Origin of the sequence: Uliginosibacterium sediminicola, from assembly GCF_039631295.1 — a bacterium.
In the GTDB taxonomy this organism is placed as follows: Bacteria; Pseudomonadota; Gammaproteobacteria; order Burkholderiales; family Rhodocyclaceae; genus Viridibacterium; species Viridibacterium sediminicola.
Window position 1 is genome coordinate 1 of the sequence record NZ_JBDIVE010000003.1, and the last position, 57671, is coordinate 57671.

Genomic DNA, 57671 nt, shown 5'->3' on the forward strand with positions numbered 1-57671 from the left:
GTTGATCGCTACATTCCGTCGGTAGAGAAGGCCGAGCGTGAGCTTGGGCTGCGCCTGCGTTACGAACTGGATGATGCCATCCGCGCAACCCTCCACAGCTTGCGCGCTGCGCTAGGGTGACCGCTGATGATGGATGAACGCAAACTGCGTTACCTGCTTGCAGGCGCTTGGAATACCGTCTTTGGCTACGCTGTTGGTTTGGCGCTCTACAGCTTGTTCCATGAGCAGCTTCATGTTGTTGCGATTGGCGTCGTTGCCAATCTTTTGGCTATTACCATGTCATTCATGAGCTACAAGTTGTTTGTTTTTCGTACGCGTGGAAATTGGTTGTCTGAATACTTGCGTTGCTATCTGGTATACGGCGGCTCGGCCTTGCTGGGGGTATGCATGTTGTGGGTATTGGTCGACGGGCTGGGACTGCCTTTCTGGCTGGCGCAGGGGCTGATTATCGTACTCACCGTCACGGTGTCCTATTTTGGGCATGCGCGCTTTACTTTCCGACGCAATGCTGTTGGTAATCCGAAAGGTTGATTGTGCAAGAACGCAAATTGCTGAGCGTCATCTCGCCTTGTTATAACGAGGAGGCGAATGTCGAGGAGCTTTATCGGCGGGTAATGGCTGTGCTGGCACAGTACCCGCAATATGATTTTGAATATGTTTTCATCGATAATGCTTCGACAGATGGCACCGTAGCGCGCCTCAAGGCATTGGCTGCGCAGGATAGGCGCGTCAAGATCATCGTGAATACACGTAATTTTGGCCATATTCGCTCGCCTTACTGGGGCATCATGCAGACTTCCGGCGCGGCGACGATTTATCTGGCGTCCGATCTGCAAGATCCGCCAGAGCTGATTCCACGTTTCATTGATGAGTGGGAAAAAGGTTTCAAGCTGGTACTTGCGACCAAACCGGTGAGTCAATCGAACTTTGTCATGCATCGCTTGCGCCGTGCCTATTACAGCTTCCTTGATAGCATCTCCGATGTGCCTTTGGTGAAGGATACGACGGGTTTCGGGCTTTACGACAAGGTTGTCCTTGATGATATCCGTCAGGTAAATGACCCATATCCTTATCTGCGCGGATTGTTTTGTGAGCTTGGCTATCCGATTAAAACTGTTGAATTTAATCAGCCAAGACGTCTGCGTGGGATTTCGAAGAATAATTTCTACACGCTCTACGATATCGCCATGCTGGGCGTCATCAGCCACTCTTTGCTGCCGATCCGACTGGCGTCACTGGCAGGTTTTCTCCTTGGGATTGGCAGTTTTTTAATGGCGCTGTTGTTTTTCGTACTGAAACTGGTGTTTTGGGATCAATTTCCGCTGGGTGTTGCGCCGATTGTGATCGGAATGTTTTTCATGTTTGGCATCTTGCTGTTTTTTGTCGGCATCCTTGGGGAGTATGTCGGGTCGATTCATACCTATGTACAGAAGCGCCCAATTGTTGTTGAGCGTGAGAGGGTGAACTTCTGATGCACGACGTTGTGCGCAGGAAACTACCGCAGATATTGCTGCTGGCACAGCTGGTGTTTGCAGTGTTTTCCCTGTTTCATTTCCTGTCGTATGGGCGTTTGCCGGCACCGTTTTTCTACGATGTCACAGACTCCTTCATGGATTTCTTCAATACGAATTACTGGGCTTTCCAATCGGGAAGATTCGATCAATGGCGATCGATTTACCCGATTTTCAGTTTCGTGCTCAGCAAGTGGGTGACGTCAACCCAATGTATCGAAATGGTGGCGACTCCTCATGCCTTGCGTGCCTGTGATGCTTCGGCGATGTATTACCTGCTCGCCACATATCTCGCGGGATGCGCATTGTGTGCAGGTATGCTGGCGCGTGCGTTTGGGCGGACTACGTCGCATGGTTTTCTGGATGCCTGTCTCTGGTTCGGCGTACTGGCGCTCAGTCTCCCGGGCCTGTACGCGTTGGAACGTGGCAATTACATACTTGTGGCTTTTTTATGCCTCGTTCTGGCTCGGCGTTATCCGGATGACTGGCGTTTTGCGCTGTTCCTTGCGTTGGCTATTAACATCAAGCAATACCTGCTTGTGCTGTGCCTTGGGCCGCTTCTCAAGCAGCGCTTTGATCAATTGCTGCTGATAATTGTTTTTAGTTTGCTGATCAATGTGTGTGGGCTGCTTTTGGTTCCAGAAACACATTACAGCATGCTGATCGACAACATGACCACTTTCTCCACGACCGTACTGCCGAGCATGTTCGAGAAAATGTGGAACCCTTCTGCGGTGGCTGCTTTTGCGCGTGCGGTGGAGGGAACGGCTTACCTTTCGTCAGGCGAGAGCTGGAAAATAGACGGCGTGCGTGTTTTGCTTGGCGGCATGGTATGGGCGGGGCGCGGAGTGGCCGTGGCGATGTTTTTCGCATTGTGCCTACGAGCAAATGCCGTTTCGGCGAACTTCATCATGCTCGCGATGTTAGTGACGCTCTGTGCGATGTCGGATAGTCCGGGAGGTTACTCCACCGTATTGCTGTTCCCTTTTCTGCCTGCCCTGTTCGAGCGACCGATGGCGCGCGGTTACACCCTATTGCTGTTGGGTTTGTATATGCCCATGGAGCTTTCGATAGGCCCCTTTCGTCACTTTGATGCAATGGATTCGTTCCTTTCGGGTTCTGTATTGCCAGAGATTGTGCTCGGAGTATCTGCAGGGGCTTATGTACGCGCGCTCTCGCTTTATTCATTGATGTGTTTGATGTTTTGTGACCTGGTGAAAATAAATGGAAAAAGCTCCGCCGCTGGCGCCCCTTGTCCAGTCCTCAGCTGAGACTATGAGTCTACATATTTTTGTTTGCCAATTGCTGAAAGGTAAGTGGAAACTGTTGTTTTCCACGCTACTTGGCGCAGCGTTGGCGTTCGGTCTCAGCGTAGTTGTTACCCCTAAGTGGGAAGTGGAGGCGGTGATTCGTGTCGCGACTGTGCTTGGCGAGCCGGTTGAATCGGTGCAGGAATTTGTTGACCGGCTGCGTTCTCCTTATATGGTTAAGTCCGTCTTGCAAGCTCGTGGTTTGCCACCTACTTCGCAAAATGTGAAGAAGCTCATGGAGCAGACGAGGCTATCTGTAGTAGGGGCTGGCGTGCAGATTCGCGTGCGTGCTGACAGTGATACTGACGCCACTCGCCTGGCGCAGACTTATCTTGATCTAGCCGTGCAGCAACATGAGCAGCAAGTGCAAACCATGATCGAAGCGATCAAGAAGCATGCTTTGCTTGAACAGCTCGCGACACGCTATTCAGATGTGCATTACTTTTCCGACAAGAAGTCGAGTCTGCCTGATGTTGTGGACCTGCTGCGCAGTAGCGAGACGCGTTTCACCGTGCCGCCTAGCAGTTTTCCAAAGCCTGTATTCCCCAATCGGATCTTGTTTCTTGCGGCAGGTATTCTGGCTGGCCTAGCACTCGGTCTGATCTGGGTTTTCCATGGCAAAGCGCCAACAGAGTCTGGGCGTTGAGTAGGTGCATGCTTCGCTTCGTTTTCCTTATCGCGCGTCGATGAGGCAAGCAGGAATGGCTTGTCAGTGAAACCATCGGGAATTCTGCTCGTGCTTGCGCAACGTGGCTGGCAAGCGGCCTCGGGCGTGCTGACCATTGTTCTTATCGCACACTGCATGAGTCCGCAGTTGCAAGGTTGGTACTATAGTTTTCTGAGTGTCGCCGCGTTATATACCTTGGTCGATCTTGGGCTGTCTGTGGTCTTGGTTCAGCATGTAGCTCACCGCTTTGTGGGCCTCCATTGGGGAGCGCAAGGCGAACCAGTCGGTCCCGACGCGCAGCGTTTTATGCAATTGATGCGTTGGGCGTTGCGGCGCTACGTTTTCTTGGCTGTGCTGTTTGCGATGCTCTTGATTCCTGGCGGCGCACTTTTCTTCAGCCAGCGGGACGACGGTTTTTCGTGGTTAGCTGCCTGGTTGGCTCTGGCTTTGAGTACCTCGCTGAACATTGTCACGTTGCCCTGTCTGGCTATTATTGAAGGTAGTGGAGCGGTACGCGAAGCCTATGCGATTCGTTTTGCGCAAGGAGTGCTTGGTGCTGCGGCGTGCTGGGTCGTGATGCTGGCTGGCGGTCAGTTGTGGGCTGCCGTGATGCCGGCCGCGGCGGGCTTGTGCGTCGTGAGCATTGTAGTGTGGCGTCGCCGTCCCGCAATGTTGCGCATCGTGCTGAGTGGCGCGACGGATGCAGCAGCGTTAGCCGAGGAAATCTGGCCTTTGCAGTGGCGCGTCGGCCTCACCTGGTTGTCGGGTTATTTGCTGACGCAGATTTACACGCCGATCTTGTTTCACTTTCAGGGGGCTGTGGTGGCGGGCCAGATGGGCTTGTCGCTGACGATTGCAAACACCCTGGGATTGCTGGCGCAGTCATGGATTGCGCGTAGCGTGCCGGCAATGGGCAAAGCAGCGGCGCTGCGTGATTGGAAAACCCTGGACGCTATTTTCCGTCGTGATCTGCAAGCATCGATGTTGAGTTTTGGCGCCGGCGTGGTGGTGGTGTGCTGCTTATATGCGCTCTTGGCTGACTCGGTTTACTTGCTGCGCGTGTTGCCTTTTGGCGCGATGCTGGCCTTGTTGGGAGTAGTCTTTGCCAATCATCTGATTGGGGCGCTTGCTGCGCATTTACGTGTACATTTACGGGAGCCTCTGGTCTGGGTTTCAGTGGCTGCTGCTTTTCTGAGTGTGCCCGCAGCTGTGTGGGCGGCGGCCAATCAGAGTGCGGCTAGCGTGGTGGGTGCGATGCTCGCCGTACAGTGCTGCTTGGCTTTGCCGCTTTCGCTATGGCGATGGCATGGCTGCAAGAAGAGTTTGCGGAATCCTTGATGAGCCCTGAGTCTCCACTGCTGTCAATCACCATACCGAGCTGGAATCGTGCGCGCTTTCTGCAGCGTACTTTGCAGCAGCTGTGCGCCGAATTGCGTGACCGTGATGATGTTGAGGTGCTGGTGTCGGATAACTGCAGTCCCGACGATACTCCGGCGGTTGTTGCGGCGGCTCAAGCCGACGGTTTGCCCGTGCGTTATGTGCGTAACGCCAGTAATATTGGCTCGGACGCCAATATCGCACAATGTTTCAACATGGCTCGTGGCGACTACGTGTTGCTGCTTGGTGACGACGACTTGCCTGTCGATGGTGCGCTGGCCGCACTGTTAGCGCATCTGGAGACGCGTCGTTACGGTGTGGTGTGTTTGCGTGCGTATGGATTTGAGGCAGATTTTCGTAAAGAGTGTCCACAGACATCTGCGCGAGAGCATCGCTTCGAGCGGGGAGGTGCTTTCCTTGCGGCCATTGGGCAGCGCATGACGCTGATCTCTTCCTGTGTGGTGGGCAAGTGCTTCATTCCTCATCTCAACGCCAATCAGTTCTGTGGTGGTAATCTGGTGCAGGTACACCTCGTGTTACAGGCTGCGCTGGCTGCGGGGCACAACCTGTTTCTCGACCAATATCTGATCGCCTGTCAGCGCAATAATTCTGGCGGCTATAATTTCGCACAGGTCTTCGTGACGCGCTTTGGCGAAGCGCTGGATAATTACCGTTGCGCTGATTTTGGCGATGAAGATATTCGCACTATCGAGCGGCGTATGATGATTGGTTACTACCCTTTCTATTTGTTCCGGCAGCGTTTGGGGCGCGAAGGCGACCCGGAGGCCAGTCATGCGACTTTTGCCGCCCGCTTTCGCTCGCGTTGGCTTTTCCGCTTCTGGCTGGCTCCAATTTTGTTATTGCCGCGCCCTTTGGCTCTCGCTTGGGGGGGCTTTGCCACATTCACAGGTCGCTTGTTGATTGGTGATCTGCAGCGTGGAGTGGCTTTTGCGTGGCACCGGCTGATGCAGCGTCTTGCGCCTAGGTCAGCTTGAACCCGGTACTATTTTGTCAATGAACGCCAGTTTCCAAACGTACCTTCCCGTCTCCGTTGTGATCGTCAATTACAACGCTGGCGATCTCTTGCGTGCCTGTGTCATCGAGGCGCTGCGCCAGGCTGTCGAAGTCATCGTTGTCGACAACGCTTCGGCCGACAACAGCCTGGCGCTGCTGGAGCAGGCGTTGCCGGCTGAGCCGCGTTTGTCCATCGTGCGCACCGGTGCCAATCTTGGTTTTGCCAAGGGTTGCAATATCGGTCTGGCGCGCAGTACGCAGTCGCGGGTGCTGTTTCTCAATCCAGACTGCGTGCTCTCGCCGGGTTCGCTACAGCGCTTGCTGAGCGTGCTCGATGCCTCGCCGGAGGTGGGCATGGTTGGCGGCTTGCTGATGTATCCCGATGGGACCGAGCAGGGCGGTGGCCGCCGTGCGGTGCCGACGCCCTGGCGTTCCTTCGTGCGCGCCTTTGGTCTGGTGCGTTTTGCCAAGCGCTGGCCGCGGCTGTTCTTCGATTTCCACTTGCACGGCCAGCCGCTACCGGCCGGCCCGATCGAGGTCGAGGCGATTTCCGGCGCGCTGATGCTGGTGCGGCGCGAAGCGCTGGATGATGTTGGCGGCTGGGACGAAGACTATTTCCTGCATTGCGAGGATCTGGACTGGTGCATGCGCTTCAATCGCAAGGGCTGGAAGATCCTCTTCGTGCCCGATGCGCCGGTGGTCCATCAGCAGGGCGCCTGCAGCCGCAGCCGGCCGTATTTCGTCGAGTGGCACAAGCATCGCGGCATGGTGCGCTTCTATCGCAAGTTCTTCCGTGAACAGTATCCGGGCGTACTGATGTGGCTGGTCGAAGCGGGCGTGTGGCTGCGCTTTGCCGTGCTGGCGGGCGTGCATAGCGTACGCAAAGTGCTGGGCTGGCTGGGGCTGCGTCGTGGCTGAGCGGCGCGTCGGTGTGCTGGGCGCCAGCAGCCTGGTCGGCGAATGGCTGTTGCCGATGCTGGTCGAGGCTGGCTGGCAGGTTGAGGCCTTCTCGCGCGCGGCCGCGCGGGCGCCGCAGCCGGCCTTGCGCTGGCAGGGTTTGCCGATCCGCGCGCAGGCCCAGATCGCGCACTGGATCTGTGTGGCGCCGGTGTGGGTTTTGCCCGAGCACCTGGAGGCGATGCGTGCGGCGGGTGCCCGACGCATCGTGGCGCTGTCCTCGACCAGCCGTTTCACCAAGGGTGAATCCTCCGACGCTTACGAGCAGAGCGTGGTGCGTCGCCTCAGCGAGGGTGAGGAGACTTTGCAGCGCTGGGCGAGCGAGCATGGCATCGAATGGGTGATCCTGCGCCCGACGCTGATCTACGATCAGGCGCGCGACCAGAACATTGGCGCGATTGCCCGGCTGATCCGCCGTCTGCATTGCTTCCCGCTGTTCGGCGCGGCGGCCGGCTTGCGTCAGCCTATCCATGCGCAGGATGTCGCGGCGGCCAGCATGGCGGCGCTGACCGCAACACAGGCGCCGGGGCATGCCTACAACATTTCCGGCGGCGAGACCCTGAGCTATCGCGAGATGGTCTGCCGCGTGTTCGCCGCACTGGGCCGGCGGCCGCGCTTGCTGCGCATTCCGCTGCGTCTGTTTCGTGTGGCGATGGCCTGTGTGCGCGTCCTGCCAGCCTGTCGTCACTGGTCGAGCGGCATGGCCGAGCGCATGAATCGCGACCTCGTTTTCGACCACAGCGATGCGGCGCGCGATCTGGGTTTTGCGCCGCGTCCTTTCATCCTCGGAAAATTCCCCGACTGAGGGTATTCGGTCGTGGCGGCAAAGCCGCCCATGCAGGTTAGAATCGCGGGCGAAGTGCCGTTCAAGGCGCTGCCGCACTTGTTGCCACAGATGGAGCACAGATGAGCCGCGCGTCCTACGATTCACAGCGCAGTCGCCACGTCGCACGCAGTTTCCTGGTCTCGGGTTTCGACCTGCTTGCCGTCGTCCTCTGCTGGCTGGCGGCCTACCAGCTGCGCTTCAATTTCGCCGTGCCCGCTGATTTCGCCCATACCGGCTGGTTGTCGCTGGCCTGGGTGTTGCCTCTGCATGCCGTGATGTTCCGCGTGTTCGGGCTTTACAAGGGCATGTGGATCTTCGCCAGCTTGCCGGACCTGGTGCGCATCGTGCGCGCCATTGCCACGGCGGCCGTCTTGGCGGTGGCCATTGTCGCCATGCTGCATCCGATACCGCCGGTGCCGCGCTCGGTGCTGGTGTCCTTCCCGGTCTTCCTGCTGATGGCCATGGGCGGGGCACGGGCGGCCTACCGCGCCTGGCGTGAGTACCGCCTCTACGGCATGCTCGCTTCGAGCGGCAAGCCGGCCTTGCTGATCGGCGTCGGCGACGCGGCGGCGAATGTGCTGCGGCAGCTGCATCGCTCGTCTGAATGGCGCATCGTCGGCATCCTCGACGACAACCCCAACAAGCTCGGCCGCGAGCTGATGGGCCAGTGCGTGCTGGGCACGGTCGACGAGCTGGATGTCTGGGCGCCACGGCTCAAGGCTCAGCACGTCATCGTCGCCATGCCGACGGCCTCTAACGAAGCGCGCAAACGCATCTTTGCCTTGTGTCTGAAGGCCGGCGTGCACGCCATGATGGTGCCGACCCTCAGCGAGATGATGCGCGGCGGTCCGCGTGCCTCGGCGCAAGATCATGGTGCCTTTCGCGAGGTGCGCATGGAAGACCTGCTCGGTCGCGATCCGGTTGCCATCGACTGCCCGCATCTGGATGGCATGATTGCTGGCCGTACGGTGCTGGTGACGGGCGCTGGCGGCTCGATCGGTTCCGAGCTGTGTCGCCAGATTGCGCTGTTCCGCCCGGCTCAGCTGGTGGCTTACGAGGCCAATGAATTTGCGCTCTACCAGCTGGTCGAAGAGTTCTCGCGGCGCTTCCCCGAGGTTGCCCTGGTGCCGGTGGCCGGCGATGTGCGCGATGCGCTGTGGCTTGATGAGACTTTCGCCCGCTACACACCAGCCGTGGTGTTCCACGCTGCCGCCTACAAGCATGTGCCGCTGATGGAAGAAGACAACGCCTGGCAGGCGATCACCAACAATGTGCTGGGCACCTGGCGGGTTGCCAAGGCCGCTGCCGCGCATCGCGTGCCCAAGTTCGTGATGATCTCCACCGACAAGGCGGTCAATCCGACCAATGTGATGGGCGCCACCAAGCGCCTGGCCGAGATGATCTGCCAATGCGTGCAGACCGAGACGCAAGACACCGCCTTCTGCAGCGTGCGCTTTGGCAATGTGCTGGGCAGCACCGGCAGCGTGGTGCCGAAGTTCCGCGAGCAGATCGCCGCGGGCGGCCCGGTGACCGTCACCCATCCGGAGATCACGCGCTATTTCATGTCGATTCCCGAAGCCGCGCAGCTGGTGCTGCAGGCGGCGACGATGGGCAAGGGCGGCGAGATCTTCGTGCTCGACATGGGCGAACCGGTGAAGATCGCCAATCTCGCCCGCGACATGATCCGTCTGTCTGGCGCGAGCGATGTGCAGATCGAATTCACCGGTCTGCGGCCGGGCGAAAAGCTCTACGAGGAATTGCTGGCCGACGCCGAGCAGACCTTGCCGACGCACCACGCAAAGCTGCGCGTGGCGCAGGCGCGTTGTGCCGAGCCGGCCATCGTCGAAGAGGCGCTGGCTTGGGCACGCGGCACGCGGGTACCGCCGCCGGCCGAGATCAAGCGCGAACTGCGGCGCTGGATTCCCGAATACGTGCCCTATCAGCGCCCCAATCTGCAAGTGGTGGCAGGTGCACCGCGCGTCGCCGAGGGTAGCTGAGCGCATGGCGACCTACGTTGTCGGCGATCTGCAAGGTTGCCTCGATCCCCTCAAAGCGGTCCTTGAACGGGCGGCCTTTGATCCTGCTCAGGACCGCCTGTGGGTGGTCGGCGACCTCGTCAATCGCGGGCCGCAGTCGGCAGCCGTGCTGCGTTTTTTGCGCGGGCTGGGTGATGCGGTCACGGCCTTGCTGGGCAATCACGATCTTTACCTGCTCGCCGTGGCAGCGGGCGTGCCGCCCAAGACGCGCGAGAGCGACACCATCAACGATGTGCTGGGCGCGCCCGACGTGGCCGAGCTGATCGAATGGCTGCGCCAGCGCCCGCTGATGCATGTCGAGGGCAATTACGCGATGGTGCATGCCGGCCTGCTGCCGCAGTGGTCGGTGGCTACCGCGCGCAGCCTCGCCGCCGATGTCGAGGCGGAGCTGGCCGGCCCCGACTGGCGCGCCTTCCTGCAGCACCTGTTCGGCAACCAGCCGGCCAAGTGGGTGGATTCGCTCAGCGGCTGGGACCGCCACCGCATCGTCATCAACGCGATGACGCGCATGCGCTACCTGAGCGCCGATGGCGCCATCGACCTCAAACCCAAGGGCCCGCCCGAGCTGGCCGCGCCCGGCTTGCAGCCCTGGTATCTGGCGGCTGAGGCCGGCTGGCGCAGCCACACCATTCTGTTCGGTCACTGGTCGGCACTGGGTCTGCGTGACCTGGGCCAGGTCGTCGCGCTCGATTCGGGCTGCGTCTGGGGCGCTCAGCTCACCGCCATGCGTCTGGAAGATCGTCAGGTGTTCCAGGTGCCCTGCGTGGGCTGTGGTGTGGCCAAGGAGAAGGACAAGGCCAGTGCCAGCGCCGCCGGGGTGGCGGAAGCGGACTGAAGCGCTTCAGTCCTGCGTCTCCACAAGCTGCCCGTCAGGTTGGCCCAGCGCGCGGGCGATCTGCTGGCGTGATTGGAGGGCGTATTCACGACGCTCCAGACCGGCCGGCAGCAGCGCAGCCAGCTCCAGCGAGACCTCGATGCGCGGGCTGCGCACGATGGCCAGCAGGCAATCGACAAAGCTGATGTCGCCATCGTAAGCCGGTGCGCGGCTGGGCTGCCCCTGCGGATCCAGATAACGCAAGCTGAGCGCTGCGACTGGCGTTTCGCCATGCCGGGCGGCTTCAAACAGTGCGGCACTGAAAGGCAGCAGCTTGCTGCCATCGGTCGTCGTGCCTTCCGGGAAGAAAGTCACCCGCGCCTGCTCGGTCTGCAGCTTGGCCTGCAGCGCTTGCAGGGTCTGCGCTGCCGCGCTGCGGCGGGTGCGATCAATGAAGATGGTGCCGGTGGCATCGACCAGCCAGCCGATCAGCGGCCAGTGGCGCACATCGTCCTTGCTGACGAACCAGGTTTGCACCAGGGCATTGATGACGAAGATGTCGAGCCAGGAGATATGGTTGCAGACCACCACGCAACGCTGTGGCAGCGGCAGCGCGTCCTGTTGGAGGCGCACGCCGAGCATGCGGATCATCGCTGCCGACCACGCCTGTTTGTGATGCTCGCGCCGGCTTGCACTGAGAAGCGGAAAGATCAGGCGCACGCGCAGCACGCCGAGCACGAGATGCACGAACAGACGCAGCAGGCGCCAGGCGGCACGGATTTCGACGGCACAGCGGGACAGGGCAGACAAGACGGATCGGACGGGCACAGGGTACGGGTCGGGACGACCGAAGGATGGGCGCGTCGGCGAGTATAGCGGCATCAGTGATCCGTGGCTGCGCGCAGGTGTAGCGCGCAGCCAGGCAAGGTGAGATTAGCGGTCGAGGAAGTGGCGGGCGTAGCGGCGATCAAGCTGCGACATCGGCATCAGCAGCAGCAGGTCGGCGGTGTTGAAGTCAGGATCCCAGGCCGGTGCGCCGCAGATCTTGGTGCCGGCGCGGATGTACCCCTTGAGCAGGGCCGGCAGCTCGGCCGGTGCTTCGGTGGCCAGATGCTCGACCGGCAGCGGATTGCGCGGGAAGACGTGGTATTCCAGGTCGGCCATGTGCTTTTCGCGCAAGGCGTTGTAGATGTTGGCGGCATTGTGGCCACCGTCGCCCATGGTGATGCTGGCGCAGCCCATCAGGTACTCGTAGTTGTGCTCCGACATGAAGCGCGCCAGACCACTCCACAGCAGGGTGATGACGGCGCCGCTGCGGTAATCGGCATCGATGCAGGAGCGACCGATCTCGACCAGATTGTTGCGCAGGTGCTGGAAGCGCGTCAGGTCGAATTCGGATTCCGAGTAGTAGCAACCGACGCGGCGCGCCGCTTCCGGGGTGAGGATGCGATAAGTGCCAACGATCTTGCCGGCATCTTCATCGCGCACCACGAGGTGTTTGCAGAACGGGTCGAAATGATCATGGTCTACGCCCGGTGTGCGCGTCGGCAGACGGGCGCCCATTTCTTCGGCGAAGACGCGATAGCGCAGCATTTGCGCTTCGATGATGTCAGATTCAGTATTGGCCAGCCCAACGCTGAGGCTATGTTGCCTGCGTTGCAGGACTTGCGAGTCGGCACGTAGCATGCACATTCTCCTTGAAGGAGTGGCCACTGTATGGCGGCTCGGTTTCACTCGCGTGACACCGAGATTGCAGCGCGATGACGACTTGGTGTTGCGGGATGCTCAGGCGTTTGGCATGTCGGCCGCGCGTTGCGCCTGCAGCCAGTGCAGCAGCGCTTCTTCGACCTCGCCCAGCGGGCCGCGCCAGTCACCCAGGCTGCGCTGGCGGAACTGGCGCAGGCTCGGGTACCAGACGCAATCGGCGCCCGTCAGCCCCCAGCGCCAGTCCGGCGCATAGCGGTTGAGCAGCCACACCGGGCGGCCCATGCCGGCGGCCAGATGGGCGATGGCGGTGTCGACGCTGATCAGCAGATCGAGCTCGGCGAGAATCGCGGCCGTGTCGGCAAAGTCGCCCTTGCTGCGCAGCGGATCGATGACGTGGATATCATCCGGCCGCTGTTCCGGGCAGAGTGCCACCCAGCTGATGCCGGGCAGGCTGAACAGCGCCCGCAGCGCGCTCTGCGGCAGGCTGCGCAAGGCGTCATAGCGCAAGCCGCTGCTGCCTTGCCAGCACACGCCGATGCGTGGTCGCGGCGCCTGGCACACGCTCTCCGGCGCTTGCAGACCGGCCGGCACACGCAGCGGCGGCTGTGGCGGCAGATTCTGCGGCGTGCTGGCCAATAGTCCTGGCAGGCTCAGCAGAGGCACCTGGTAGTCCTGGCTGTCACGCGGCAGTGTGGCGTCCAGCGGCAGCAGCGTGATCGCCGCCGGCAGGCTGGCGCGCAGCAGACGCAGCAGTTCGGGCTGGCAGGCAAAACTCAGCTGCGCGAAGCGCGCCTGCAGCGGCGGCAGGTAGCGCAGGAAATTGAGCGTATCGCCAAAACCTTGCTCGGCGTGCACCAGCAGGCGTTTGTCCTGCGTGTCGGCTTCGCCGCGCCACTGCGGCCAGGGCAGTTGCGGCGCTGTGACGCGCTGGCCAGCCTGGGTAGTGGCCTGCCAGCGGGCTTCGAAGTCGGGCCAGGCGGGCAGCCAGTCGCCCTGCGCCAGCTTGATCAGGGCCAGACCCAAACGTGCCTGGGCCGAGTTCGGGGCTTCGCTGAGGCGCCGCGCAAAGGCGGCCTGGGCCGCCTCGTAACGGCCGATCGCCAGGTAGGCGGTGGCCAGGCTCGGGTGGCTGGCATCGATGGCGCTGGCGCGCTCGATCAGCTGCAGCGCTTCCTCGTATTGCCCCTGGTTGAGCAGGATGCGCCCCAGATTGGCCAGCGCTTCAAGATGCTGCGGTGACTGTTGCAGGCATTGCCGCAGCGCTTGTTCTGCCTCGGCTTCGCGGCCGCCCGCGCGCAGGGCCAGCGCCAGCCGGTTGAGCAGGGCGGCATCGTTCGGGCGCAGCGCACAGGCTTGCTGCAGGTAGGGGATGCTGCCGGCATCGTCCTGACGCAGGGCGGCGATCAGACTCAGCGCGGCGAGGTGTTGCGGCTGTTGTTGCAGCAGCTGCTGGAGTTCGCCCAGTGCCGCGTGCGCGTCGCTGGCGGCCAGCAATTCGGCCAGCATGTAGCGTGCGGCGGCGTCCGTGGGGAGCTGCTGCAGGCATTCGCGCAGCACGCCGATGGCCTCTTCGCGCTGCCCTTGCTGCAGGTGCAGGCGGGCAAGGTTGAGCCAGATCTCGGCATTGCCTTGCGCGCTGCGGGCAGCGCGCTGCATGTACTGCGCCGCCAGTGCGGGCTGAGCCTCAAGCGCATGGACGATGCCGCGCATGTGCAGGGCGTCGCTCTGTTCGGGGGAGCGCTTGAGCATGCCGTCGGCGTGCGCAGCGAGGCATTCGAGCAGGGCGCCGCGCAGCTCGCGCAAGGGCACGCTCCAGTCGCTGCGCGCGCGCTGGCGGAACTGGCGCAAGTTGGGATACCACACTGAATCCGTGTGGCCGAGGCCCCAACGCCAGTCCGGCGAAAAACGGTTGAGCAGGAATACCGGTCGCCCGAGGGCGGCGGAGAGATGTGCGACGGCGGTATCGACGCTGATCACCAGATCGAGCTGTTCGATGATCGCCGCGCTGTCGGCAAAGTCCTTGCAGCTGGCCAGCACATCCGGCAGCTTGGGATGCACCGGGCCGGCGCCGCGGGTGAGGCCGTGCCACACGATGCCGGGCAGCTTGAACAGCTCGCTAAAGAGCTCGGGCGGCATGCTGCGCAAGTTGTCGTCTTGCAGCTTGGGGTTGCCGGCGAAGCAGAGGCCGACTTGCAGCGGCCGCAGATGCTGCGGATGGCTCGCTGGCGGCGGCAGGCGCCGCGCCTGCGGCACCAGCAGATAGGGCACCTGACGCGGCAGGTTCTGCGCCGTGCTGGCGAAGGCGCGCGGCAGGCTCAGCAGCGGGCATTGCCAGTCGAAGTGACGGCTGCGCAGCAGCTGGCCCAGCTGATCGCTGGGCTGCAGCTCGATGCGTGCCGGAAAGCTGGCGCGGCACAGCTCCAGTAGCTCGGGCTGGACGATGGCGACGATCTGGTTGAAGCGCTGCAATAGCAGGGGCAGATAGCGCACGAATTGCAGGCTGTCACCGAGGCCCTGCTCGTGATAGATCAGGATGCTTTCCTGCGTGCTGCTGCCCGGCTCGCCATTCCATTGCGCTTGTGGCAGGGGCGGCTTTTCCTTGGGTCCGCCGGTGGTCTCGCGGCTGCCTTCCCAGCGTGCCTCGTAGTCTTCCCAGGCTGCTTGCAGATCGCCGCGCAGCAGGCGGGTGACGGCCATGCCGAAGCGCGCGGTGGCCGAGGCCGGGTCGAGGCGCAGGCTTTCGCGGTAGTTCTCTTCGGCTTCGTCGAGCTTGCAGGCGTCGAGCTGGGCGACAGCCAGGTTGGCGCGCACTTCCGACATCAGCGGATCGAGCGCGATGGCGCGCCGGTAGCACTTTTCCGCTTCGTCCAGGCGGCCCGTGCGCTGATAGAGGATGCCCAGATTGTTGTAGGTGCGCGCCGCCTCCGGGGCCAGGCGCAGCGATTCGGCCAAGGCCGCGTGGGCTTCCTCGATCTGCCCGCTCGAACGCAGGGCATTGCCCAGATTGCACCAGGCCAGCGCGAAGTCCGGGCGCAGCTGCACGGCGTGGCGGTAGCGTGCGATGGCCGCCGGCGCGTCGTACAGATTATTGAGGAAGGAGTTGCCCAGATTGTTGTGGGCTTCGGCAAAGTCCGGGCGGGCGCGCACGGCGGCTTCGTAGAGCGCATGCTGACGCTGCTTGTCCGCCGGGCCGGTGAGCAGGGTGCCCAGGTTATTGCTGGCCACCGCATCATCGGGGCGCAGCTTGAGGGCGCGCTCGTAGTACTGCACGGCACGTGCGGGCTGCGGGCCACGCAAGGTGTCGCCGAGCATGATCAGCGCGTCGATGTTCTGCGCATCGCGCTCCAGCAAGGCGAGCAGCACCTGCTCGGCCTCGTCGTGGCGCTGCAGCAGGCGCAGTGCGCGCACCAGGGAATAATGGATTTCCAGCTGCTGCGGTGCCAGCGCGGTGGCGGTGCGCAGCGCTTCGACCGCGCCGCTGGCATCGCCCGCACGGCGCCGTGTCTTGCCCAGATTGAACCAGGCATCGGCATAGTCGGCGTTGGCGGCAACGGCCTCTTCAAAAGCTTGCAGGGCGCCTGCTGTGTCGCCCTGCTGGATCAGCAGCACGCCCAGGTTATTGCGTGCGCCGGCGTAGTCCGCGTCGTCGCAAGCAATCTCGCGATACGCGCGTGCAGCGGCATCACGCTCGCCGCGCTGATGCAGTTCGACCGCCGCCAGCAGGGCACTCACTGCAGGCGCTCCGCATCAAGTCTGCACAGGCGGCTCACGACGATGGGCTGCCTGCAGGCTCAGTGTGTGACGCGCGTGGTGCCATTGCTGTAAACGACGCGCACCCGTTCGCCGGAGGTGAATTTGTCCTCACCCATGCCTTGCACGACGATGATGTTGTCACCGTTGTCGAGCTTGACGGTCAGTTCCAGCGCTTCTTCGCGGGTCAGGCCTTCTTCACCGATGGCGCCGACGATGCCGCCGGCGACTGCGCCGACCACGGCACCGACGATGGCGCCCTTGCCCTGACCCATGGTGCTGCCGGCGACGCCGCCGACCACCGCGCCGGCGCCGGTGCCGATACCGGACTTGGTGCCTTCGAGCTTGACCTTCTTGACGCCGACCAGGGTGCCTTCACGGAAGGTCATCACGCGGCGCGCTTCATCACGCGAATAGACATCGCCGGCCTTGCTCGACACGCAGCCGGTAGTGCCCAGCACGAGGGGGATGGCGAGGACGGCAAGCAGTACTTTGGTGTTCATCTGATTCTCCGGATCAAAGGGCTTCGCCGTAAGTGGCGGCAAAGCGGGTCGCGATTTCGTCGCGGGTCGGCACATGGTTCTGGCAGCCGCGATAGGCGATCTTGATGGCGCCCATCACTGAGCCGAGCTGGGCCGATTTGACCAGCGTCCAGCCCTGCGCGAGGCCATACAGCAGACCACCGCGATAGGCATCGCCGCAACCGGTCGGGTCGACCAGCTGGGTGGCGGGCACACAGTCGATCTCGGTGAGCTTGCCGTGTTCGTAGATACGCGAACCTTGTGCGCCGAGTGTGACAACCAAACCTTCGACACGTTCCGCCAGGGCTTCGAGCGTGAGGCCGGTCTTGTCGCAGATCAGGCGTGCTTCGTAGTCATTGACGGTGCAGTAAGTGGCCTGGTCGATGCAGGTGATGAGGTTTTCAGCGCTGAGCAGCGGCAAGCCCTGGCCCGGATCGAAGATGAAGGGCACGCCAGCTTCTGCGAAATTGCGGCAGTGGGTGAGCATGCCTTCGAGCCCGTCGGGGCCGACCAGACCGTGGCTGACGCCGGCGGCTGCGTCCTGCACGCGGTTCTCGTGCGAGCGCATCATCGCGCCGGGGTGGAAAGCGGTGATCTGGTTGTGATCGAGATCGGTGGTCACGAAGGCCTGGGCCGTGTAGGTGTCGGCAACCGTGCGCACGAAACGTTGATCGATGCCCAGCTTGGTGAGCCGGGCCAGATACGGCCCGATGTCCTCGCCGACGGTCGCCATGATGCGCGCGTCGCCACCGAGCAGGTGGATGTTGTAGGCGATGTTGCCGGCGCAGCCACCGAATTCACGACGCATCTCCGGGACCAGGAAGGAGAGGTTGAGGATGTGGATCTGGTCCGGCAGGATGTGCTTCTTGAACTGGTCCTGGAACACCATGATGGTGTCGTAGGCCATCGAACCGCAGACGAGGATGCTCATGGAATGTCTCAGGCCAGTGCTGCCAGTGCGGCGGTGTAATCGGGTTCGTTCTTGATCTCGCTGACCAGCTCGGCGTGGATCACCTTGTCGTTCTCGTCGAGCACCACCACGGCGCGGGCGGTCAGGCCGGCGAGCGGGCCGCTCTGGATGTCGACGCCGTAGGCTTCGACGAATTCACGACCGCGCAGGGTCGACAGGGTCAGCACGTTCTGCAGGCCTTCGACTTCGCAGAAGCGCTTGGCAGCGAAGGGGAGGTCGGCCGAGATCACCAGCACCACGGTGTTGGCGAGGCTGCTGGCCTGTTCGTTGAACTTGCGCGTCGAGGTGGCGCAGACGGCGGTGTCGAGGCTGGGCACGATGTTGAGCACCTTGCGCTTGCCGGCGAAGCTCGACAGCGGGGTGTCTGCCAGATTGGCGGCGACCAGGCTGAACGCCGGGGCCGTTTCACCGATTTGCGGGAACTTGCCGCCGATGCTGATGGGGTTACCGCCGAGGGTGACTGTGCTCATGTATTGCTCCTGTTTTCGGGTTGGGGGTGTTGCGCTTGTCAGCGATAGAAGACGCCCAGACGATAGCCCAGCGCCTGGACATTGCTGCCCAAGGTGAGATGGGTCGTCAGTTCGCCCTGGGCTTCGAAAGCCTTGCTCTGGCGCAGTTCCACCGGCAGCCATTCGGCCGGCTCCAGCACGCGGCGCGTGAGGGTCCGCTCGTAGCGGTCGGTGAGGGTGACATCCAGCTGCGGCCAGGCAACCGGATACGCTGCTTCGTTACGCACCGTGAAGGTGAAATTGTAGGCCTCGCGCTGCTCCGGCGCTGGCGTCAGTTCGATACCGCCGAGCACGACCAGATCTTTCGGGTAGGGCACGCTGCAGCCCAGGCTTTGGCAGGCACGCTCGAGCAGCGGCCGCAAGCCCGGCTGCCAGCTGGCCAGCTGGGTGCGCAAGGCGAAGCTCGTGCTGAGCAGGGCACCGACGAGCAGCAGGCAGTTGGCGAGGATCAGGCGGCGGCGCGCACGCTTGAGTTCGAGTTGCTGCGCCGGATCCAGCGCGAGCGGCAGGCGTTCGTCGAGGAAGATCGAATGCAGCTCGGGCATCGCCTCGCTGTCGGGCAGGGCATTGATACTGATCGATTCGGCCAGCTCTGCGCGCGATTCGGGGGCTTGTTCGTCGTCGTCGGCCGCGCTGCGCGCTGCTCCGTGCGGTGCGGAAACGGCTGCGGCATCTGCTGAGGAATTGGGCTCAGCCGTGGGTTCGATGCGCGGCGCGGCGGGGTCGGCATTCGGCGTGGGCGCTTCGTCGGTGAGCAGGCGCAGCTTCTGCGCCAGTTTCTGCTCGTCGTGAAAATCCGGGCCGAAGTCAAATTGCAGGCTGAATTCTTCGATCTCGCCGGCCTTCAGCTCCGGCTCGCGCCGCTCGCCGGGGCTGGCCTCATCCGGCGCTGTGGGGGCATCCGCAGGCGCGGCCGCCGCGCTTGCGACAGGCATTTCCGCCGGCGCTTCACTGGGCGCAGCAGCAGGTGGCGTGCTGGGTTCGCTGGCCGGAATGGGCTCGGGGCTGTGGCTGCGCGCCTTGCCGGCCGGGCTCTCCTCGCGCATCTCGTCGAGATAGGAGAGCGCGGAGAAAGCGACGTGGCAATGTCCGCAACGCACCCGGCCGCCGCGCAGGTTCAGCTGTTCGGGGCGGATGCGGAAGCTCGTCAGGCAATGCGGGCAGCGGGTGATCAGCAAGGCTTCTTATGTCCGGGCGCGATTCACAACAGGGTTTCCCGCCCCAGGCGCGTGCCCGCGCTGTGCGCGGTGCAGGCCTGCGGCGAGGGCGTCCAACAGGGCTACAAGGCTGAGCATTGTAGCGCCTGGCTCAGCTCTCCAATCTTACCCAGCCTTCGTATTCGTCGCCGACATGCAAGGCGATCCACGGCTGGTAGGCGGCGATCACCTGTTCAGCCTGGGTGGCCAGCACGCCGGACAGCGCCAGTTTGCCACCGGGGGCGAGATGCGCGGCAATCGTCGGTGCCAGGACGCAGAGCGGATTGGTGAGGATGTTGGCGATCACCCGATCATACTGGCCGGACAGCTCCTGCGCACTATCGAGCCAGCGCGCGCTGACGCCATTGCGTTCGGCATTGGCGGCGCTGGCGACGATGGCATGCGGATCGATGTCCACACCGAGCACGTCGCGCGCGCCCAGTTTGGCCGCGGTGATGCCGAGGATGCCGGAGCCGCAGCCGTAGTCGAGCACGCTGTGGCCCGCTTCGACATTGCTCAGCAGCCACTGCAGGCACAGCCGGGTGGTCGGGTGCGAGCCGGTGCCAAAGGCCATGCCCGGATCCATGATCAGGTTGATCGCGGCGGGGTCCGGCGCATCGTGCCAGGACGGCACGATCCACAGCCGGTCGTCGATGTGGATCGGCTCGAACTGCGACTGCGTGAGCTGCACCCAGTTCTGTTCGGCGATCTCTTCGACGCTGAATTCCGGCACGCTGGCGAGGCCCGCCGCGGCCGCGGCTTCGGCCAGCATGCGGGCCAGATCGGCCGGGTTGTCGTTGCTGCCATCGAACAGCGCGATGACGCAGCTGTGATCCCACAGGCGTTCATTGACGTGGCCGGGCTCGCCGAACTGCGGCTTCTCCAGCGCGGTGCCGGCGTCGGCATCTTCGATGCTGACCGACAGGGCCCCGGCTTCCATCAGCGCCTCGGAGAGGGCTTCAGCCAGGGCCGCCTCGGCCTTCAGGGTGACGGACAGATACATCGCGGGGCTTTCGCTGGGCTGGGCAGGCAGGCTCAATCCTTGGTCGCCGCCAGGCGGTGCTCAAGGTAGTGGATGCTGGTGCCGCCCTGCATGAAGTTGGCGTCGTGAAGCAGGTCCTGGTGCAGCGGGATATTGGTCTTGATGCCTTCGACGACCATCTCCGACAGCGCGATGCGCAGGCGACGGATCGCCTGGTCACGCGTGTCGCCGTAAGCGATCACCTTGCCGATCATCGAGTCGTAATGCGGCGGCACGGTGTAACCGGCATATACATGCGAGTCGACGCGGATGCCCGGACCGCCCGGCGTGTGCCAGGTGAGGATCTTGCCCGGCGAGGGCGTGAACTTGTAGGGATCTTCGGCGTTGATGCGGCACTCGATGGCGTGGCCCTTGAGTTCCACTTCCTTCTGCTTGTAGCGCAGTTGCAGATTGGCGGCGACGCGGATCTGTTCCTGCACGATGTCGATGCCGGTGACCATTTCGGTGACCGGGTGTTCGACCTGCACGCGCGTGTTCATCTCGATGAAGAAGAACTGGCCGTTTTCGTAGAGGAATTCGAAGGTGCCGGCACCACGATACTTGATGCGCTTGCAGGCATCGACGCAGGCCTGGCCGACCTTGGCGATGACCTTGCGGTCAATGCCGGGTGCCGGTGCCTCTTCGATCACCTTCTGGTGGCGGCGCTGCATCGAGCAGTCGCGTTCGCCCAGGTAGATGGCGTTGCCGTGCTGGTCGGCCAGCACCTGGATTTCCACGTGGCGCGGATTCTCCAGGAACTTCTCCATGTACACCGTCGGGTTGTTGAAAGCGGCGCCCGCTTCGGTACGTGTCGTCGTCACCGAGGAGAGCAGGGCGCCTTCGCTATGCACCACGCGCATGCCACGACCGCCGCCGCCGCCAGCGGCCTTGATGATCACCGGGTAGCCGATGGCGCGGGCGATCTTGACGATTTCCTTGGGGTCATCCGGCAGTGCGCCGCCCGAGCCCGGCACGCAGGGCACGCCGGCTTCGAGCATGGCTTGCTTGGCGCTGACCTTGTCACCCATCAGGCGAATGGTTTCAGGACGCGGGCCGATGAAGACGAAGCCGGAGGATTCGACACGCTCGGCAAAGTCGGCGTTTTCCGAGAGGAAGCCGTAGCCGGGGTGGATCGCTTCGGCATCGGTGACTTCAGCGGCGGCGATGATGCGCGGCACATTGAGGTAGGACTGGCCGGAAGCGGCCGGGCCGATGCACACCGACTCGTCGGCGAGCTTGACGTACTTGGCCTCGGTATCGGCCTCGGAGTGCACGGCGACCGTCTTGATGCCCATCTCGCGGCAGGCGCGCAAGATCCGGAGTGCAATTTCGCCGCGATTGGCGATCAGGATTTTTTCAAACATGGTTGCGCATCAGCCGATCACGAACAGGGGCTGACCGAATTCGACCGGCTGGCCGTTTTCAACCAGGATGGCCTTGATGGTGCCGGCCACTTCCGCTTCGATTTCGTTCATCAGCTTCATCGCTTCGATCAGGCACAGGGTCTGGCCGACGTTGACGCTCTGGCCTTCCTTGACGAAGGCTTCGGCGCCCGGCGAGGAAGAACGGTAGAAGGTGCCCACCATCGGCGACTTAAGCACATGGCCAGCCGGCAGTGCATTGGCTGCCGGAGCTTCGACGACGGCGGCCGGCGCCGGCGCAGCGGCCGGGGCGGCAGCGGCCGGTGCGCTGACGTAGTTGACGGTGGCCGGAGCGGGCGCTGCAGTGGAGTGCTTGGCGATGCGGACTTTCTCTTCGCCCTCGGTGACCTCCAGCTCGGCGATGCCGGACTCTTCAACGAGGTCGATCAGTTTCTTCAGCTTGCGCAGATCCATGTTTTGCTCCAGTGCAGCGGGGCGACGGGGCCCCGGAATTTCGGTTGATTCAGCGTGCCAGCAGGCGGGCGAGGGCGTAATCGAGCGCCATGCGGTAGCCGCTGGCACCCAGTCCGCAAATCACGCCGACGGCGATGTCGGAAAAGTAGGAATGGCGGCGGAAAGCTTCGCGCGCATGCACATTGGACAGATGCACTTCGATGAAGGGAATCTTGACCGCTGCAAATGCGTCGCGCAGCGCCACGCTGGTGTGCGTGTAGCCGGCCGGGTTGATGATGATGAAATCCACGCCTTCGTCACGCGCAGCTTGCACGCGATCGATCAGCCCGCCTTCGTGATTGCTCTGGAAGGATTCGAGCTGCACACCCGCCGCCTGTGCTTGGGCGGCCATGTCGGCATGGATGTCGGCCAGGGTCGTGCTGCCGTAGATTTCCGGTTCGCGCGTGCCGAGCAGGTTGAGATTGGGGCCGTGCAGGACAAGTATTTTTGCCCGCACACCGCTGCCTTCTCCTCCGCCTGCGCTTTTCCTAGCCTTTGATTTGCTGTTGCTGGCACTTTTCATGGCCGCAAGTTTGCCGCAATTTGCGGCGATTTGTCCATTAATTGATGTAATTGCGCGGAATTTACAAATTCACGGCGCTGATGAAGAAGGCGCCTTTCAGCGCCCGGCCTGCAGTTGCGCAAGCTGTTCCTGCAGCAGCGCTTCGCCCAGCGCGCCCAGTTTGATGGCGGCAATGTGGCCATCGGCGGCGATGAAGACGGTAAAGGGCAGCACCATGGCCTTGTTGCCCAGGGCCGTCGCCAGTGGCGAGATCTCCATGCCGCTCACCGGCAGCGGGTAACTGGTCGGGTTCTGCTCGCGAAAAGCTTGCACATGGCTGGCTTCATCGACGCTGATGCCGACAAATTGCACGCCCTGTGTCGCGCGTGCGGCTTTGTCGAGCAGGGGCATTTCCTCGCGGCAGGGCGGGCACCAGGTGGCCCAGAAATTGACCACCATGGGCTTGCCGCGCCATTGTGCAAAATCGAGGATCTTGCCGCTGCTGTCCGGCAGTTTCAGCGCAAACAGCGCCTCGGTGCTGGCCCGGCCGGTTTGGCCGAAGTGATCGCGGAAGTTCCACAGCGCTGCCGCGGCGAGGATGCCCAGCAGTGCCAGCGCGATGGCCAGCCCAATACGCAGCGGGCGGCGCAGCGGGAGGCGCACTTAGCGTGCCTCGACCAGCAAGGCTTGCACGGCTTCGATGCGCGCTCGCTCGCTGGTGCCGCCCGGCGTGGGGCGGCGCGCGCTGCGCTCGGCGAGGTGGTCGTAGATCGACAGACGCACCGGCGCGCCGTCGCAGTCGAATTCGAGGATCGCTTCGGGCGCATCGAAACCGCTCTTGCGCACTTCGCGGTGTTCATAGCGCAGGCCGTGGCTGAGCAGATGGATTTCGACATCCTTGGCGCTATCGGCGTAGATCTCCAGCTCGACGCAGGAGAAGGCGCCCGCCGTGCCGTTGAGCACGGTGCCGGTCAGATAGGGGCGGAAAGGGTGCAGCAGGTGCATCGCTTCGACCGCCGCGCTGCGCAGCGCGAACAGCCGTTCGTCGTGTTCATCGTCCTGGTAGATGGCGAGGTGTTCCTGCAGCGCTTCTTCGATTTCAGCATTGGTCGGCAGGTATTCGCCCTCGCTGATGCCCATCTGGCGAGCCGCTTTGCGCTTGGCGAAGGCATAGTCTTCGACGCCTTCTTCGGCGATCAGGCGGGCGGCGGCGGCGGCAATGGCGCGACGCAGATTGTTCTGGCGCAGTGGAGCGCTGTTACGCGGCGGCTGTCGTGTCGGCATGGCAGGTACTACGATGATCCGGGATAGAATCCAGCCCATTGTACAGGCGGAACAGCTAAAAACATTCACCACAAAGGCGCAAAGAAATCACAAAGAAAGGGCCGCAAAGGCCAATCGCTTGGCTGTCTTGAGTGATTTCAGATGTGCGCAAACCTGCTGCAGTCGCGTGTTTGTCTTGAAGTGCTTGGCGGCCCTTTGCCTTGCCTTTGCGGTGAAGCCGTTTTTTGAGAGATTCATTGATGCACATCCATATACTTGGTATTTGCGGCACCTTCATGGGTGGCGTGGCGCTGCTGGCGCGTTCGGCGGGTTTCACGGTCACCGGCTGTGACGCCAATGTCTATCCGCCAATGAGCACCCAGCTTGAAGAGCAGGGCATTGCGCTGATCGAAGGTTATTCGCCGGATCAGCTGACCATGCAGCCGGATCTATTCGTCATTGGCAATGCGGTCTCGCGCGGCAATCCGCTGCTCGAAGCGATCCTCGACCGTGGCCTGCCCTATGTCTCCGGCCCGCAGTGGCTGGCCGACAACATCCTGCGCGGCAAGTGGGTGCTGGCGGTGGCGGGTACGCATGGCAAGACGACGACCTCCTCGCTGCTGGCCTGGATTCTCGAAGACGCCGGCCTCCATCCGGGCTTCCTGATCGGCGGCGTGCCGGGCAATTTCGGCGTCTCGGCGCGACTCACCGACATGCCTTTCTTCGTCATCGAGGCCGACGAGTACGACACGGCGTTCTGCGACAAGCGATCCAAGTTCGTGCACTACCGGCCGCGTACCTTGGTGCTCAACAATCTCGAATACGACCACGCTGACATCTTCCCCGATCTGGCGGCTATCGAGACGCAGTTCCACCACCTCGTGCGCACCGTGCCGAAGATCGGCCGCATCATCGCCAATGCGCATGAGGATTCGCTGCGCCGGGTGATCGCCAAAGGTTGCTGGAGCGAGCTGGAATGGTTCGGTGGCGAGGGCGAGCAGGCCGGCGAGTGGCAATACGAGGAACTCGACGAGCGTGGCGACACCATGGCCTTTCTGCATGATGGTCACGAGCGTGCCGATTGCCGCCTGCCGCTGGCCGGGCGCCACAATCGCAACAACGCTTTGGCGGCGCTGGCGGCCGCGCGCCACGTCGGCGTGACACCGCAACACGCGGCCGAGGCGCTGGAGCGTTTTGCCGGCGTCAAGCGCCGCCTGGAGCCACGCGGCACGGTGCGCGGAGTCACCGTCTACGATGACTTCGCCCATCACCCGACGGCGATTGCGACGACCGTCGCCGGCCTGCGTCAGCGCATCGGCGAGCGGCGCATCCTCGCCGTGCTCGAACCACGCTCCAACACCATGAAGCTTGGCGCGATGAAGTCGCAGCTGCCGGCCAGCCTCGCGCAAGCCGATGCGGTGTTTTGCTATGCCCATAATCTGGGCTGGGATGCCGCCGAAGTGTTCGACACGATGGGCGCCAAGGCGCGCGTTTTCAGCGATCTGCAAGCCCTGGTCGAAGCAGTGGCGGCGGATGCCCACTACGGCGACCAGGTGCTGGTGATGAGCAATGGCGGCTTCGGCGGCGTGCACGACAAGCTGCTTGCCGCCTTGGCAGGCAAGGGCTGATCTGCGATAGTCCGCCCCGACATGCTCTCCTTCCTGCGCGCACGCTCTCTTCGTCAAACAGCCTGGCTGGCGATTTTCGCCATCCTGCTGCATGCCTTTGCGCCACTCGCGCATGCGCGCATGGCGACGCAGAGCCTGCTGTCGAGCATCTGTACGACAGACGGTGCGCGTCTCGAAGTCATCGCCCTGCCCGATGCGCCGCAAAAGCTGCCAGCGGTCGATCTGAGCAAGCACTGCCCGCTGTGCATGGCCGGCGCACACTTCGCGCTGGCTGATCGCGAAACCCGCGCTTTCGAGCCCGACCATTCCCTTCGTCACGTTCGCATCTCCCTCAGCCAGCTGCCTGCCGTGCGCGTGGCCGTCTGGCGGCATTTCTCTCCGCGCGCGCCGCCGCAAGCCTGATCTCGCCCTGTCTGTGTCCGTGGTGCGCCTGCCGGTGCGCTGCGGCTTCGTCTTGATCAGTGTGTCGCGGCACAACGTGCCGCGCGGAGATTCGCATGTCCCTCAAATACCTCGCTGCCCTGCTGGGCGCAGCGCTATGCCTGCCCGCTGCGCAGGCGCATATCACTCTCGAACAGAAGAGCGCCGTCGCCGGCAGCAGCTACAAGGCCGTGTTCCGTGTCGGCCATGGCTGCGATGGCGCGGCCACCACGGCCATCACGGTGTTTCTGCCCGAAGGCTTTGTCGGCGCCAAGCCGATGCCCAAAGCTGGCTGGCAGACCGAGATCGGCAAGGAAAAACTGGCCCAGCCGTATGACTCCCACGGTACGCCGGTGACCGAGCGCGCGGCGCAGATCAGCTGGCGTGGCGGCCTGCTGCGCGACGCCGAGTACGACGAATTCGTGATCAGCCTGAGCTTGCCGGCCACGCCGGGCAAGCGCTGGATCCGCGTCCTGCAGCAATGCGAGAAGGGGCAGAACGACTGGGCGGCGATTCCCGTCGAGGGTCAGCCCCGGCCGCGTTTCCCGGCCGCCGCGCTGGATCTGCTGCCGGCTGCTGAAGCCCACGTTCACCCGCACTGAGCCATTCACGCCGCGCCGTCCTGCAGCATGACGCCCGGGGGCGTTTGCAGGCGGCTGCGCTGAGCCAACCATTACAGAGAACATTCATGTTGAAACCATTCCAATCCGCCATGCCGCCGCTGCGTCTGGCTTTGCTGGCTTCGCTGAGCCTGACGGCCCAGGCCGAAGAGGTACAGCAACTCGACGCCGTGACCGTTCGCCCCAAGACGGCGACCACGCCAGCGCTGCCGCTGAGTGCGCCGGCCGTTGTCGAAGGCAAGCGCCGCGAGCAAATCGAGGCGACGACCAATCTGACCGACAGTTCCGACGCCCTCAAATACCTGCCCAGCCTGACTGTGCGCAAGCGCTACATCGGTGACTTCGATCACGCCATCACCGCCACACGTACCTCGGGCACCGGCTTGAGTGCACGCACCCTGACCTATGCCGATGGGTTGCTGCTTTCCAATCTGCTGGGCAATGCCAATAACTACACGCCGCGCTGGGGCATGGTTGCGCCGGAGGAGATCGAGCGCGTCGACTTCCTCTACGGGCCGTTCTCGGCGGCGTACTCGGGCAATGCCATCGGGGGTGTGGCGAGCTTCGTCACGCGCATGCCGGAGAAGACCGAGGGGCATGTGTCGAGCCAGTTCTTCTCGCAGGGCTTCAAGCTGTACGGCAGTGACAAGTCCTACCAGGGCGGCCAGCTCAATGCGGCGGTGGGCAGTCGTGCCGGTGCGCTGTCGTTCTGGGTCAGTGGCAGCCATGTGGATAACACCAGCCAGCCCATCGGCTTCGTCAATACGGCCGGAACCACTTCGGCTGCCGGCACTTACACGCCGGTTAGCGGCGCGGTGGCTGATCGCAGCACGGCGGGCGCTGATCGCTGGGTGCTGGGCACCAGCAGCGAGATCCACACCCGGCAGGACAATGCGCGCATCAAGCTGGCCTACGATCTGTCGCCGACACTGCGCGCCGATTACAGCTTCGGGCTGTGGACCAATCATGCCGACCGCCTCTCCAGCACTTATCTGCGCGATGCGGCGGGTAATCCGGTGTGGCAGGGCAATGTCCTGGTCAATGGCCAGCGCTACAACATTGCCTCGACCAGCTTTGCCAACAGCACCCAGGATGCCGAGCACCAGATGCATGCCTTCGGCCTTAAGTCGAACAGCGGCGGCAAGTGGGACTGGTCGGCCAATTTCAGCCTCTACGATTACGCCAAGGACATCCAGCGTTCTTCGGTGCCGGATTCAAGCAAGTCGGAGACCGTCAATGCTGCCGGCACGGCAGGCCGCATTACCGACATGAAGGGCACCGGCTGGCGCAATCTGGATCTGGCTGGCGTGTGGCGGCCGCAGGGGCGCAGCGGTGCGCACGAGGCCAGCTTCGGCCTGCACGACGATCACTACCAGTTGCGCACCGTGGTGTGGAATACGCCGGACTGGATCGCCGGCTCGCCGGGCAGCGTGCAGGGCATTACGCGCTATTCGCAGTTCGATGGCAGCACCGAGACGCGCGCGCTGTGGGCGCAGGATGTGTGGAAGTTCGCGCCGGACTGGTCGGCCACTGGCGGGCTGCGCTACGAGCGCTGGCATGCCTTCAATGGCGCGCTGGCGAGCGCCGGCAGCGCCACGCAATATCTGCCCGAACGGCATGAGCAGTTCTTCTCGCCGAAAGCGGCCTTGCGCTGGCAGGCCACGACCGATTGGTCACTGCGTGCTTCGCTGGCGCGCGCCTATCGCATGCCGACCGTGGCCGAGCTCTACCAGGGCAGCGTGACAGCCGGTTCGGTGGTCAATAATGATCCCAACCTGCGACCGGAAAACGCCCGCTCCACCGAGCTCACCGCCGAGGGCGAGGACATTGCCGGCGGCGTGCTGCGTATCTCGCTGTTCCACGAGCGTGTGCGCGATGCGCTGTACTCGCAGGTCAATGCGATTGCCGGCGGCACGGTGACGACCATCCAGAACATCGACCTGATCCGCAGTCAGGGCATCGAACTGGCCTGGCGAGGCGACAACATTGCCGCTTCGCGCATCGATCTGGCGGGCAGCGTGACCTATGCCGATTCGCGCATCCTCAAGAACGACAAGAACCCGGCCAGCGTCGGCAAGAAACAGATCCGTGTGCCTGACTGGCGTGCCAGCCTGTCGGCCACCTGGCATCAGAGCCCGCGCCTGTCCTGGTCCGGCGCTGCGCGCTACAGCGGTCGCCAGTTCGGCAATATCGACAATAGCGATGTGTATGAGGACACCTACTTCGGCAACACGCGCTTCTTCATGCTCGATGCCAAGGCGGTGTACCAGCTGACGAGCATGCTCAAGGCCAGCATCGGGGTTGATAATCTGGGCAATAACAAGGCTTGGTCTTTCCACCCCTATTCGCAACGCACGTATTTTGTGTCCCTGAAGGCGGACTTCTAGCCCGCGTGATGTGCCGGCCCGGCGGCGCCTCACATGGGGTGGCGCGTCGCAGGGCCGCTTTTCAATCCCTCAAGAAAGGTATCTGCCATGAAATCATTCCTCCTCGCCGCGCTGCTCGGCTGTGCCAGTCTGCTGGCCCAGGCGCACGAATACGATCTGGGCGCGATCCACATCGTGCACCCCTGGGCGCGCGCCACGCCGCCCGGCGCGCAGACTGCCGGCGGCTTCCTCAAGCTGGAGAACAAGGGTGGCGCAGATCGTTTGCTGTCGGCCAGCGCTGGCGTCTCGGAATTCGTCGAAGTGCATGAGATGAGCATGGACAACAATGTCATGAAGATGCGCAAGCTCGACGCCGGTCTTGAACTGCCGGCCGGCAAGACCGTCGAACTCAAGCCCGGCAGCTTCCACATCATGTTCATCAACCTCAAGGCACCGCTCAAGCAGGGTGACAAGTTCCCGCTGACGCTCAAGTTCGAGAAAGCCGGCACGCTGAAGGTCGATGTCGCGGTCGAAGCCATGACGGCCAGCAGCGCACCGGCTGCGGGTCACGACCACGGCCACATGCACTGAGGGAGCGAAAAGATGCGCGCCACCACCTGCCTGCTGCTCATGCTGCTGGCCTTGCTGAGCGCTTGCAGCGTGCAGCGGCCAGCTTTCCACGCGCTCGACATCAGCGATGACAAGGACTACGGCAGCGAGCTCAGGCTGCGCGACCACGACGGTCGGCCGCGCAGCCTGGCGGATTTTCGCGGCAAGGTGGTGACCGTATTCTTCGGCTATCTCAACTGCCCGGACTTCTGCCCGACCCACCTGGCGCGGCAGAAGGCGGTGCTGCAAAAGCTCGGGCCGGACGCCGCGCGTGTGCAGACCCTGTTCGTCTCGGTCGATCCCGAACGTGACACGCCCGAGCGCATCAAGGCCTATGTCACCGCCTTCGACCCGTCCTTCATCGGCCTGACCGGCAGTGCCGAGGAAATCGCCGTCGCCGCCCGTCAGTTCCACGCCAGCTACCAGAAAGTCCCCAACCCGGCCACGCCGCAGGCCTACAGCATCGACCACAGCACCCTGAGCATGGCCTTTGACCCGCAAGGCAAGCTGCGCCTGGCAATCCGCCATGCAGCCTCGGTCGATGAGGTGAGCGATGACTTGAAGCTTTTGCTGGCGGGGCGCTGAGGGTCTATGGTCTTTTATGCGATCGATTTATGGCTGTTTTACTGTGCCGTTAGTGTTGCTAATCGCGTGTCTGTCACTTCATTGTTTGGGTTCTAGACAAAGTGAGCGGGAGGTAAGTACGGTGTTTCGAATGTAGCGAATGGAGTAGTGATGGTCCGCACTCCCTTCGGTTTGGTTGTTTTTCAATATTTCAGCAAAATTGCAAGTGATTATGTTCATTGCGTGCCCGCTGAATGCTTTTCTCCTAAAGCCATCAAACTGCACTCCGATGTCGTACCTGCCAGGCCTGGCGCTGGTAAAAGATGTTGTAATGAATCTCAGGTATTCGAGAAATTCGCCACCATGATAGATCCGATAGATAATTGGATATTCATTGTCCACGATTTTCAGGAGTCTGAGTTGCGACCAGTTTGTGACGGGAGTGGTATTGAACGTGAAGACCTCCTTTATTTTACGAGACAGATAGCCTGCTTGTTGGGCTAGGCCTCCTCCAAGAGAATGACCGGTTGCGTATATTTTGATGTTAGGGAATGTTGTGTCCAACGCATCGATTAATGAAGGTATTTTTTTTCGAGCAAGAGAATATTCACTGGACTCAAGTCCGAGAAGTGAGGAAATGTTTGTCCACCAGTCTTTGACGGTCTGAGTACCGCGATTTTCGGTGCCACGAAACGCAATAACAGCTTCTTCTACTACTCCATTTTCATTTTCGTAGATGTACGTCTCGTAAAAAAGTCCTGCGTCGTCAATGCAGGGGGAGGTGTGCTCTAGCGCCTCAGCGGAAGGAACCCAACGTGACCATCCGCCTTTTTTTTCGTCATTTTGTGGCATTCCGAAATAAAGATCTTTTCTGAATTTCTTTGGGTCTTTAAGGTATCTGCAGCCATTTCCGTCAATTCCTTCTGTGTCAAGATCGTGTCGATATGCGGTTTGGGCTAATAATGCCATTAATCCAAATTTACGGGCGATTTCTGTCTCGAACTGATTGTATTCGTATCTTCTTTTGTCGGTCTGGTAGGTGTCTTGGCTTGCGATCAAAGTTGCCAAGCCTCCGCATGCAGGTAGAAGGGCGATAGCCATGATCATGACGGCTTTCAGTGTTTTACTATCTGGGAAAACATTTTTTTTCTGCATGAGTAAAATCCTTTTATCTTTTGTTGTAATGGTTTCAACCCCATTTAAGGGGTGCGTGGTAATCGGCTGAAGGCGCCATAAATCGTCTGAAAGTCAATCTTGACGGTCATTATTAATCATGGGATTGCGAGAGGGGCTTGAGCAGCTAGCTAAAAGATCAATACGTATATTTATGCAAAAAACATGCCGAGCCACCGGGTGAAGAGAGTTGCGCTCCTGCGCATTCCCTTATCCGTGCGGTCTGTCATCCGTGAGCTTTCAATCCGCCTACAATGCCGCTTCCTTCTTCCGGAACGATTGAGCATGGCTGACCAGGATCTGCGTGATTTCATTGCCCGTCTTGAGGCGCGGGGCGAGCTGCGGCGCGTCACGGTGCCGGTCGATACGCATCTGGAGATGACCGAGATTGCCGACCGCGTGCTGCGCGCTGGCGGGCCGGCGTTGCTGTTCGAGCGGCCGCACACACAGGGGCAGCCGCAGGCGATGCCGGTGCTGGTCAATCTGTTCGGCACGCCGCAGCGCGTGCTGCTGGGCATGGGCCAGGAGCTCGCCGCCGATGGCGACTGGAAGGCGCCGCTGCGCGAGATCGGCAAGCTGCTGGCCTTCCTCAAGGAGCCGGAGCCGCCCAAGGGCTTGCGCGACGCCTGGGACAAGTGGCCGGTTCTGAAGCAGGTGCTCAACATGGCACCCAAGGTGCTGCGTAGCGGCCCTTGCCAGGAAGTGGTGTGGGAGGGCGATGAGGTCGATCTGAGGCGTCTGCCTATCCAGCACTGCTGGCCGGGCGATGTCGCGCCCTTGTTGACCTGGGGCCTGGTGGTGACGCGCGGCCCCGCCAAGACGCGACAGAACCTGGGCATCTATCGCCAGCAGTTGCTGGCACCGAACAAGCTGATCATGCGCTGGCTGGCGCATCGTGGCGGCGCGCTGGATTTCCGCGAACACCAACAGGCGCATCCGGGCCAGCCTTTCCCGGTGGCGGTGGTGCTCGGCTGCGATCCGGCAACGATTCTCGGCGCGGTGACGCCGGTGCCGGACAGCTTGTCCGAATACCAGTTCGCCGGCTTGCTGCGCGGCGCGCGCACCGAGCTGGTGAAGTGCCTGGGCTCGGATTTGCAGGTGCCGGCGATGGCCGAGATCGTGCTCGAAGGCGTGATCCATCCCGGCGAGACGGCGCCCGAGGGGCCTTACGGCGACCACACCGGCTACTACAACGAGGTGGCCGAGTTCCCGGTGTTCACGGTCGAGCGGATCAGCATGCGGCGCAATCCGATCTATCACAGCACCTATACCGGCAAGCCGCCGGATGAGCCGGCGATGCTCGGGCTGGCCTTCAACGAGGTCTTCGTGCCGCTGCTGCAGAAGCAGTTCCCGGAGATCACCGACTTCTACCTGCCGCCCGAGGGCTGTTCCTACCGCCTGGCGGTGGTGAGCATGAAGAAGGCCTATCCGGGCCATGCCAAGCGCGTGATGTTCGGCATCTGGAGCTTCCTGCGCCAGTTCATGTACACCAAGTTCATCATCGTGGTGGATGAGGACATCGACATCCGCTCCTGGCAGGAGGTGATCTGGGCGATCACCACACGCGTCGATGCCAGCCGCGACACCACCCTGGTCGACAACACGCCGATCGACTACCTAGACTTCGCCTCGCCGGTCGCCGGCCTGGGCAGCAAGATGGGGATCGATGCCACCAACAAGTGGCCGGGTGAGACTACGCGCGAGTGGGGGCGTGGCATCGTCATGGATGCGGCGGTCAAGCAGCGTGTCGATGCGCTGTGGGACTCACTGGGCATCGACTGAGCAAGCCCTGACAGCACAGGTACGGCCGGCGCCGTCTGGCTGGGCGATGGTGTCATAAATGCTGCAAGGCAGGCGCGGTCTTGACCGCGGCTTGCGGCAGAAACTGCGCACTATTTCTCATTTTGCCAAACGCGGCGACATGTTCTAATGCGCTCTGCATCCTCTCCATGCGGAGCAAGCCATGTTCTTGCCGCAATTTCTCAAGCCGCGTCGCAGTATCCCCTTGCAGCTTCTTGCGGCGGGCGGGGCCACCGTCATCCTGACGACGATCGCCCTGTTGCTGGCCTGGCATGCCTATGCCGGCACGCGCGAGGTGCTGCTCTCCTCGGTCGATGAATCGACGCGCCATCTGTCGATGGTGCTCAAGGACCGCGTGCGCGGCATCCTCGAACCGGCTGAAAGCCAGATTACCCTGCTGGCCGAGCACGAGGTCGTCGAAGCCAATACTCTGGAGCAACGCCTGGCTGCCTTGCCGACGGCGCGCGCAGCCCTGCTCTCGAATCCGCTGCTCGACGCGCTCTACGTCGCCTATCCCGATGGCGGCTTCGTGCTGTTCCGCGCCTTGCGTGATCCGAATGTGCGCCGCGTGTTCCGTGCGCCGGCCGAGAGCGAGCTCTTCGTCCAGACCCAGACGCCGCAAGCCGATGGGCAGTTGCGTGGCGAATTCCGTTACTACGATGCGCATGGCGCACTGCTGCGCCAGACGCGCCGTGAAGACTACGTGTTCGATGCGCGTACGCGGCCCTGGTATCGTGCGGCGCTGACGCGGCAAGACTCGGTGCTGGTCGATCCCTACGTGTTCTTCACCACGCGCTCGGTCGGCACCACCCTGGCGCGGCATGCCAAGCGCGAAGGCGTTGTCATCGGTCTCGACCTGACCATCGACGTGCTGGCGCGCGAGATCGCCGAGCTGCGCATTACGCCGGGCGCCCGCGTGGTGATTACCGACAACAACAACCGCCTGCTGGTGCGCGATCGCGGCAGCCTCAGCGAACTCTACGGGCGCGACGGCGACCTGAGTGCGCCTGAGGTGCGCGATGTCGAGATCCCCGCGCTGGCCGCAGCGGCCGAGCTGCCCAAGGGCGAGCTGGGGCGCCTGCATCGCAAGGTCGCGCAGCAGGATTGGGAGCTGGTCTCGGTGCCGCTGCAGATGCGTTCGCAGAATAAGCCGCTGCGTGTGCTGATGGCCATTCCCCATGAAGAACTGTTCCGCGATGCGCGCAAGCTGCTCGGTCAGCAGCTGCTGGTGACCTTGTTGCTGATCCTTGCCTCGATTCCCGCTGGGGTGTGGATCACGCGTCAGATCAGTGCCCCGTTGCGTGCGCTGACCGAGGAAACCAGCCGCCTGGCTGCCTTCAATTTTGCGCCGAGCAAGCCGCGCGCCTCGATGATTGCCGAGGTTGAGCTGCTGGCGCGGGCGACCCAGCAGATGAAGGCGACGATGGCGCGTTTTCTCGATGTCAGCGCCGCACTCAACTCCGAGAAGCGCCTCGAACGTCTGCTTGATGTGGTGCTGGGCGACGTCGCCGAGTCGGTGCAGGCGCGTTCAGGCGCGCTGTATCTCTACGAAGTCGATAGCGGCAAGCTTCGCCGCGCCCAGCAGCTGAGCTCGCCGCAGGCGCGTGCCAGCCATCCTGCTGAGCTCAGCGCCGAGCGCTTTGCCACGCATCCTGCGGTGCGCGCCCTGCAGGATCGCCACAGCGTGGTCGGTGTCGAGACGGGTAGCGAGCAAGAGCTGGTGGCTGTGCCGCTGGAAAACCTCGGCAAGGAATTCGTCGGCGTGCTGGTGCTCGAACTGCCCAGCGAGATCGACGCCAAACACAGCGGCGGGCGCGATGCCAAGCTTGCCTTCATCGAAGCGCTGTCTTCGACGGCGGCGGTCGCCATCGAAACGCGCCACCTCGTCGACAGCCAAAAGAATCTGCTCGAAGCGCTGATCCAGCTCCTCGCTGGCGCCATCGATGCCAAGAGCCCCTACACCGGCAGCCACTGTCAGCGCGTGCCCGAGCTGACCAAGATGCTCGCCCGCGCCGCGCACGAGGCGCGCAGCGGTCCGTATCGCGACTTCACGCTGAGCGAGGAAGACTGGGAAGCGGTGCACGTTGGCGCCTGGCTGCATGACTGCGGCAAGATCACCACGCCCGAGGCGGTGGTCGACAAAGCCACCAAGCTGGAGACGACCTATAACCGCATCCACGAGATCCGCACGCGCTTCGAGGTGCTCAAGCGCGATGCCGAGATCCACTACTGGCGCAGCCGTTCGCAGGGCACGCCGGACGATCTGGCGTGGGCCGAGCTGCAACAGCGCTGGCGCAGCCTGGATGAGGACTTCAGCTTCGTCGCCGCCTGCAATCTGGGCAGCGAGTCGCTCGATCAGGACAAGATCGCGCGCCTGCGGCAGATCGGTGCACGGACCTGGATGCGTACCTTTGACGACCGCCTGGGCCTGTCACGCGAAGAACTGCGCAATCTGCAGGAGGTGCCGGTGCGTGCCACGCCGGCGGCCGAGAGCCTGCTCGCCGACAAGCCCGAACACCTGCTGCGCTGGCTGCCCGGCGAACGCATTGCCGACCGCAGCAGCTGGGGCTTTGCCAGCATCGTGCCGCGTTACAAGTTCAACCGTGGCGAGCTCTACAACCTGGGCATCCAGCGCGGCACGTTGACCGATGAGGAGCGCTTCATCGTCAATGATCACATCGCGCAGACCATCATCATGCTGCAGCGCCTGCCCTTCCCGCGTCACCTGCGCAGCGTGCCGGAGATTGCCGGCGGCCATCACGAGCGCATGGACGGGCGTGGCTATCCGCGCGGTCTGGTGCGCGAGCAGATGAGCGTGCCGGCGCGCATCATGGCGATTGCCGATGTGTTCGAAGCACTGACCGCGGCCGACCGCCCCTACAAGGCGGCCAAGACGCTCTCCGAATCCCTGCTGATCATGGCCCACATGGTGCGCGAACAGCATCTTGACCCGGATCTGTTCGAACTCTTCCTGCGCGCCGGTGTGTGGCGGGATTATGCCGAAAAGTTTTTGGCACCGAGTCAGTTGGACTCGGTTGATATTGATGCAATTATGACATCGGCGCATGATGATCTGCTGTCGGCTGATTTGAAGGCGCGCTTTGCAAACGAGCTGGATGATGTCAGCTGAGGTGACGCATCGTCTGTCATGATCTGCATCCTTGCAGGATGCGTGTTGCGTCAGCTGTTCTGCACTGAGTATGCCCAGGCGATTGAATCGACTGATCGCGATAAGCGGCATGCCATGGCCTGATTGTTGTTGGTGGCTGTTTTCGATAGGCAGCTCGCAAGAAAGGAGTGCTGTATGTCGCTGGAGCGAGCACCATTAACGCGCAAGATGCGCTTTAAAATCCCCTTGCATGTCTTGGCTGCAACAGGTTCTAGCCTGGTATTGCTGACGCTCGCCGCACTGCTTGCATGGCAAGCCTATTCGGATACGCGCAAGATTCTGCTGTCGTCGGTCGATGAGTCTGTCCAGCATATTGCGATCATGATGAAGACGCAGGTCAGGCAGATGCTTGACCCTGCTGAAGGTCAGCTGGATCTGTTGTCCCATCAGAATCTGGCGCGCGCAGACAGCCTTGCCGAGCGTCTTGCCGAGTTGCCGACGGCGCAGTCGATTCTGTCTGCCAACGCCTTGCTCGACGCTGTGTATGTGGGCTACCCGAATGGTGAATTCATCCTCTTCCGTCGCTTGCGTGATGCCACTGTTCGCCGCGTGTTTCGTGCGCCACAGGAGGCTCATCTGCTGGTCCAGACGCAGACCCTTGTGGGCGGAAAGATGCAAGGCGAGTACCGTTTCTATGACCAACGTAATCGGCTGATCAAACAACAGAAGCGCGACAATTACACTTTCGATCCGCGCGAGCGGCCATGGTATCGCGAGGCTGCTGCCAGCAAGGAGTCGGTCATCATCGACCCGTACGTGTACTTCACCACGCGTGCTGTCGGCACCACCTTGGCAAAACGTTCGAGCGAGGGCGCCGTGTTCGGCCTTGATGTGACTTTGCGCGATATTGACGCCCAGCTCACGGATCTGCGCATCACGGCGAGTTCGCATGTCGCCGTAGTCGATTCACGCAATCGCCTGCTGGCACGCGATAACGGAGAGCCAACTTACAGCGTTGATGAGAATGGCGAGGCGCATCTGCGCCAGGTCGAGGAGGCGGGGGTGCCGCCTATCGTTGCGGCGAGTGCCTTGTCTGGCGCCGGAGTGCAACGGGCACACAAGAAGGCCGAGGGTAAGGACTGGGAAGTCATCTCAGCGCCCGTGCCCTTGCGTGCCGAGGGCAAGGCGCTGCGTGTGCTGATCGCCGTGCCACATGACGAGTTGTTTCACGAAGCGCGCCAATTGTTGCGTCGACAGTTGATCATTGCCTTGGCTTTGTTGGCGGCTTCGATTGTGGCGGGCATCTGGGTCGTGCGCAGAATAACCTTGCCATTGCGCCAGCTTGCCGAAGACACCAAGCGTGTCGCGGGATTCGATTTTTCAACACGCGAAATGCATTCTTCACGTATTTCCGAAGTCGACCTGCTGGCCAAGGCGACACAGCAAATGAAATCCACCATCGCGCGCTTTCTGGAAGTCAGTGCTGCGCTGAATTCCGAGACTCGCTTGGAGCGTTTGCTGCAAGAGGTGCTCAACGACGTGGCGGAAACGGCGCAGGCGATCTCGGGCGCGCTTTATCTTGTCGATGAACCGTCGGAAGGCCTGACCAGGATGTTGCGCTTCGGTGACAACGTCGACTCGCTGGACGACATCTATCCGCTGCTGCTGAACGATCAAACCCAAGCGCAGCATCCGGGCTACCGGGTCATCCAGGCTCGTCGCAGTGTCACGGCGCGCGCCAGCGAAGCTGCGCCCGAACTTGTGGCGGTCCCCCTGAAGACGCTTGGCGACACGCTCATTGGTGTGCTGACCCTGGAACTGCCGGAGCGCGCGTTGCCGCACGGGCAGGGCGACTCGCGGCTCGCTTTCGTCGAGGCTTTGGCGTCAACAGCTGCAGTGGCTATCGAGACCCGTCATCTCATCGAAGATCAGAAGAACTTGCTCGAAGCGATGATCCAGCTGGTGGCGGGTGCCATCGATGCGCAGAGCCCTTATACCGGCGGTCATTGTCAGCGTGTGCCGGAACTGACCAAGCTGCTGGTGCGTGCCGCCCATGATGCTCAGCAGGGGCCGTTTGCCGAGTTCCGGCTCAGTGATGAAGATTGGGAGGCGGTGCACGTCGGCGCCTGGCTGCACGACTGTGGCAAAGTCACAACGCCTGAGTACGTCGTCGACAAGGCCACCAAGCTGGAAACTGTCTGCAACCGCATTCACGAGATCCGTACGCGCTTCGAGGTGCTCAAGCGCGACGCCGAAATCCACTACTGGCGAAGCCGTTCGCAGGGGACTTCTGACGAGGCCGCATGGGCGGAGTTGCAGGCCAAATGGCAAGCCATCGATACCGATTTTGCGTTCGTCGCAGAATGCAATGTCGGCGGTGAATTCCTCGGTGAGGACAAGGTAGCGCGTTTGCGCGCTATCGCGCAGCGCGCATGGATGCGGACACTCGATGATCGTTTGGGCCTGTCACGTGATGAGCTGCGCCGCCTGGAGAAGGTGCCACCACGCGCCTTGCCCGCGGTGGAGTCGGTGCTCGCCGACAAGCCCGAGCATCTTGTCGAGCGGATGCCTGAAGAAGATATGCACCACTACGCCGAGCATGGCTTCCGCATCAAGGTGCCGGCCTACAAGTTCAACCGTGGCGAGCTCTACAACTTGTCGATCAGTCGTGGCACGCTGACCGAGGAAGAGCGCTTCATCATCAATGACCACATTGTTCAAACCATTGTCATGCTCGAACATATGCCCTTCCCGAAACATTTGCGGCAGGTTCCCGAGATTGCGGGAGGGCACCACGAGCGCATGGATGGTCGCGGTTACCCCAGAGGGCTCAAGCGTGAGGAGATGAGCGTGGCGGCGCGCGTCATGGCCATTGCCGATGTGTTCGAAGCGCTGACTGCAGCAGATCGCCCCTACAAAGCGCCCAAGACGCTCTCCGACTCCTTGCTGATCATGGCCAACATGGTGCGCGACGCGCACCTCGATGCGGATCTGTTTGAGCTGTTCCTGAGGTCAGGCATCTGTCATGTCTATGCCGACCGCTACATGATGGCTGCGCAGATTGATCAGGTCGATATCGAAGCCGTCATTCGCCTGGCGACGGACAGCCAGCTCAGTGATGAGGAGCGAAAAGCACTGATCCAGTCAATCTGCGATACGGCCAGGGGCGCAACGGCAACGGCCTAGCCGGTACTTAGCGTGCGCTGCTCGCGGCCGGCTGGAAGACGTAGTTGATGGCCGCAATCGTCGCCGCTTCGGCCTGCTCGGCGCGCGCGTCATTGATCATCAGCACCACCGCCTGCCACTGTCCCTTGCTGTCGAGCACATAGCCGGCGGTGCTCATCACATCGTTGAGCGAGCCGGTTTTCAGGCGCGCAAAGCCGCTCACCGGCTGCTTGCCGAAGCGCCGCCGCGCGGTGCCGTCTTCCCCGGCAATCGGCAGCGAGGCCAGCAGCTCGGGCATGTAGGGGCTCAGCCACATGCTTTGCAGCAGATTTCCCAGTCCGGCGGCCGAGATGCGTTCGCGGCGCGACAGGCCGGAACCGTTCTCCAGCACCAGGCCCGGCAGGTTCAGCTGGCGGCTGGCCAGCCAGTCGCGCAGGCGCTGCTCGCCCAGCTGTGTCGTCAGCGGCTGGCGGCTGTCGTTGCGGCCGAGGCTGAGGAAGAGATGGCGCGCCATCACGTTATTGGAATACTTGTTCATGTCGCGCAGCACTTCACCCAGGCTGGGCGAGCGCCAGCTGGCAAAGGGCGGCTGCTCGGGCGGCACGGCTTCGGCCGGGCCCGCTTCGCGCACGCTGCCGGTGAGGCTGCCGCCGAGTTCGGCCCACAACGCGCGGAATACGCTGGCAGTCATGCGCAGCCCGTCGTGCATGGCCAGATTGAGCACGCGTTCGCCGCAGCTGGCGGGCATGCTGCCGCTGAGCTTGAGGCGCAGCTGTTCGCCCTGGCTGCTGAATTCGCTGCGGATGCCGGCGCGCCAGTCATTGCAGGCGCCGGGCGTGGCGAGCAGGGTGTTGTCGATCTGCAGCGGCGCAAAGGGCAGCATGCTGCTGGCGCTGATCAGCTGCTTCGGCGCGGTCGGGATCAGGCGCAGGCTGAGCGCCTTGAAATTCACCAGCAGCGCGTCGGGCATGGCGTTGTAGGCGCGGTCGGGCTGGTCGTCAAAGTCCTCGCGTGATGCCGGGGCGAACAGGCTGCGGTCGATCAGCACATCGCCGCGAATCTCGCGCAGGCCGCGTCCGCGCAGCTCGCGCAGGAAGGCATCGAAGCGCTCCCAGCTGAGTGCCGGATCGCCGCCGCCGCGCAGGATCAGCCGGCCATTGAGGACGCCATCGCGCAGCTCGCCTTGCACGAAGGCCTCGGTGCTCCAGCTGAAGCTCGGCCCCAGCACTTCGAGCGCCGCGCTGCTGGTGAGCAGTTTCATCACCGAAGCCGGATTGAAGGCCGCGTCGACATTGTGCTGCAGGCTGGGCGCACCACCAGAGGCTGGCGCGACCCAGAGGGCGACGTGCGCCGCAGGAATGCCGGCCGCCTTGAGCGGCTGGGCAACAGCCTCGGGCAGCGCGGCCTGGGCACCCAGGCTGAACAGGCACAGGCTGAGGCCCGCCAGCACGGCGCGGTACAGCGGATGCAGGCGGCGTTTAAGCAATCATGGCCTCGAAGGCGAGGGCGGCCTGGCTGATCGGCCGGCGCGGCAGGCGCAGGCGGTAGAGCTCGCGGCTCAGTTCGCCGCCTTCAAGGCTCAGGGCGCGCACCTTGCCCAGGGCCAGCTGGTCGGCGGCGCAGACCCGCGGCACCATGCCGAGGCCCAGACCGGCGGCCACGCTCTGCACGATGGCCTCGTTGTTGCCGACTTCAAAGGTGCGCGAAGGCTCGATGGCCAGCCGCAGCAATTCGCGCTCGACCACCTCACGGCTGCCCGAACCGGGCTCGCGCAAAATCCAGGTCTCGCCCGACAGCGAACTCGGCGCGATGGTCTTGTCGCCGGCTGCCGTGCTTTGCGGCGCGACGATCACCATGTGCTCGTGGCGCCAGACGCGCGACTCCAGGCGCTCATCGACCACCGGGCCTTCGACCAGGGCGACATCCACCGCGCAATCGAGCAGCCATTGCGCCACCGCCTGGGTGTTGCCCGAGAGCAAGCGCACATTGACGCCCGGATTGTCACGCGAGAATTCGGCGACAAAGGGCGGCAGCCAGTAAGTCGCAATCGTCGTGCTGGCGCCGATGGTCAGTGTGCCGCGCTCCATCGCGTAGAAAGATTGCACCGCATCGACCGCCGCGCGCTCCATCGCGAAAATGCCCTGCGCGTACTCGTAGAGCACTCGCCCCGGCTCCGAGACCTGGAAGCTGCGCCCACCGCGATCGAGCAGCACCACATCCAGCTGCGACTCCAGCTCGCGCACCGCCTTCGACACCGCCGGCTGGCTGACCTCCAGCGCTTCCGCCGCACGCGAGAAACTCTTGTGCTCGACGACGGTGGCGAAGATGCGGAGGAGGTGGAGGTTCATTGTGGCGGGAGTGGGGAGGCGGGAGTCGGGAGTGGGGAGTGGGGAGTGGGGAGTGGGGAGTGGGGAGTTTGGGTGTTAAAGCGTTTCGACGCTGACGTTCGGCCAGCGCGCAGGATAATTCTTTTCGGCCACGCGTTGGCGGTAAGTTTCCAGGCTGACCCGCGTGGGATTGCGGCGGATGCGCATCTGCAGCAGATCGTCGAGGCCGTGCGGGGCGATGACATGCAGATGCTCGTCGTGGTCCAGCCACACCGCGACCGCCGTTGCGTATTCGGGCCAGCTGGCAACGCTCTCCGTCAGCGAGCGCAGCGGCTCGACCGGGTGACCGAAATACTGCTCGAACCAGCGATGCACGCCGGCCTGATTGGTGACTTCCCAGGGAATGTCGGGGCGCAGCGCAGTCAGTTGTGCCTGCAGCCGGGCATCGCGTTCGCTGCTCAGATCACTGGCATCGAAATAAGCCAGATCGACATCCGCCAGATGCGAGGGTTGTGTCTTGCCGTGCAAGCTGTCCCACACCAGATTGCGGATCACTCCCGCGCCGATGCACCACTGCGCCAACTCCAGCGTGCGCGCCGCGCGCAGGACATCCATGAACCATTCATTGTTGTTCAGAATCTTGCGAAGATTTTGCGCATGCAGTGACATTGGCGAGGCGTACGGTGTAAATGCTTGGGGCAAAGGATAGGGGGGGTTAAGCGAGCACCCGTTTCTACTGAAAGGCTTCAGTTTGAGAAATTTTCATTTTCAGGAACCCATGTGTGAGGCCAGTTCAAACCCTAGCCCCTAGCCCCTAGCCCCTAGCCCCTAGCCCCTCATCACGGCCAAGCCCGCGCCCCGAAGATCATCCGCTTGGCGACGAAGTGGCGTAGCGGCGGGAAGAGGTCGAGGGCGAGCAGGCCGGCGCCGCGGGCGTGGGTGAGCAGCGGGTTGTCGTTGGAGAAGATCTGCACCAGGCTGTGCGTGAAGGCGGCGGCGCCCCAGCGGTCGGCGCTGCGGCGGCGGGCGTAGGCGCGCAGCGCGCTGGCGGTGCCGGCGTCGTGCTGCTGGCCGCGCAGGCTCTCGGCGAGTTCCCAAACGTCGCGCAGGCCGAGGTTGAAGCCCTGGCCGGCGACCGGGTGCAGGGTCTGCGCCGAATTGCCGAGCCACACCACGCGAGATTCGATGGGCGAGCGGCGGATGCGCAGGCCCAGCGGGTAGCTGCTGCGTTCGCTGATCCGGGTGAAACGCATGTCCTTGCCGAAGGCGCTGTGCAGGCGGGCGATCAGCTCGGCCTCGGGCAGCGCCTTGGTGGCGGCCAGCTGCGCTGGCGCGAGCGTCCACACCACGGCGTAGTCGCGGCCCAGCGGCAGCAGGGCAATCGGGCCGTCCGGCGTGAAGCGTTCCCAGGCGACGTGACCGTGCGCGTGCTCGGGTGTGGCGCGCAGCAGCAGGGCGTGCTGGTCGTAATCGCGGCTGAGGCTGCCGGCGTCGTCGTCAATGCGGCCTTCGCAATACACCGCCAGTTGGGCGCTCAGTGTGCGCGCTTCGCCAGCGCGGTTGCTGCAGCGGAGCGTGATCGCCTGCGCGGTGGCATTGTGGGCTTCGACGCGGCTGTCGTAGTCGATGCGGATGCCGGCTTGGCTGGCCGCCTGGGTCAGCGCGCGGACCAGGGCGCCGGCGGGCAGGACATAACCGAGCGCGGGCAGGCCGTAGTCGCGCGTGTTCAGCGCAGTGCGGCCAAGCGCGCCGCGCTGCGAGACGTGGATGGTTTCGATGGACGTGGCATGTTCGGCCGGCCAGGCGCCGAGGGTTTCGAGCAGCTGGCGGCTGCCGTGCGAGAGGGCGAGGATGCGCGAGTCGGCATGCGCTTCGTCGGCCAGGCGCGCATCGAGCACGCGCACCTGCTGGCCTTGGGCGGCCAGGCGCAGGGCGGCGGCCAGCCCCAGCGGGCCGGCGCCGATGATCAGCACAGCGGTTTCAGCCATGCTCAGCCCCGTTCGCTCACGTCTGACATCAGCAGTTCGATGTCGGTGATCGATTTCGGGGTGTCGAGGGTCAGGATCTCGTGGCCTTCGGCGGTGATCAGCACATCGTCCTCGATGCGGATGCCGATGTTCCAGAAGGCTTCGGGCACGTCCTCGGCGGGGCGGATGTAGCAACCGGGTTCGACGGTGAGCACCATGCCCGGCTGCAGCGGGCGCCAGGCGCCCTTGATCTTGTATTCGCCGGCGTCATGTACGTCCAGCCCCAGCCAGTGGCCGGTGCGGTGCATGTAGAAGCGGCGGTAGCTGGCGGTTTCCAGCACTTCGTCGAGGCTGCCGCTGAGCAGGCCCAGATCGAGCATGCCTTGCGCCAGCACTTTGACGGCGGCGTCGTGCGTGGTGTCGTAGGTATTGCCAGGTTGGGCGTTGGCCAGTGAGGCGGCCTGGGCAGCCAGCACCAGTTCATAAACGTCACGCTGGGCGGCGCTGAAGCGGCCGCTCACCGGGAAGGTGCGGGTGATGTCCGAAGCGTAGCCATCGAGCTCGCAGCCGGCGTCGATCAGCAGCAGATCGCCATCTTTAAGCTGGGCGTCGTTGCTGACGTAGTGCAGCACGCAGGCATTGGCCCCGCCAGCGACGATGGAGTTGTAGGCGACCGACTGGCTGCCGTGGCGGCGGAATTCATAGAGCAGCGCGGCCTCGATCTCGTATTCATGGCTGCCCGGGCGCGTGGCGCGCATGGCGCGGCGATGCGCGATGCCGCTGATCTGCGCGGCGCGGCGCATGGTGTCGATCTCGACCGCGTCCTTGATGAGGCGCAGCTCGTCGAGCAGCACGCGCACATCGCGGATGTCGCCGGGCGCGCCGACGCCCAGCCGCGTCATGCCACGCACCTGGTTGAGGGCGTCGAGGATGCGCTTGTCCCAATGCGCGTCGTAGCCCATGGCGTACCACAGCGCCGGCTTGTCGCCGAGCAGTTCGGGCAGCTTCTGGGCGAAGTCGTCGATGCTGTGCGCGCCGTCGAAACCGAAAGCTTCGCAGGCGGCTTCGGGGCCGTAGCGGAAGCCGTCCCAGATTTCGCGTTCGAGGTTCTTGCTGCGGCAGAACAGCAGGCTTTGCGTACTTTCGCCAACGATCATCACCAGCACCGCTTCGGGTTCGGTGAAGCCGCTCAGGTAGTGGAAGTAGCTGTCGAAGCGGAAGGCGTATTCGGTGTCGCGATTGCGTCGGCGTTCCGGCGCAGTCGGCACGATGATCACGCCGCCGCCTGCCGCTGCGACGCGTTCGGCAAGGCGGCTGCGGCGTTGCGCAAAGGCGGCGAGGGTACGTGCGTCAGGGCTGGGCATGATGTGAACTCAGGTGGGAAGCGGGATTGATTTTAGCGCGGCATCCAGTTCGGCGAGGCGCTCGGGCGTGCCGACATCGGTCCAGCGGCCGCTGTAGTGTTCGCCGCTGACGCGGCGCGCGGCAATCGCCGCATCGAGCAGCGGCCGCAGGGCGAGCTTCTGCTGCGGCGCGACGCCGGCGAAGAATTCGCTGCGGAACATGCCGATGCCGCTGTAGGTCAGGCGGCTGTCGCCACCGATGATCAGGCGGCCGTCTGCATCGAGGCCGAAATCGCCGCCGCTGTGATGCGCCGGATTGCTGACCATGGCGAGGTGGGCGTGCGCGCCCTGGGTGATGCGGGCGAGGCCGCGGGCGATGAAGCGGGCATAGTCCAGCGCGCACCACACATCGCCACTGATCACCAGGAAGGGCGCATCACCGAGCAGGGGCTGCGCGGTGGCGATGCCGCCGGCGGTCTCCAGTGCTTCCGCTTCGGCCGAGTAGTCGATGTGCACACCCCAGCGCTGGCCGTCGCGCAGGCTCTCTTCGATCAGCGCGCCGAGGTGGGCGTGGTTGATCACCAGCTCGCGCACGCCGGCGGCGGCCAGCTTTTCGATGTGCCAGACGATCAGCGGCTTGCCGCCCACGCAGAGCAGGGGCTTGGGCGTGTGGTCGGTCAGCGGGCGCATGCGCTCGCCACGGCCGGCGGCGAGGATCATCGCTTTCATGTGCGCTCGCTCCCCTTGTCGGCTTCTTCGTGCAGCGAGGCTTTTTCGTAGGCTTCGACAATGCGCGCCACCAGCGGATGGCGCACCACGTCTTCCTTGAGGAACTGGGTGTAGGCAATGCCGCGCACATCGCCGAGCTTTTTCACCGCGTCGAGCAGGCCGCTCTTGTGGCCACGCGGCAGGTCGACCTGGGTGAGGTCGCCGGTGACCACGGCACGGGCGCCAATGCCGATGCGTGTGAGGAACATCTTCATCTGCTCGGGCGTGGTGTTCTGCGCCTCGTCGAGGATGATGAATGAGTTGTTGAGGGTGCGGCCGCGCATGAAGGCCAGCGGTGCGACCTCGATGCACTGGCGCTCGAAGAGCTTGGCTACGCGGTCAAAACCCATCAGCTCGTAGAGCGCGTCGTAGAGCGGGCGCAGATAGGGGTCGACCTTCTGCGACAGATCGCCGGGCAAAAAGCCCAGGCGCTCGCCGGCTTCGACCGCCGGCCGCGTCAGCACGATGCGCTCGACTTGCTGGCGCTCGAAGGCATCCACCGCGCAGGCCACCGCCAGATAGGTCTTGCCGGTGCCGGCCGGGCCGATGCCGAAGGTGATGTCGTGGTTCTGGATGTTGCGGATGTAGTCGATCTGGCGCGGCGTACGGCCGTGCAGATCGCCCTTGCGGGTGAGCAGGGCGGTGGGCGCTTGCAGACCCTGATCGAGATTGTTCTGCTCGATCACGCCGAGCTGGATGCGGCCGACATCCAGCGGCTCGCTGGCCTGCTCGTAGAAGCGGCGCAGCGCCTGGGCGGCGCGCTGCATCTGCGGCGGTTCGCCGCGCAGTGTGAAGTGCTCGCCGCGGCGCGCGATGGCGACATCAAAAGCAGCTTCGATCTGGCGGATGTTCTCGTCCAGCGCGCCGCACAGATTGGCCAGGCGCTGGTTGTCGGTCGGGGTCAGCGAGAATTCGAGCGCGCGTGGTTTCATGTTTCAACCCAGCTTGAGCAGACGCGCCTGCAAGGCTTCGTCGACGATGTTCAGGGCTTCGCGCAGATGCGCCTCGGTGCTCGGAGTGTGCTTGCTGCGCAGACTGCGTTGCAGGCGGCCGCGCAATTGCTGCAGTTCGAGGCGGGCGAGGCTGCGCACATCCGGCGGCGTGCCAGCGGACGGATGGGTGACGAAGCCGCTCAGGCGCCCCAGCCAGTTGCGCTGAAGATTGCGACGGATCAGGTCGATCTCGGCGCCGGGTTTGTCCAGCTCGCTCCAGATCGCCAGGTTCAGCTGATGCAGCATGTCGCCGAGCTGCAGGGCGCCTTCCGGCGTGCTGCGCAGCAGTTCGCTGTCGAGCAGGCGCAAGGTGGTGCGGTCGGAGACCAGGCGTTCGAGCGCGGCGTTCTGCACGCGAGAGACCAGGGCCACTAGCGGTACTTGCGGGTCGACGCTGCTGACATTGCCACGGATCAGATCGTCGAAGCGGTTCAGGTGGTCCATCGGCAGGCGCTGCAGCAGCGCCGGCGGCACGCGGAAACTGTCACTGGAGAACAGCGCACGGGTCAGGCTGTCGAGGGCGCGGCGCTGCTCGGCGGCGGGCACCGGGGTGAAGCTGGGCATGCGCTGCGAGGGCTCGTGCACGCTGCGGATGCCGCCGACTTTCTTGGCCAGGTTCTGCGCTGAATCGGCGAGTCCGCTCAGGCTGCTCATCACGCTCTCGCGTGCCAGCGGATAGGGGTGCTCACCCGGTGGCCGACGGGCGATCCAGTCGATGCGCTCGCGTGCGATCTGCACACGGCGCTCGAACCAGGTCTGGATGTCATTGCCGAGGTCGAACATGTTCACGTCGGGGTCCACGCCCTGGTTGCCCAGCGCATCGATGTCATTGGCGTAAGCCAGCGTCGGCTCGTAGCGGCCGCGTGCGGCGAGCTGGTCGAGCAGGAGTTTCTCGTTTTCCGGCGGCAGCGGCTTGTAGCCGTATTCGATGGCCCACAGATCGTAAGCGCCCAGATGCTTCTGGAAATACGGCGCCGGCTTCTCGCCTGCCAGACTCAGATTGACCGGCACATAGTCCATCACCGAGGCGACCGTGCCATGGCTGGCAATATAGGCCGGATCGCGCAGCTGGGCCGGCGTGAAGGCCTTGGACGCGATGAAATTGTGGGTCAGACCCAGGGTGTGGCCAACCTCGTGGGCGACGATCAGGCGCATGTAGTCATCGATGAAGGCCTCGGCTTCCGGGCTGCCTTCCTTCAGCTCACCGCGCGCCAGCAGCAGGTCGTAGGCTTCCTGGAACTGCACGCTGGCTGCATTCGGGTAGTCGCATAGCGCGTCCTGCAGGGCTTGCTGCGCAGCGCGCGCGCGCGAGGGGAATTCGTGTTCGATGTTGCGTCGTGCCCCCCGGGTGAAGACGTCGGCAATCACCACGTCGGCATCGAGGATCTCGCCGCTGCGCGGATCGGTCACCGAAGGGCCGATGGCGACATTGGCATTGGTGCCGATGTACCAGCGCACCGAGGCGTGCTGGCGGTCCAGGGTGTCGAAATCGGCATCATCCGTTTGTTGTTTGACGACGATGGCATCCTTGAAGCCGATCCGCTCGAAGGCTTCGTTCCACAGCAGGATGCCTTCGCGCACCACCTGGCGGTAGCGTTCGGGGACGTTGCGGTCGATCCAGAAGGTGATCGGCTGCTTGGGCTCGGACAGCTCGGCCTGCTCGTCCTTTTTCTCCAGACGCCAGCGCGAGATGTAGTGCACGCGCGGGTCCGGCCGGGCGTCGTCGTGGAAGTCCCAGCGGGTGGTGAAGAAATAGCCGACGCGCGGATCTGCATCGCGCGGGCGCATGGTTTCGGCTGGCAGCGGTGAGAAGCTGAAGTGGAAGCCGAGGAACACGCTGCGCGGGTCCGGCACATTCGCCGGCAGGCGCACCGGTGCGCCATTGGCCGAGTTGCTGGAAGGCAGGCGCGACAAACCGAAGTGGTAGCGCAGATCGAAAGTCAGCTCCTGGCTGCTGCTGCGCATGGCCAGGATCTGGCTATTGCCGCGATCAAAGGCGTAAGGCGCGCGGAAGCTGCCCTCCAGCGCCGGGCCGGCGCCGGGAATGTCGTTGAGCAGCAGGATGTTCAGATCGACGAGCACTGCCTTGGTCTGCGGATGCGGCTGGCTGACGATGGGCGCGGCGGCGATCAGGCTGTCGGGGAAGGCCTGCCCGACGGCGCGTTCCAGCGGCTTGTTGCCATCGGCGAAGAAGCGCGTGTTGCGCTCCACCCATTGCACGCGATCAACACTGGTGCGGCGCCATTGGGTAATGGTGCCATCGAGCAGCAAGCCGGCGACGAAGGGGCTCTCGCCGATGCTTTGCGCGTTGTGGCTGACGAAATAAAAGGGCTTGTTGAAGTCACTCTCGCGCAGCTCGATCAGGAAGCGGTCTTCCTTCTGCCAGATCGTGAAAAAGCCGGGGATGCGCCGGTAATCCTTGATCACGTCCATGAACGGGCGCTGCGGCGCGCTGCTGGTGACGGCGCTGCTGCCGTTGCCTGAGGTGCTGCTGGCGCTGCTGGAACTGCCGTTGCTGCTCTGCGCTGACGATAGCAGGGGGCAGAGCGCGATCAGCACGCCACAGCAGGCCTTGAGCCAGCGTAGCGTGTGCGGGGTGCGGGGTTTATTCGGCAAGAACCAGTTCTCCTCGTAGCGAGTGGGGCAGGGCGGCGGTGATGCGAACCTGGACGAAATGATTGATCTGGCGCGGCTGGCCAACAAAATTGACGACGCGATTATTGTCGGTGCGGCCGGCCAGCTCGGAAGGATCTTTCTTCGCCGGGCCATCGACCAGGATGCGCTGCACGCTGCCGACCATCGCGGCGCTGACCGCCTGGGTCTGCTCCTCGATGCGCTTTTGCAGGCGGGCCAGGCGTTCGAGCTTGAGCTCGGCCGGCGTGTCGTCGGCCAGATCGGCCGCCGGCGTGCCCGGACGCGGGCTGTAGACGAAGCTGAAGGCATTGTCGAAGCCGACATCCTCGATCAGCTTCATCGTTGCTTCAAAGTCGGCCGCCGTCTCGCCGGGGAAACCGACGATGAAATCAGAAGACAGCGAGAGATCCGGCCGCGCCGCGCGCAGCTTGCGCACCAGTGCCTTGTATTCGAGCGCCGTGTAACCGCGCTTCATGGCGGCGAGGATGCGGTCCGAGCCGGACTGCACCGGCAGGTGCAATTGCGACACCAGCTTGGGCAGGCGCGCATAGGCATCGATCACGCGCTGGGTCATCTCGCGCGGATGTGAGGTCGTGTAGCGGATGCGCTCGATGCCCGGCATGTCGTGCACGCAGTCGAGCAGGAAGGCAAAGTCCTCGACCTCGCTGCCGCCCTTGGACAGCGGCGCACGCCAGGCATTGACGTTCTGCCCGAGCAAGGTCACTTCCTTGACGCCTTGCGCAGCCAGACCCGCGATCTCGGTGAGGATGTCATCGAGCGGGCGCGAGACTTCCTCGCCGCGCGTGTACGGAACGACGCAGAAGGTGCAGTACTTCGAGCAGCCTTCCATGATCGACACGAAGGCGGTCGCGCCCTCGACGCGCGCCGGCGGCATGCTGTCGAACTTCTCGATCTCGGGGAAGCTGATATCGACCTGCGAGCGCCCCGTCTCGCGGCGCTTGTCGATCAGTGCCGGCAGGCGGTGCAGGGTTTGCGGGCCGAATACCACGTCCACATAAGGCGCACGCTTGACGATGGCCGCGCCCTCCTGCGAGGCGACACAGCCACCGACGCCGATGATCAGGCCCGGCTTGGTTTTCTTGAATTCCTTGACGCGACCCAGGTCGTGGAACACGCGCTCCTGCGCCTTCTCACGCACCGAGCAGGTATTGAACAGGATGATGTCGGCTTCGGCCGGGTCGTCGGTCTTGCTGAGTTCTTCGCCAGCACCCAATACGTCGGCCATCTTGTCCGAATCGTATTCATTCATCTGGCAGCCAAAGGTGCGGATGTAGAGCTTCTTCATGTGTGAGATCTGAATAGGTGGCCCGTCTGCAGCCTGCGGCGCGGGCGCGCCATGACGGGCGACCCGCAATGGTCGGCCATCGTCCTGGCGAAGTCAATCCGCAGCACGACAGCACTTTTCCCATCAAGCCCATGAATTGCATGGACTTTGATGAAAATTCCTGCTGCAACGCCTTGACCGTTGTGCAGACCAGCAATACAATTGCCGGCTCGATTTTGGTGATGTAGCTCAGATGGTTAGAGCGGTGGATTCATAACCCACAGGTCGGCGGTTCGATCCCGCCCATCACCACCAGTCACCAAAGGCCCGTCAGCGCAAGCTGACGGGCCTTTGTCTTGGTGCCTCGCTTGGTGCCTCGTTTTGCTGGACGTGTGGAAATTGCGGCTTGCCAGCGAACAGGCCGTGCCACTAGCCTAGGACCTCTTGCGCCCGCCCGGGCAGCACACTTGCCGGATTGATGCCATGAGTTTCGAAAACCTGCCCATCCTGCTGATCCTGATTCTCGCTGTGGTCGGCAATAACGTCTCGGTGGCGATTGCCGCTGCGGCGCTGCTCCTGCTCAAGCTGCTCGGGCTGAGCAGCTGGCTGGGCGTGGTCGAGACGCGTGGTATCAATATCGGCGTGATCATCCTCACGGCGGCCGTGCTGGCGCCGCTGGCTGCGGGCAAGATCGAACTGGCCGCGCTGGGCGATACCTTCAAGACGCCTGCCGGCCTGATCGCCGTAGTGGTTGGCCTCGGCGTGGCCTGGGTCGCCGGGCGCGGCGTGCCCTTCATGCAGGCCTCTCCCCAACTGGTAACCGCGGTGATGGTCGGCACCCTGATCGGCGTCTGCTTCTTCAAGGGTCTGGCGGTCGGCCCCTTGATTGCCGGTGGCATGGTTGCGCTGATTGTCGGGGTGTTGCGAGTATAGGGTGTGGCACACTGCGCTATCCCGTTGTACTGGATGCGCAATGTCCGATTCCCACCCTGCAGCGCCCGCACCGGTCAGTCTGGCTGAGGCTTTCCGCTTCTGGCTCAAGCTGGGCTTTCTGAGCTTTGGCGGCCCGGCCGGGCAGATTGCCCTGATGCATCAGGAGCTGGTGGAGCGGCGGCGCTGGATTTCCGAGCGGCGCTTTTTGCATGCGCTCAATTTCTGCATGGTCTTGCCCGGGCCCGAGGCGCAGCAGTTGGCGACCTATATCGGCTGGCTGATGCATCGGCGGCTGGGCGGTCTGCTGGCGGGCGGCTTGTTTGTGCTGCCTTCCCTGCTGATCCTCATCGTGTTGTCGTGGATCTACTGCGCCTACGGCCAGCTCGCCCTGGTGGCGGGTGTGTTCTATGGCATCAAGCCGGCGGTGACGGCCATCGTCGCGCAGGCCGCCTATCGTATCGGCTCGCGCGTACTCAAGAATGCCTGGCTGTGGGCGCTTGCGCTGGCGGCGTTCGTGGCGATCTTCGCGCTCGATCTGCCCTTCCCGCTGATCGTGCTGGTGGCCGGGCTGATCGGCTATGCCGGCGGGCGCTGGCGGCCGGCGAAGTTCGCCCTGGGTGGCGGCCATGCGGCGGCGGGCAAGTCCTACGGCGCGGCGCTGATCGACGACGACACGCCCGCGCCTGCCCACGCCTGCCTGGGCTGGTCGCACACCGCGCGCATCGTGCTCTGCGGTGTGCTGCTGTGGTGCCTGCCGATGCTGGCGCTCTGGCTGACGCTGGGCTGGTTGCACACGCTCACGCAGATGGGCTGGTTCTTCAGCAAGGCGGCCTTGCTGACCTTCGGTGGCGCCTATGCGGTGCTGCCCTATGTCTATCAGGGCGCGGTGAGTCATTACGGCTGGCTGCGGCCGACGCAGATGATCGATGGCCTCGCGCTGGGCGAGACGACGCCGGGACCGCTGATCATGGTGGTGGCCTTCGTCGGCTTCGTCGGTGGCTATCAGAGCCCGCAACTGGCGGCGCTGTTCGGCAGCCAGCATGGCTTCCTGGCCGGCGCGCTGGCAGCGGTGCTGGTGAGCGGCTTCACCTTCCTGCCGTCCTTTGTCTTCATCTTCGCCGGCGCGCCGCTGATCGAGCGCACGCATCAGGAACTCCGATTCACCGCGCCGCTGACGGCGATCACCGCCGCCGTGGTCGGGGTGATCCTCAATCTGGCGGTGTTCTTCGCCTACCACGTGCTGTGGCCGCAGGGCTTCGCGGCAGGCGTGCTGGCCGGGCTCGATGGCCGTGCCGCCCTGATCGCCCTGGCGGCTGCACTGGCCTTGTTCCGCTTCAAATGCTCGGTGATCCAGGTCATCCTCGCCAGCGCGCTGATCGGCTGCCTGCTCGGTGCGCTGGGCTGAAGGCGGGCAGTGCCTCAGACCACGCCCGAGCTGCCGCCATCCACATTGATGCTGGCGCCGGTGACATAGCTGGCTGCCGCCGAGGCGAGGAAGACGATGACATTGGCCGCTTCGCTGGCCTCGCCGACCCGGCCCAGTGGCACGTTCTGGCCGAGCTTGGCGTAGTGCGCCTCGGCGCTGAGCTGTTGTCGCTCGGCCGCGCGCAGTTGCTGGCCGCTCTTGAAGAGGCCGACGCAGACGGTATTGACGAGGATCTTGTCGGCCGCATATTCCTTGGACAAGGCCTTGGTCAGGGCGATGCCGGCGGCGCGGCTGACCGAGGTCGGTACCGAGCGTGCTGCCGGCTGTTTGCCGCCGACCGTGGTGAGGTTGATGATGCGCCCGCCGCCTTGTGCACGCAGATGCGGCAGGGCTGCACGGCTGACGCGGATGGCGGCGAACAGCTTGAGGTCGAGGTCTTCCTGCCAGACTTCGTCACTGACCGTCTCGAAGGCCTTGGCGCTTGAGGTGCCGGCATTGTTGACGACGATGTCGAGGCGGCCGAAATACGCCACTGCCGCACTGACCAGCCGTTCCACATCGGCCGGCAGGGTGACATCGGCCACCACCGCCAGCGCGCTGCCGCCTGCGGCATTGATTTCCTCGGCCACCGCCTTGAGCGGTGCCTCGCGGCGCGCGGCGATGACGACATGGGCGCCTTCGGCCGCCAGTTGCAGAGCGGTGGCCTTGCCGATGCCATCGCTGCCGCCCGTGATCAGTGCCACCTTGCCTGTGAGTCCCAGATCCATCTGCCATCCTCCTTGAAAGTCGTCTCTGTGAGGCGCCGGGCGAGCGGTCGATGCCGCACCCGCGCTTGCTAAAGATACGCGAGCACGTCACTATGCAATAGCTCGTACGTCACTCTCTTCCTCTTGCGGATACTCCTCAGCAGCAGGCAGTCACGATCGCGCCGGGTTTGCGCGCAACTCGCAAGACCTCTTCACCCCGCCGGACCAGATGCCGCAGCGCATCCGGTCGGGTATTCATTTCAGTTTCCAGAGACGGCTTCGGCCGTGGCAGGGATAGGACTATTTATGCAATCCGTATCGTCGAACTACAAAGGCTTCCTGATCGAGCCGCTCGTCTATCTTCTCGCGCCGACCGCTGCGTCGGGCCGTCAGCGTCCGCTCGACAAGCGTTACCAGGCATCGGTGCAGATCACCAATGTCGACACCCAGGACAAGCAAGTCATCAAGCTGCCGCTGTCCTCGCAGTTTGAATGCGTGGGCGATGCCCGCCGCGCCGCCGAGCTCTACGGCCGCGCCCTGGTCGACAATCCCAAGGATCACGCCGAGACCCTGGCGGTCTGATCTGCCGCCGTCCGGCGCGCGCCGAGCCCTCGTGCAAGGGGCGCACGCCGGAGGCCGCCAGCCGGCTCAGCTCTTGCGGGCCACCTGCAAAGCGCCCGGCGCCTGGCATACCGGCATGATCGAGATGCTGTTGATATTGACGTGGGCGGGGCGGCTGATCAGCCAGTCCACCGTATCGGCGATGTCATCGGGCGTCAGCGGCGCCGTACCGGCATAGACCGCCGCCGCCTTGTCGTCATTTCCCTTGAAGCGCACATTCGAAAACTCGCTGCCGCCCGACAGGCCCGGCTCGATATTGCTCACGCGCACCGCCGTGCCGAGCAGGTCGGCCTTGAGGTTGAGCGTGAATTGCTCGACAAAGGCCTTGGTCGCGCCATACACATTGCCGCCGGGATAGGGATATTCACCCGCAATCGAACCGATATTGATGACATGGCCGCGATTGCGCGCCACCATGCTCGGCAGTACCGCGTGGGTCAGTGCGACGAGGCCCAGGCAATTGGTTTCGATCATCTGCTGCCAGTCATCCAGTTCGGCGCGTTGCGCCGGTTCCAGTCCCAGCGCCAGACCGGCGTTGTTGACCAGCACATCGATATTCGCGAAGTCGTCGGGCAGATTGGCGATCAGCGCGCTGATTGCGCTGCGCTCGCGCACATCGAGGGGCACAGCATGAATCTGGCCGGGGAATTCGGCGACCAGTTCGGCCAGGCGTTCGCTGCGCCGGGCTGCGGCGACGACACGGTGGCCCGAGCGGGCGAGGTGGCGGGCGATGGCCGCGCCAAAGCCGGAGCTGGCGCCGCTGACCAGGGCAACGGGGCGGGTAGTGGCAGTGTTCATGATCAATCCGGAGTTGCGCGCAAGTGCGAGGGGCCTTGATTCTAGTCCTGCTCGGCGCGCTGCGGCATGACGCGAGCGCCCGCTTGCGGCACAATCGGGACCAATCATGACTCAGCACGATTTCGACATCCTCATTCTTGGCGGCGGTCTGGCGGGCGCCAGCCTGGCCTGTGCGCTGCGCGGCAGCCGCTATCGCATCGCCTTGCTCGACCGCGCCGCGCCGCGTCTGGCCGAGGGCTGGGATGCGCGCATCTACGCCATCAGCCCGGCCTGTGTCAGCTTTCTGGAGCGCTGCGCCGCCTGGCAGCACCTTGATGCAGGGCGCGTGCAACGCATCGAGCGCATGGAAATTTTCGGCGACGCCGGCGGGCATATCGACTTCTCGGCCTATGCGGCCGGTCTCGATGCCCTGGCCTGGATCGTCGAAGGCAGCCGGCTGGCCGAGGAACTGTGGCAGACCGCCCGGCGCCAGTCGAACATCACGGTGATCAGCCCGGCGCAGCCGCAGACGCTGCAGATCACTGAGCAGGGCGCTCAGCTGAGTCTGGCCGATGGCCGCACGCTCAGTGCCGGGCTGGTGGTGGGTGCCGATGGCGTCAATTCCTGGCTGCGCGAGCAGCTGGGCGTCGCCGCTACGCAGCAGCCCTACCCGGACATGGGCGTGGTCGCCAACTTCAGCTGCGAGCGTGCGCACGCTGGCACGGCCTATCAATGGTTCCGCGATGACGGAATTCTCGCCTGGCTGCCCCTGCCCGGAAACCAATTCTCGATTGTCTGGTCCACCCCTGAGCAACATGCCCGCGAGCTCTGCGCCTTGCCGCTGGAAGACTTCACCGAACGCGTGGCCGCCGCAGGTGGGCATGCACTGGGACGTTTGCAGGCCCTGGCGCCAGCCGCCGCTTTCCCGCTGCGCCTGATGCGCGTCAAGGACGTGGTTGGGCCGCGCTATGCGCTGATCGGCGATGCCGCGCATGCCCTGCACCCGCTCTCGGGGCACGGCATCAACCTGGGTTTTCAGGATGCGCGGGAGCTTGCCGATGTATTGCTGGCGCTGCCGGATTTCCGCGACTGCGGCGAGCTGGCGGTGCTGCGCCGCTACCAGCGTGCGCGGGTCGAGGAAGTCGCTTTATTGCAGGGCGTGACGCATGGCCTGCATGCCTTGTTTGCCGCGCAGTCGGCGCCACTGGCCTGGCTGCGCAATCGTGGCATGAGCCTGACCGGCAAACTGCCGTTTGTGAGTGCGGCCATGACGCGTTATGCGGCAGGTCTGATTTGAACGCAGTAGTGATAAAAACGGAGAACAGCTTGAACAGCAAACTTTGGCGGGCATCGCTCGCAGCAATCTGCATGGCCGGCAGCATGTCGATGTCTGTCGCGGCCGACGCCGCCAGCAAGTCAAGCCAGAAGGCCCGCGCCGAGACGCAGCAGGAGCTGGAGATCCGCAAGTCCGTTGAACAGGTGGTGACCACGCCGGGCGCCATCGACAGCGTGCGCAAGACCAGTTACGGCAATTTCTTCGAGGTGGTGCTGAGCAATGGCGACATCGTTTATGCCGATCCGAGCGGCAGCTTCCTGATCTCCGGCCCGCTGGTCGATATCAAGTCGAAGAAGAACGTCACCGCCGAGCGTACCAAGGAGCTGCAGCAGATCAATATCAACGATCTGCCGCTGGCCAATGCCATCAAGCAGGTGCGCGGCAATGGCAAGCGCATCCTGATCACCTTTGAAGATCCGAACTGTGTTTATTGCAAGAAGCTGGCAAAAGACCTGGTGAGCCTCAAGGACACCACCATCTACACGTTCCTGACGCCGATCCTGGCGCCGGACTCTGCCGAGAAATCCAAGGCCATCTGGTGCTCCAGTGATCGCGCCAAGGCCTGGAACGACTGGATGACCGAGGGCAAGACGCCGAGTGGTTCGACCGCTTGCGACAACCCCATCGCCAAGAACATGGAGCTGCAGCAGCGCCTGCGCATCAATGGCACGCCGACCATGTTCCTCGCCGACGGCAATCGTCTGGGTGGTTATGTGCCGCTGGCCGAGCTGGATAAATCGATCAGCGAAGCGGGCGAGAAGGCACGCAGCAAGTAAGCCGCCGCACTGCAGATCAGGAACGACAACAAGGGCGCTACGGCGCCCTTGTTGTTTGCGTTGTTCTTGCGCTCAGCTGCGGCTGTAGAGCTGGCACAGCTGCAGCAGCAGCTGGCTGTGCCAGTCCTGCAACTGTGACCAGCTGAAGCGCCATTGCCAGTAGCCCGCGGCCTTGCCGGGGAAATTCATGCGCGCCTCGCTGCCCAGGCCCAGCACATCCTGCAGCGGATGGATCGCCGTATCGGCGACGCTGGCGCAGGCGGCGCGGATCAGGCTCCAGTGGATATTGTGGCCGTCGATGGCGAGGTAGTCGCGCACGTGCTGGCGCTCGGCCTCGCTGATCTGCGCCCACCAGCCCTGGGTGGTGTCATTGTCATGGGTGCCGGTATAGACCACGCTGTCGCGCGCATGGTTGTGTGGCAGGTAGTTGTTGGCGCTGCGGCTGGCCGGTTCGCTACCGA

At 63.5% G+C, this 57671-nt stretch carries 50 protein-coding genes and 1 tRNA gene (1 of these 51 running past the window's edge); 25 read left to right on the top strand and 26 right to left on the bottom strand.

Annotation, left to right across the window (positions count from 1 at the left end):
- Positions 1-126 precede the first annotated feature (126 nt).
- The 10 genes from ABDB84_RS07020 (at position 127) to ABDB84_RS07065 (ending at position 10533) form a co-directional block, all read left to right on the top strand.
- Positions 127-531, top strand: a complete 405-nt coding sequence (locus ABDB84_RS07020; RefSeq protein WP_345918996.1) for a GtrA family protein — start codon at positions 127-129, stop codon at positions 529-531.
- 17 nt (positions 532-548) lie between these two features.
- On the top strand, positions 549-1472 hold the full coding sequence (locus ABDB84_RS07025) for a glycosyltransferase family 2 protein (RefSeq protein WP_345918997.1): 924 nt from the start codon (positions 549-551) through the stop codon (positions 1470-1472).
- Complete coding sequence (locus ABDB84_RS07030) at positions 1472-2782, top strand: glycosyltransferase 87 family protein (protein ID WP_345918998.1); 1311 nt, start codon at positions 1472-1474, stop codon at positions 2780-2782. Before ABDB84_RS07025 ends, ABDB84_RS07030 begins: the two co-directional genes overlap by 1 nt.
- Positions 2736-3467 (top strand): Wzz/FepE/Etk N-terminal domain-containing protein, encoded by a 732-nt coding sequence (locus ABDB84_RS07035; protein ID WP_345918999.1) that lies wholly within the window; start codon positions 2736-2738, stop codon positions 3465-3467. The genes ABDB84_RS07030 and ABDB84_RS07035 overlap by 47 nt, the downstream gene beginning before the upstream one ends.
- A 66-nt stretch (positions 3468-3533) precedes the next feature.
- Positions 3534-4826 carry a polysaccharide biosynthesis protein gene (locus ABDB84_RS07040; protein WP_345919000.1) on the top strand — a complete coding sequence of 431 codons (1293 nt, stop codon included), beginning with the start codon at positions 3534-3536 and terminating at the stop codon, positions 4824-4826.
- Positions 4826-5860, top strand: coding sequence for a glycosyltransferase family 2 protein (locus ABDB84_RS07045; protein ID WP_345919001.1), 1035 nt, complete (start codon positions 4826-4828; stop codon positions 5858-5860). Before ABDB84_RS07040 ends, ABDB84_RS07045 begins: the two co-directional genes overlap by 1 nt.
- A 19-nt stretch (positions 5861-5879) precedes the next feature.
- Entirely contained in the window at positions 5880-6797 is a 918-nt protein-coding gene (locus ABDB84_RS07050; protein WP_345919002.1) for a glycosyltransferase family 2 protein, read from the top strand.
- Positions 6790-7641, top strand: a complete 852-nt coding sequence (locus ABDB84_RS07055; protein WP_345919003.1) for an NAD-dependent epimerase/dehydratase family protein — start codon at positions 6790-6792, stop codon at positions 7639-7641. The genes ABDB84_RS07050 and ABDB84_RS07055 overlap by 8 nt, the downstream gene beginning before the upstream one ends.
- A 101-nt stretch (positions 7642-7742) precedes the next feature.
- Complete coding sequence (locus tag ABDB84_RS07060; protein WP_345919004.1) at positions 7743-9659, top strand: polysaccharide biosynthesis protein; 1917 nt, start codon at positions 7743-7745, stop codon at positions 9657-9659.
- A gap of 4 nt (positions 9660-9663) precedes the next feature.
- Positions 9664-10533: a symmetrical bis(5'-nucleosyl)-tetraphosphatase gene (locus ABDB84_RS07065; protein WP_345919005.1), complete on the top strand. Its 870-nt coding sequence runs from the start codon at positions 9664-9666 to the stop codon at positions 10531-10533.
- Between the two features lie 6 nt (positions 10534-10539).
- Here ABDB84_RS07065 and ABDB84_RS07070 read toward each other — a convergent pair whose 3' ends face one another.
- The 13 genes from ABDB84_RS07070 to ABDB84_RS07130 all read right to left on the bottom strand — a co-directional run bounded on the left by ABDB84_RS07070 (position 10540) and on the right by ABDB84_RS07130 (position 23846).
- Positions 10540-11322: a lysophospholipid acyltransferase family protein gene (locus ABDB84_RS07070; protein WP_345919006.1), complete on the bottom strand. Its 783-nt coding sequence runs from the start codon at positions 11320-11322 to the stop codon at positions 10540-10542.
- Between the two features lie 123 nt (positions 11323-11445).
- Positions 11446-12198, bottom strand: coding sequence for a GNAT family N-acetyltransferase (locus tag ABDB84_RS07075; RefSeq protein WP_345919007.1), 753 nt, complete (start codon positions 12196-12198; stop codon positions 11446-11448).
- 99 nt (positions 12199-12297) lie between these two features.
- Positions 12298-15951, bottom strand: coding sequence for a tetratricopeptide repeat protein (locus ABDB84_RS07080; RefSeq protein ID WP_345919008.1), 3654 nt, complete (start codon positions 15949-15951; stop codon positions 12298-12300).
- 59 nt (positions 15952-16010) lie between these two features.
- The gene (locus tag ABDB84_RS07085) at positions 16011-16472 is read right to left on the bottom strand and encodes an outer membrane lipoprotein (RefSeq protein ID WP_345919009.1); all 462 of its coding nucleotides are present in this window, start codon (positions 16470-16472) and stop codon (positions 16011-16013) included.
- Between the two features lie 13 nt (positions 16473-16485).
- Positions 16486-17421, bottom strand: a complete 936-nt coding sequence (locus tag ABDB84_RS07090) for a carbohydrate kinase family protein (RefSeq protein ID WP_345919010.1) — start codon at positions 17419-17421, stop codon at positions 16486-16488.
- An 8-nt stretch (positions 17422-17429) separates the two neighbouring features.
- Positions 17430-17930, bottom strand: coding sequence for a thiol peroxidase (tpx, locus tag ABDB84_RS07095; protein WP_345919011.1), 501 nt, complete (start codon positions 17928-17930; stop codon positions 17430-17432).
- Positions 17931-17968: 38 nt separating this feature from the next.
- Positions 17969-19147 (bottom strand): zinc-ribbon and DUF3426 domain-containing protein, encoded by a 1179-nt coding sequence (locus tag ABDB84_RS07100; RefSeq protein WP_345919012.1) that lies wholly within the window; start codon positions 19145-19147, stop codon positions 17969-17971.
- A 130-nt stretch (positions 19148-19277) separates the two neighbouring features.
- The gene (gene prmA / locus ABDB84_RS07105) at positions 19278-20168 is read right to left on the bottom strand and encodes a 50S ribosomal protein L11 methyltransferase (protein WP_345919013.1); all 891 of its coding nucleotides are present in this window, start codon (positions 20166-20168) and stop codon (positions 19278-19280) included.
- Positions 20169-20200: 32 nt separating this feature from the next.
- Positions 20201-21550 carry an acetyl-CoA carboxylase biotin carboxylase subunit gene (accC, locus tag ABDB84_RS07110; RefSeq protein ID WP_345919014.1) on the bottom strand — a complete coding sequence of 450 codons (1350 nt, stop codon included), beginning with the start codon at positions 21548-21550 and terminating at the stop codon, positions 20201-20203.
- Positions 21551-21559: 9 nt separating this feature from the next.
- The gene (gene accB / locus ABDB84_RS07115; RefSeq protein ID WP_345919015.1) at positions 21560-22021 is read right to left on the bottom strand and encodes an acetyl-CoA carboxylase biotin carboxyl carrier protein; all 462 of its coding nucleotides are present in this window, start codon (positions 22019-22021) and stop codon (positions 21560-21562) included.
- 49 nt (positions 22022-22070) lie between these two features.
- Entirely contained in the window at positions 22071-22517 is a 447-nt protein-coding gene (aroQ, locus tag ABDB84_RS07120) for a type II 3-dehydroquinate dehydratase (RefSeq protein ID WP_345919016.1), read from the bottom strand.
- Positions 22518-22679: 162 nt separating this feature from the next.
- On the bottom strand, positions 22680-23225 hold the full coding sequence (locus ABDB84_RS07125) for a TlpA family protein disulfide reductase (protein ID WP_345919017.1): 546 nt from the start codon (positions 23223-23225) through the stop codon (positions 22680-22682).
- Positions 23226-23846, bottom strand: a complete 621-nt coding sequence (locus ABDB84_RS07130; protein WP_345919018.1) for a hypothetical protein — start codon at positions 23844-23846, stop codon at positions 23226-23228. It abuts the gene before it with no gap.
- 239 nt (positions 23847-24085) lie between these two features.
- On the opposite strand from ABDB84_RS07130, the gene mpl reads away from it, so the two are divergent.
- The 6 genes from mpl (at position 24086) to ABDB84_RS07160 (ending at position 30053) form a co-directional block, all read left to right on the top strand.
- Positions 24086-25453, top strand: coding sequence for a UDP-N-acetylmuramate:L-alanyl-gamma-D-glutamyl-meso-diaminopimelate ligase (mpl, locus tag ABDB84_RS07135; protein ID WP_345919019.1), 1368 nt, complete (start codon positions 24086-24088; stop codon positions 25451-25453).
- A gap of 21 nt (positions 25454-25474) precedes the next feature.
- Positions 25475-25855: a DUF2946 family protein gene (locus ABDB84_RS07140; protein WP_345919020.1), complete on the top strand. Its 381-nt coding sequence runs from the start codon at positions 25475-25477 to the stop codon at positions 25853-25855.
- A gap of 95 nt (positions 25856-25950) precedes the next feature.
- Positions 25951-26475 carry a YcnI family copper-binding membrane protein gene (locus tag ABDB84_RS07145; RefSeq protein WP_345919021.1) on the top strand — a complete coding sequence of 175 codons (525 nt, stop codon included), beginning with the start codon at positions 25951-25953 and terminating at the stop codon, positions 26473-26475.
- An 86-nt stretch (positions 26476-26561) separates the two neighbouring features.
- Positions 26562-28880, top strand: a complete 2319-nt coding sequence (locus ABDB84_RS07150) for a TonB-dependent receptor (protein ID WP_345919022.1) — start codon at positions 26562-26564, stop codon at positions 28878-28880.
- Positions 28881-28967: 87 nt separating this feature from the next.
- A complete protein-coding gene (locus tag ABDB84_RS07155; protein ID WP_345919023.1) occupies positions 28968-29450 on the top strand; it encodes a copper chaperone PCu(A)C in 483 nt (160 codons plus the stop codon).
- Between the two features lie 12 nt (positions 29451-29462).
- The gene (locus ABDB84_RS07160) at positions 29463-30053 is read left to right on the top strand and encodes an SCO family protein (protein WP_345919024.1); all 591 of its coding nucleotides are present in this window, start codon (positions 29463-29465) and stop codon (positions 30051-30053) included.
- A gap of 78 nt (positions 30054-30131) precedes the next feature.
- Here the strand turns inward: ABDB84_RS07160 and ABDB84_RS07165 are convergent, their stop codons facing one another.
- Positions 30132-31187 (bottom strand): Tle-like phospholipase domain-containing protein, encoded by a 1056-nt coding sequence (locus ABDB84_RS07165; RefSeq protein WP_345919025.1) that lies wholly within the window; start codon positions 31185-31187, stop codon positions 30132-30134.
- A 303-nt stretch (positions 31188-31490) separates the two neighbouring features.
- Here ABDB84_RS07165 and ubiD point away from each other — a divergent pair, with 303 nt between their 5' ends.
- The 3 genes from ubiD (at position 31491) to ABDB84_RS07180 (ending at position 39300) form a co-directional block, all read left to right on the top strand.
- Positions 31491-32987, top strand: coding sequence for a 4-hydroxy-3-polyprenylbenzoate decarboxylase (gene ubiD / locus ABDB84_RS07170; protein WP_345919026.1), 1497 nt, complete (start codon positions 31491-31493; stop codon positions 32985-32987).
- Between the two features lie 181 nt (positions 32988-33168).
- Positions 33169-36135, top strand: a complete 2967-nt coding sequence (locus tag ABDB84_RS07175) for an HD domain-containing phosphohydrolase (protein WP_345919027.1) — start codon at positions 33169-33171, stop codon at positions 36133-36135.
- 132 nt (positions 36136-36267) lie between these two features.
- Entirely contained in the window at positions 36268-39300 is a 3033-nt protein-coding gene (locus ABDB84_RS07180) for an HD domain-containing phosphohydrolase (protein WP_345919028.1), read from the top strand.
- A 7-nt stretch (positions 39301-39307) separates the two neighbouring features.
- Here ABDB84_RS07180 and dacB read toward each other — a convergent pair whose 3' ends face one another.
- The 9 genes from dacB to miaB all read right to left on the bottom strand — a co-directional run bounded on the left by dacB (position 39308) and on the right by miaB (position 50616).
- Positions 39308-40765 carry a D-alanyl-D-alanine carboxypeptidase/D-alanyl-D-alanine endopeptidase gene (gene dacB, locus ABDB84_RS07185; protein ID WP_345919029.1) on the bottom strand — a complete coding sequence of 486 codons (1458 nt, stop codon included), beginning with the start codon at positions 40763-40765 and terminating at the stop codon, positions 39308-39310.
- Positions 40758-41627, bottom strand: a complete 870-nt coding sequence (locus ABDB84_RS07190; RefSeq protein ID WP_345919030.1) for a LysR substrate-binding domain-containing protein — start codon at positions 41625-41627, stop codon at positions 40758-40760. The genes dacB and ABDB84_RS07190 overlap by 8 nt, the downstream gene beginning before the upstream one ends.
- Before the next feature lie 75 nt (positions 41628-41702).
- Positions 41703-42221, bottom strand: a complete 519-nt coding sequence (locus ABDB84_RS07195) for a nucleotidyltransferase family protein (protein WP_345919031.1) — start codon at positions 42219-42221, stop codon at positions 41703-41705.
- Positions 42222-42445: 224 nt separating this feature from the next.
- Complete coding sequence (locus ABDB84_RS07200; RefSeq protein WP_345919032.1) at positions 42446-43594, bottom strand: FAD-dependent monooxygenase; 1149 nt, start codon at positions 43592-43594, stop codon at positions 42446-42448.
- A gap of 2 nt (positions 43595-43596) precedes the next feature.
- Positions 43597-44937 carry an aminopeptidase P N-terminal domain-containing protein gene (locus ABDB84_RS07205; protein ID WP_345919033.1) on the bottom strand — a complete coding sequence of 447 codons (1341 nt, stop codon included), beginning with the start codon at positions 44935-44937 and terminating at the stop codon, positions 43597-43599.
- Positions 44938-44946: 9 nt separating this feature from the next.
- Complete coding sequence (gene murU / locus ABDB84_RS07210; protein ID WP_345919034.1) at positions 44947-45645, bottom strand: N-acetylmuramate alpha-1-phosphate uridylyltransferase MurU; 699 nt, start codon at positions 45643-45645, stop codon at positions 44947-44949.
- Positions 45642-46616, bottom strand: coding sequence for a PhoH family protein (locus ABDB84_RS07215; RefSeq protein ID WP_345919035.1), 975 nt, complete (start codon positions 46614-46616; stop codon positions 45642-45644). Before ABDB84_RS07215 ends, murU begins: the two co-directional genes overlap by 4 nt.
- 3 nt (positions 46617-46619) lie before the next feature.
- Positions 46620-49292, bottom strand: coding sequence for a zinc-dependent metalloprotease (locus tag ABDB84_RS07220; RefSeq protein ID WP_345919036.1), 2673 nt, complete (start codon positions 49290-49292; stop codon positions 46620-46622).
- Positions 49282-50616, bottom strand: a complete 1335-nt coding sequence (gene miaB, locus ABDB84_RS07225) for a tRNA (N6-isopentenyl adenosine(37)-C2)-methylthiotransferase MiaB (RefSeq protein ID WP_345919037.1) — start codon at positions 50614-50616, stop codon at positions 49282-49284. Before miaB ends, ABDB84_RS07220 begins: the two co-directional genes overlap by 11 nt.
- A 217-nt stretch (positions 50617-50833) precedes the next feature.
- On the opposite strand from miaB, the gene ABDB84_RS07230 reads away from it, so the two are divergent.
- The 3 genes from ABDB84_RS07230 to chrA all read left to right on the top strand — a co-directional run bounded on the left by ABDB84_RS07230 (position 50834) and on the right by chrA (position 52933).
- A tRNA-Met gene (locus tag ABDB84_RS07230) sits at positions 50834-50910 on the top strand.
- Positions 50911-51078: 168 nt separating this feature from the next.
- Entirely contained in the window at positions 51079-51528 is a 450-nt protein-coding gene (locus ABDB84_RS07235; protein WP_345919038.1) for a DUF441 domain-containing protein, read from the top strand.
- A gap of 40 nt (positions 51529-51568) precedes the next feature.
- Positions 51569-52933, top strand: a complete 1365-nt coding sequence (gene chrA / locus ABDB84_RS07240; protein WP_345919039.1) for a chromate efflux transporter — start codon at positions 51569-51571, stop codon at positions 52931-52933.
- Positions 52934-52947: 14 nt separating this feature from the next.
- Here chrA and ABDB84_RS07245 read toward each other — a convergent pair whose 3' ends face one another.
- Complete coding sequence (locus ABDB84_RS07245) at positions 52948-53721, bottom strand: SDR family NAD(P)-dependent oxidoreductase (protein WP_345919040.1); 774 nt, start codon at positions 53719-53721, stop codon at positions 52948-52950.
- Positions 53722-54006: 285 nt separating this feature from the next.
- Here ABDB84_RS07245 and ABDB84_RS07250 point away from each other — a divergent pair, with 285 nt between their 5' ends.
- Positions 54007-54282 carry a hypothetical protein gene (locus ABDB84_RS07250; RefSeq protein ID WP_345919041.1) on the top strand — a complete coding sequence of 92 codons (276 nt, stop codon included), beginning with the start codon at positions 54007-54009 and terminating at the stop codon, positions 54280-54282.
- Between the two features lie 66 nt (positions 54283-54348).
- Here the strand turns inward: ABDB84_RS07250 and ABDB84_RS07255 are convergent, their stop codons facing one another.
- The gene (locus tag ABDB84_RS07255) at positions 54349-55119 is read right to left on the bottom strand and encodes an SDR family NAD(P)-dependent oxidoreductase (protein WP_345919042.1); all 771 of its coding nucleotides are present in this window, start codon (positions 55117-55119) and stop codon (positions 54349-54351) included.
- Positions 55120-55225: 106 nt separating this feature from the next.
- Between ABDB84_RS07255 and ABDB84_RS07260 the strand changes: the two genes are divergently transcribed.
- Together ABDB84_RS07260 and ABDB84_RS07265 are read left to right on the top strand one after the other, a co-directional pair.
- Positions 55226-56395 carry a UbiH/UbiF family hydroxylase gene (locus ABDB84_RS07260; protein ID WP_345919043.1) on the top strand — a complete coding sequence of 390 codons (1170 nt, stop codon included), beginning with the start codon at positions 55226-55228 and terminating at the stop codon, positions 56393-56395.
- 29 nt (positions 56396-56424) lie between these two features.
- Complete coding sequence (locus ABDB84_RS07265) at positions 56425-57210, top strand: thioredoxin fold domain-containing protein (protein ID WP_345919044.1); 786 nt, start codon at positions 56425-56427, stop codon at positions 57208-57210.
- A 72-nt stretch (positions 57211-57282) separates the two neighbouring features.
- Here ABDB84_RS07265 and malQ read toward each other — a convergent pair whose 3' ends face one another.
- Positions 57283-57671 carry the 3' end of a 4-alpha-glucanotransferase gene (malQ, locus tag ABDB84_RS07270; protein WP_345919045.1) on the bottom strand. It continues 1114 nt past the right edge of the window, so 389 of the gene's 1503 nt are visible here — the last part of the coding sequence; its start codon lies beyond the right edge, outside the window; the stop codon is at positions 57283-57285.

Coding starts and splice junctions, on each gene's coding strand:
- prmA (WP_345919013.1), bottom strand. CDS start 20,168: ATGTATCTGTCCGTCACCCTGAAGGCCGAGGCGGCCCTGGCTGAAGCC.
- ABDB84_RS07155 (WP_345919023.1), top strand. CDS start 28,968: ATGAAATCATTCCTCCTCGCCGCGCTGCTCGGCTGTGCCAGTCTGCTG.
- ABDB84_RS07160 (WP_345919024.1), top strand. CDS start 29,463: ATGCGCGCCACCACCTGCCTGCTGCTCATGCTGCTGGCCTTGCTGAGC.
- ABDB84_RS07250 (WP_345919041.1), top strand. CDS start 54,007: ATGCAATCCGTATCGTCGAACTACAAAGGCTTCCTGATCGAGCCGCTC.
- ABDB84_RS07190 (WP_345919030.1), bottom strand. CDS start 41,627: ATGAACCTCCACCTCCTCCGCATCTTCGCCACCGTCGTCGAGCACAAG.
- mpl (WP_345919019.1), top strand. CDS start 24,086: ATGCACATCCATATACTTGGTATTTGCGGCACCTTCATGGGTGGCGTG.
- ABDB84_RS07020 (WP_345918996.1), top strand. CDS start 127: ATGATGGATGAACGCAAACTGCGTTACCTGCTTGCAGGCGCTTGGAAT.
- accC (WP_345919014.1), bottom strand. CDS start 21,550: ATGTTTGAAAAAATCCTGATCGCCAATCGCGGCGAAATTGCACTCCGG.
- ABDB84_RS07050 (WP_345919002.1), top strand. CDS start 5,880: ATGAACGCCAGTTTCCAAACGTACCTTCCCGTCTCCGTTGTGATCGTC.
- ABDB84_RS07245 (WP_345919040.1), bottom strand. CDS start 53,721: ATGGATCTGGGACTCACAGGCAAGGTGGCACTGATCACGGGCGGCAGC.
- ABDB84_RS07255 (WP_345919042.1), bottom strand. CDS start 55,119: ATGAACACTGCCACTACCCGCCCCGTTGCCCTGGTCAGCGGCGCCAGC.
- ABDB84_RS07140 (WP_345919020.1), top strand. CDS start 25,475: ATGCTCTCCTTCCTGCGCGCACGCTCTCTTCGTCAAACAGCCTGGCTG.
- ABDB84_RS07235 (WP_345919038.1), top strand. CDS start 51,079: ATGAGTTTCGAAAACCTGCCCATCCTGCTGATCCTGATTCTCGCTGTG.
- tpx (WP_345919011.1), bottom strand. CDS start 17,930: ATGAGCACAGTCACCCTCGGCGGTAACCCCATCAGCATCGGCGGCAAG.
- ubiD (WP_345919026.1), top strand. CDS start 31,491: ATGGCTGACCAGGATCTGCGTGATTTCATTGCCCGTCTTGAGGCGCGG.
- ABDB84_RS07195 (WP_345919031.1), bottom strand. CDS start 42,221: ATGGATGTCCTGCGCGCGGCGCGCACGCTGGAGTTGGCGCAGTGGTGC.
- ABDB84_RS07165 (WP_345919025.1), bottom strand. CDS start 31,187: ATGCAGAAAAAAAATGTTTTCCCAGATAGTAAAACACTGAAAGCCGTC.
- ABDB84_RS07065 (WP_345919005.1), top strand. CDS start 9,664: ATGGCGACCTACGTTGTCGGCGATCTGCAAGGTTGCCTCGATCCCCTC.
- accB (WP_345919015.1), bottom strand. CDS start 22,021: ATGGATCTGCGCAAGCTGAAGAAACTGATCGACCTCGTTGAAGAGTCC.
- miaB (WP_345919037.1), bottom strand. CDS start 50,616: ATGAAGAAGCTCTACATCCGCACCTTTGGCTGCCAGATGAATGAATAC.
- ABDB84_RS07045 (WP_345919001.1), top strand. CDS start 4,826: ATGAGCCCTGAGTCTCCACTGCTGTCAATCACCATACCGAGCTGGAAT.
- ABDB84_RS07030 (WP_345918998.1), top strand. CDS start 1,472: ATGCACGACGTTGTGCGCAGGAAACTACCGCAGATATTGCTGCTGGCA.
- ABDB84_RS07130 (WP_345919018.1), bottom strand. CDS start 23,846: ATGCCGACACGACAGCCGCCGCGTAACAGCGCTCCACTGCGCCAGAAC.
- ABDB84_RS07205 (WP_345919033.1), bottom strand. CDS start 44,937: ATGCCCAGCCCTGACGCACGTACCCTCGCCGCCTTTGCGCAACGCCGC.
- ABDB84_RS07075 (WP_345919007.1), bottom strand. CDS start 12,198: ATGCTACGTGCCGACTCGCAAGTCCTGCAACGCAGGCAACATAGCCTC.
- chrA (WP_345919039.1), top strand. CDS start 51,569: ATGTCCGATTCCCACCCTGCAGCGCCCGCACCGGTCAGTCTGGCTGAG.
- ABDB84_RS07060 (WP_345919004.1), top strand. CDS start 7,743: ATGAGCCGCGCGTCCTACGATTCACAGCGCAGTCGCCACGTCGCACGC.
- murU (WP_345919034.1), bottom strand. CDS start 45,645: ATGAAAGCGATGATCCTCGCCGCCGGCCGTGGCGAGCGCATGCGCCCG.
- ABDB84_RS07200 (WP_345919032.1), bottom strand. CDS start 43,594: ATGGCTGAAACCGCTGTGCTGATCATCGGCGCCGGCCCGCTGGGGCTG.
- ABDB84_RS07145 (WP_345919021.1), top strand. CDS start 25,951: ATGTCCCTCAAATACCTCGCTGCCCTGCTGGGCGCAGCGCTATGCCTG.
- ABDB84_RS07035 (WP_345918999.1), top strand. CDS start 2,736: ATGGAAAAAGCTCCGCCGCTGGCGCCCCTTGTCCAGTCCTCAGCTGAG.
- ABDB84_RS07215 (WP_345919035.1), bottom strand. CDS start 46,616: ATGAAACCACGCGCGCTCGAATTCTCGCTGACCCCGACCGACAACCAG.
- ABDB84_RS07090 (WP_345919010.1), bottom strand. CDS start 17,421: ATGAGCATCCTCGTCTGCGGTTCGATGGCCTACGACACCATCATGGTG.
- ABDB84_RS07260 (WP_345919043.1), top strand. CDS start 55,226: ATGACTCAGCACGATTTCGACATCCTCATTCTTGGCGGCGGTCTGGCG.
- ABDB84_RS07175 (WP_345919027.1), top strand. CDS start 33,169: ATGTTCTTGCCGCAATTTCTCAAGCCGCGTCGCAGTATCCCCTTGCAG.
- ABDB84_RS07085 (WP_345919009.1), bottom strand. CDS start 16,472: ATGAACACCAAAGTACTGCTTGCCGTCCTCGCCATCCCCCTCGTGCTG.
- ABDB84_RS07150 (WP_345919022.1), top strand. CDS start 26,562: ATGTTGAAACCATTCCAATCCGCCATGCCGCCGCTGCGTCTGGCTTTG.